Genomic DNA, 57671 nt, shown 5'->3' with positions numbered 1-57671 from the left:
GTGCGTGCTAACCAAGGAAATAAAGCGGTGATAACCGTGCTCAATGCCAAGTTGCATGATCTGGCTAACATCGTCAGGCAAGGCGCGGGTCACACCGACTCCCGAGAAGGGGGTTGTGCCTACGCCATCTGTGTGGACACCAATATCTTCCAGCGTGTTCTCAAAGGTGGTGAACAGACTAAAGATACCAATAGAGCCGGTGATGGTAGTTGGCTGCGCGACGATGCGATCGGCGCTGGCTGAGATCCAATAGCCGCCGGAAGCTGCGACGCTAGACATAGAAACCACTACTGGCTTGCCGGCTTCGCGCAGTGCATCGACTTCATTGCGGATAATTTCAGAAGCAAACGCACTACCGCCTGGGCTATCTACACGCAACACAACTGCTTTAACACTGTCGTCAAGGCGTGCATCGCGCAGCATCGCCGCCGTGGTATCACCACCGACGGTGCCCGGACGCTGAACGCCATCCATAATAGGGCCACTGGCGACAACGACGGCAATATTATTGTCCCCGGGGATGGTAAAGCGGGATTGAATTTTGGGTAGATAGTCGTAGTAGCTGGTGTACTCAAAACTGTCTTCCCCGTCGCTACCAAATTTATCGGCAAGATAACGACGGATCTCTTGGCGTGTCATCAACTCATCGACAATGCCAATATGCTTGGAAAGTGACGCAAAATCTCCCCCAAACGCCTCTAGTGAGGTAATGAGTGTATCGGCAGACGGAGAGAACATCGTCGCTTCAATGCCACGGTTGTTCGCCACGTCGCTTACATACGCGTTCCAGAGCTGGTCGAGCCATGCTTGATTTGCTTCACGCGCTTGGGGAGACATGTCGGTGCGTGTATAGGGTTCGACAAAGGACTTATAGGTGCCGACTCGGAAAACGTGAGTCGAGACATCTAATTTATCGAGCAGATCCTTCCAGTACAGGTTGTAACTGCCATACCCTTGGAGCATCACCATGCCATCTGGTGACATCAGAATTTCGTCAGCATAGCTCGCCAAATAGTACTGGCTTTGGCTGTACATTCCACCGATCGCCACGACCTCTTTACCGCTTTGCTTGAACTCGTCGATAGCTTTGGCGATGTAGCGAAGCTTGGTTAGGCTCGTGGATGGCATATCGCCTAGGCTAAGCACCAACCCGTTAATATCGTCATCCGTCGCGGCATGGCGGATGGTATCGACGATATCAAAGAGTACGTTTTCGGTTTCAATCGGTTGTCCGAGCGCGTTGCGTGAGAGGGTATCGATAGGATCGATACGACGGCGCTGTTCAACAATCGGGCCGTTTATATTCAGTAACAACGCCTGTGGGGCGGGTTCAGCTTGAGTAGCTTTCTTCGCGGTTGTGTCACTGGTTGGCAGCGGAGAGTCGGAGGTTATCGCCCAATAAATGCCCACGATAACAGCAATGAAAAGCACATTTAACAAAAGCTGACGCACGAAACCGATAGCAACCCAAAGCCATCGGAACAAAGATGCAATGAAGCGAAACAGTTTTTTCATACTCTAATCCATCGATATATGTCGCTGATATCCTAGCTGATCACTGCAAGGATCGATAGCCCAAGCTTATCCCGTATCCGACAGAGTGGGGAGGAAAGTCCTACTGAGATCAACTATTCGACAATCGATGTTGCTAGTTTGTAAACGAACGTTTGAAAAACAGTAGCCGACAGCGCTATAGTCTGGTCAGACCACAACAATAAGTGAGCAAGCAATGGAACAGCACTCTTACCCCCATATGCTAGCCCCGCTAGACCTCGGGTTTACAACATTGAAAAACCGCGTTCTGATGGGCTCGATGCATACCGGATTGGAAGAAGCCAATGACGGTTTTAAAAAGCTCGCAGCCTTTTATGCAGAGCGCGCGAAAGGCGACGTTGGCTTAATTGTCACTGGTGGCTTTTCGCCGAACTTTCGCGGTCGATTGACTCCATTTAGCGCACAGTTTAGCTCTGGACGTGCCGCTCGTACTCATCGAACTATCACCGATGCGGTACATGCCAATGGCGGAAAGATTGCACTTCAATTGCTTCATGCCGGACGTTATGCCTTCCATCCGTTTGCTCAAAGTGCTTCCGCGATTCGCGCACCGATCAGTAAGTTCAAGCCTTTTGCCATGAGCGAGAGAACGATTTGGCGTACGATCAAAGCCTTCGGCCGCAGCGCCGCGCTCGCGCGAGAAGCGGGTTATGACGGGGTTGAAATCATGGGATCTGAAGGTTATCTCATCAACCAATTYTTCTGCCATCGTGCCAACCGCCGTTATGATCAATGGGGCGGCTCGGTGGAAAATCGCATGCGTTTTGCCGTGGAAGCCATGCGTGCGGTAAGAAAAGCGGCCGGTGACGATTTTATCGTGATCTTCCGATTATCGATGTTGGATTTGGTCGAGCAAGGCAACACCTTTGACGATGTGGTCGCGCTAGCGAAAGGCCTAGAGCAGGCCGGTGTCACCATTATTAATACTGGTATTGGCTGGCATGAAGCGCGCATTCCAACCATCGCAACGCAAGTTCCTCGCGGCGCCTTTAGTTGGGTGACAGAAAAACTCAAAGGTGAGGTGTCGGTGCCTCTGGTTACCTGCAACCGAATTAATACCCCAGAGGTGGCTGAACAGATTCTCGCCAGCGGTCAGGCTGATATGGTTTCGATGGCACGTCCTTTCTTGGCCGATGCTGCCTTTGTTGCCAAAGCTAAGGCTGGGCAATCGGAGGACATCAATACCTGTATTGCCTGTAACCAAGCGTGCTTGGATCATGTGTTTAAAGGCAAGCGAGCCAGTTGCTTGGTGAACCCGAAAGCTTGCTACGAAACAGAGTTGGTGGCGACGCCAGTTCGGCAAGTGAAAACGGTGGCTGTCGTGGGAGGCGGAATGGCTGGGATCAGCTGTGCCACCGAAGCGGCTGAGCGAGGCCATACAGTGACCTTGTTTGAAAAATCTGATCGCTTGGGTGGGCAGTTTAATTTAGCGATGACCATTCCCGGCAAAGAAGAGTTCCAAGAGACCATTCGCTATTACTTGCGTCGTTTGGAGAAAGCCGGTGTCACCGTCCATCTTAATCACAGTGTTGAGGTCGACACCCTCAGGGAATTCGATGAGGTAGTGGTTGCAACCGGGGTTAAGCCTCGCCGCCCTGCGATTGAGGGCATTGATCATCCTAAGGTGATTGACTATCAAACCTTTATTCGTGAGCAACCTGAGTTGGGGAGTCACATTGCGATTATCGGCGCGGGCGGGATCGGCGTGGATGTGGCCACTATGATCACTGAACCTGCGAATCAACAACTGGATGACTGGTTGAAAGAGTGGGGGATCGATAAAACTATTTCCCACGAAGGAGGATTGTATCCTGCCCATGACACTAAGAGTGACAAGCAAGTATGGGTCCTGCAGCGTCGGGAAGGCCGCGTTGGCAAAGGCCCAGGGAAAACCACGGGGTGGATCCATCGTAAAACTTTGCAAAAACGAGGCGTAAACTTAGTGGGCGGTGTGACCTACCATAAAATTGATGATGGGGGATTACACATCAGCATCAAAGATGAGCCTCATGTCATTCCTGCCGACCAGATTATTCTCTGTGCTGGTCAAGAGTCTGTGAATGCGTTGGCCAAGACACTTGAGTCGGCAGGTTTGCCATTCCATTTGATTGGCGGGGCGGAGCATGCGGGAGAGCTAGACGCTAAACGGGCCATTCGTCAGGGCATTGAAACCGCACTCGCGCTGTAAACCCGTATAAACTGCGCGACTTTGTCGCGCAGTGGCTGTGTTAGCATAAAGCAATCAGTACGATACGCTGCGGTGATACCGTGGCTGCATATACGGGTTACAAGGAAAAGACCATGAACGCACTTGATTTGCTATTACAGCGCCGCTCTATTCCACGTTTAGCCGAACCAGCGCCAAGCGGCCAAACGTTAGAGAACATTCTTCAAGCTGGGTTGCGCGCCCCTGATCATGGCGCATTAACGCCTTGGCAGTTTGTGGTGTGTGAAGGTGAAGGATTAACGCGGCTATCTCAGATTTTAGTGGAGGCCGCGAAAGCCGATGGCGCGGACGATACTGCGATAGAAAAAGCCAAACAAGCACCGTTTCGCGCACCGATGGTCATTGCGGTCATTGCGCGTACACGCTTTCATGAAAAAGTCCCGACGATTGAACAGCATATCTCCGCCGGTTGTGCTACCCAAGCAATGCAAATGGCAGCAGTTGCGCAAGGTTTTCAAGGGTTTTGGCGTACCGGCACCTTTGCCTATCACCCTGTTGTGCGCCAAGCGCTAGATGTAGATGGTGATGATGCGATTGTCGGCTTTTTGTATCTCGGCACTCCAGATTGTGCACCGGCCAATGCACCAACGCGTGATACCAGCAAATACGTGAAGTATCTCTAATTCACTTTTAAGGACCTGTGCATATGTACAGGTTTTTTATTGCGCCCGCCATACGCTTTGCATACCATGTGGCTCATTGCACAGAGTTAGAGAGTGATATGGCGCGCCTATTTATCGCCGAGAAGCCCAGCCTCGGCAGAGCCATTGCCGCCGGTTTGTCCAAACCGCAAAAAAACCACAAAGGCTATATCGAAACCGCCAATGGGGATGTGGTGACATGGTGTATCGGCCACTTGCTCGAGCAAGTCGAGCCGGACGCATATGACAGCCAGTACAAGCAATGGAAGTTGGCGCATCTGCCCATCATACCTCAGCAATGGAAACTGCGTCCGCGCAAATCAGCGGCCGGTCAATTAGCGATCGTGAAAAAACTGATCAAGCAGTTTGATCATCTCGTGCATGCCGGCGACCCTGATCGCGAAGGGCAACTACTGGTTGATGAAGTCATTGATTATGCGGGAGTGAGTGCAGCGAAAAAGGCACGGATTCAGCGCTTGTTAGTCAGCGATCTAAACGTGTCGGCCGTGAAAAAAGCGCTCAACAAAATGGGTGACAATCACGCCTTTGTTCCGCTGTCCGTGTCAGCGTTGGCGCGCTCTCGTGCTGATTGGCTCTATGGGATGAATTTGTCGCGCGCCTACACCTTACTCGGTCAACAAGCGGGCTACCAAGGCGTGCTGTCTGTAGGGCGTGTCCAAACCCCAGTGCTGGGTTTGGTGGTCCGTCGCGACCAAGAAATCGAAGACTTTGTCCCACACCCTTTCTACCAACTCGATGCTCTGTTGCCGTATCAAGGTGAAATGATCCGAGCTAGATGGCAGCCTAGTGACGCGTGCGCTCAATGGCAAGATCCGCAAGGGCGCGTGATTTCTCGCGCGCTGGCCGAGAATGTTGCCAATCGTATTGCTGGCCAACCAGCAAAGGTGACAGAGGCCGAGCGTCAAACCCGCAAGCAGGCTGCGCCGCTGCCCTATAATTTGTCGGCCTTGCAGATTGATGCATCCAAACGGTTTGGCTTTAGTGCGCAAAAAGCGCTAGATATCTGCCAGCAGCTTTATGAGCGACATAAATTGATTACCTATCCGCGTTCGGACTGTCGATATCTGCCTAAGGGCCACTTTGCGGAGGCAGGTAAAGTCGTGCAGGCGATTCGACAAGGGTGTCAACCGCTTATCGATGCGTGCGATCAGGCAGATACATCTAGAAAGAACAAAGCATGGAACGATGCAAAGGTCGGCGCGCACCATGCCATTATTCCCACCGCCAAAGCGGCGCCTGCTGGGCTCTCCAGTGATGAAGCGAAACTTTACCAGCTCATCGCGCGCCAGTATCTCATGCAATTTTTTCCACCGGCGGAATATGCAGAAGGCAAACTGGTGTTTGATATCGCGGGCGGTTGCTTTATTGCCAAAGGAAAAGTCCTGACCGTGGCTGGTTGGCGTTCGTTGCTGCCGAATACGCAAGTGGCTGAGGCGTCAGCGAGCCCCTTGCCTCACTTACAGCCGGGCGAGCAACTAGTGTGTGAGCGCGGTGAGATAAAAGATTGTATGACGGAGCCGCCGGCCGCCTTTACCGAATCGAGTCTGTTGCAGGCGATGACGGGGATCGGTCGCTATGTGCAAGATAAAAAACTGAAGGATATTTTACGAGAAACCGATGGTTTAGGGACTGAAGCAACCCGAGCTGGGATCATAGAGTTGTTGCTAAAGCGTGGCTTGTTACTGCGCCAAGGCAAAACCTTACATGCCACACCGAGTGGGAAAGGACTGATTGCCGCGTTGCCGGATAGCGCCACCTATCCAGATATGACCGCGCAATGGGAGCGCCAACTGCAAGACATGGCAGAAAAAAAATGCGCCTATCAACCTTTTATGCATGCATTGACCGAACAATTACAAGGTTTGATTGAGATGGTAAAAACCGCACCGCCCCCCACATCGTTGAAGAATTTACCGCCGCCACCTAAGCGTCAATTTACCCGTAAACGTCGCACGGGTGATAAAACAACGCGGCGCAAGCGTGCACCCAAACGACAAGCGTCTACAGGCTGATGCTATGGGATTAAAACGCATAAGCGGCAATACAGCCCACTAACGTCATGACAAACAAAAAGAGTTTGAGCGTCTTTGGATTGGCTGAAATCGCAAACTTGACGGCTACGCGCGCGCCAGTCATGGTGCCGATGGCAAGGAGCAAACCGGGTAGCCAACGCACCAGATCATCGGCAATAAAAACCAGCAGCGATAAGGTGGTGAATGCAAGTGTACAAGCCAGCTTAAGCGCGTTACCGCGCACCAGATCATAATTCAAGGTGCCGCATAAGGCCGCCAGTAACACAAAGCCAACCCCTGCTTGCACAAAGCCACCGTAGAAGCCAGCTAAACATAAACCCAGCCATGCACTCGGTGTGTCTTTCACTTTTTTAATCGGTGTTCCCGGTGGCGGGGTGAGGGTGGTCGGTTTGACTAACATCACCACTGTCATGGTGAGTAGCGTCCCCAGTAAAAGAGGTTTGACCCAGCTGGTGGGCAGCCAAGCGGCGGCAAGTGCGCCAAGTAAGCCACCAATCAGGCTGGGTACCAGCACTGGCCAGATATCTTGCGTATCAAGTTTGTCGTGGCGTTTAAAGCCTGCCATCCCCGAGGCACACTGCAACCACACGCCAACGCGATTGGTCGCATTCGCGACGTCGGCGGGCATCCCCATGACCATTAACGCTGGAAGGGTCAGGTTGGAGCCACCGCCTGCTAAGGTATTTATAATACCGGCAATAAACCCGAGCGCGACCAATATCGCGCCATACTCCATGGTCAGTGTCATCCTTGTCTCCTGATGTCTAAAAAGCCAGCATACCTTACTATGTCAATACGTATTATGCATCGTGCAACGTCTTTGGTGTGTTACTTGATCTGAACCATGTTGTCGGAAACCATTCATCATAAACCGGCCCTAAGTGCTGGCGATTCTACGCGGCGGTTATATAATCCCGTGCTACGCCTGAAGTTGTTCATCATGTTCGCCTAAAAAAGTGGGCGAGATAAGGTTGTATTGCGTCATGCAGCAAGCAGTTCCCTCGGCGCTAGACTCTGTCGCCCGTCGTTCGGCCCGAGTAGGGTTTATATACAATATACTGATTTCTATTATGGTCTTCGTACTTGTTGTCGCGTCAGTGGAGTTCTGGCTATACCAACAAGAGCATGATAAACAGATAGATAAAGTGCGCGCGGCATTATTGGCTTATCGGTCTCGTATAGAGCTTAACGTGACACAGAACATGGATTTAAGCTACGGCCTAGCAACCTATATCAGTTTAAATCCTGAGCTTACCCAAGAGGCATTTGCCGAGTTCGCGGCGCAATTGATGTCTCAATCTACCCATATTCTTAATTTTGGTGCCGCGCGAAATTGGGTGATTAGTCATGTCTATCCGGAGTCGGTGGGCGAAACTCTGCTTGGTACGGATTATCATGATATCCCGTCACAACTGGAAAGCGTGCGTAACGCCCATGCCTCTGATAAACCCGTCATCTCAGGGCCTGTTGAGCTGCTGCAAGGTGGAACAGCCTTAATCGCGCGACAAAGCATTACCAATGCCCGTAAAAACCTGCCGTGGGGCGTGCTTTCCACGGTGCTAGACATTGAGGCGTTGTTTACCGATAGCTTTACTCAAGGGGAGCGGTTACCCGTTCAAGTTGCCTTAGAAGGGCGCCGACGGCTGACTGAGCCTTTCAAACCTATTTATGGTACGCCGCAAATACATACCCAAGATCCGGTCATCGTGACGATGAGTTTACCATCAGGTCAATGGCGTTTACTTGGGATCCCTGAAGATGGCTGGCACGGTGTGCGTTGGCACCCGAGAGTCTGGCTAATGTGTGTCATTGTACTCGGCTTTTGGCTAGGAGGACTCTACGGTCGCTATAATGCTGGCCGCAGCTTTGCACAATCAATTGGTCGGGTTGTGGATGATAGCCATCGTTTCCGCAGTATTTTTAAGCGTCACGACGCTGTGATGTTACTGTTGGATGCCAAAAGTGGCGACATTGTCGATGCCAACGACAGTGCGCAACAGTTTTACGGTTATGATCATGCGACACTGACATCCATGCGGATCAGCGATATTAATACCCATACCGAGAGTGCGTTGCGTCAAAGCCTTTCCCAAGCGCGTCAGCGTGATAAAAACTACTTTATCTTCTCTCACCGTTTGAAAAGCGGTGAGGTGCGTCAGGTTGAGGTGCACTCTTCACCCATCACCATAGGTCATGTCAAATTACTCTTTTCTGTGATCCATGATGTTTCAGAGCGACTTGACGTTGAGCGTAAGCTGATGCTCAACGCAAAAATCTTTGAACAATCGAGCGAAGGGGTACTGGTGACGGATGCAGACGCCAAAATTATGGCAGTCAATGGCGGCTTTAGTGCCATTACTGGCTATCAAGAAGAAGATGTTCTAGGGAATGATCCGTCCATTCTTAACTCGGGGCGTCATGATAAAGCCTTTTTCCGCGCAATGTGGGAAGAGGTTGCCAAACAAGGCCGATGGAAAGGAGAGATATGGAATCGGCGCAAAGATGGGGTGGTATATCCACAGTTGCTTTCTATCAGTGTGGTGAAAAACGACGCCGGTGAGGTGGTGAATTATGTTGGCGTCTTTTCAGATATCTCCAAGCTGAAAGATTCAGAGAAAAAGCTGATTGATCTCGCGCACTATGATGCACTGACCGGTTTGCCGAATCGCTTGCTACTGGCATCTCGCACTAGACAAGCACTCAAGATGCCCATGGGGGCTCATGGCAAACTGGCCTTAATGTTTCTCGACCTTGACCAGTTTAAATTTGTCAATGATAGCCACGGACACGCCGTGGGCGATGAGCTGCTAAAGCTGGTGAGTCAACGCTTGTATGGTTTGTTAAGAGAAGGGGATACCTTAGCGCGACTGGGCGGGGATGAGTTCGTGGTYCTGCGTTTAATTCACAGTGACAAAGCCGCATGCGTCAGCTTGTCCGAAGACATTATTCAGGCGATGAACCGCTTGTTTGTGCTCAGCGGGGGGATTGATGCTCAGATTGGTGTCAGTATCGGTATTGCCCAATACCCAGACAATGCTGCTAATACCGAAGAGCTGCTGACCTTTGCCGACTCTGCGATGTACTTCGCCAAAAAATCGGGTCGTAATACCTATGCGTTTTACAATGATGCGCTAACCGTCGAAGCGAACAATAAATTGCGCTTAGCGGTCGAGCTACGGCAATGCGTGCAAAACGAAGAGCTTGAGCTTTTCTATCAGCCACAAGTGGATCTTGTGACCGGCAACATTATTGGTGTCGAGGCACTACTGCGTTGGCACCATCCTGAACGGGGCGTGCTTTCGCCGTTTCATTTTATTGATGTGGCTGAAGAGCGCTCGATTATTCACGACATCACCCAGTGGGTGGTGGAAACCGGGTGTCGTCAGTTAAAACAGTGGCAAGATGCTGGATTGATGGTCTCGTTGGCGGTAAATATCTCACCACGCAACTTGGCCGATATTACCTTTACGCAGGTCGTTGCCGAAGCACTTGAAAAAACGGGCGCCGATCCGCGCTTTCTCGAGTTGGAGATCACCGAAAACACCCTGATTGAAAATCAAGCCAGTGCATTGAAAGTGTTAGAGCAGTTGCGAGAAAAAGGGGTGGGGATTGCGATTGATGATTTCGGGACTGGGTATTCGTCGATGGCCTATTTAAAACGATACCCGATCTCTAAGTTGAAAATCGACCGACACTTTATCAAAGATATCCAAAGTGAAGCGCCGGATGAAGAGGAAGTGGCGATCGTGTCTGCGATGATCGCAATGGCCGATAGTCTCGGCATGGGCGTGGTGGCAGAAGGGATTGAAACCACTCACCAACAAGCGATACTGCGTGAGCTGGGCTGTACCTTCGGACAAGGCTTTCTGTATAGCCGCCCGGTGCCCGCAGACGAGATCGCCGAGCTATTCGGCATTGATGAGAGTCTCTGAAAACCGATTAACTCCGCCCTCTATGGTTAGCCCTCACACTTTTAGGGCTGAGAGCCGAGAATGATGTTGTGACCTTGCTGTTTTTTTACCCTATGAGAAAACGGCAAGGAGCACGATTATGATCCCCTTATTCTCTTGGCGGCGCATTGCACTGGCTGTGGCGGTTGCCTGTTCAGCTTCGGTGTCTGCAGCGCCACATATCACAGTTTCAACCTCAACCACGCAAACGGATGGGCCGCTTACTGACCAGCATCCAACTGTTTTCTCATTGGGTAAGAATATTTACAAGGTCTCGGTCAGTGGGCTTGATGGTGAATGTGAGGCGATCTCACCCACGCGTGTAAAGTTTAACACGCCAATTCCTTTGTCGTGCCAAGCGGAGAGCCACTTTGAGGTCAATATTCGCTTTGCCGGTGACTATGGTTTCTATTTTGAGCCTAGCACCCACACACTGAGTATTAAGCGAGAACCTAAAAAAACCGCGACCGTGTTTAAACGGCCTTTGCCCGATGTGCAATGCCAAGTTTATCGCGGTGGCCCTGTTACCCTTTCTGTTGGTGAGGCATTCGCGGATGGCACACAACTGAAAGAAGCGCTTAGTGGTCAGGTTGTTCGTGTTCGTGACCATCAGGTGACGCTGACCCCAGCATCAAATAGCGGTGGATTGATATTATTAGCGCCGACCGAGCGCGAACCTCAGGCATTTACCTACCGCAATGCCAACATTTACTTTGTGATGGTTGATCGCTTTCACAATGGCGATCCAAGCAATGATCACAGCTATGGCCGCCATTCCGATAATCAACAGAACATTGGTACTTTCCATGGCGGTGATTTGCAGGGAGTGCTCGAGAAGCTCGATTATATTCAATCACTGGGTACTGACGTGATCTGGCTGTCACCTATTGTCGAGCAGGTACACGGCTTTGTTGGGGGCGGCAGTAAAGGCGCGTTTCCTTTTTATGCTTATCACGGCTACTGGGCGCGAGACTTTACCCAGGTGGACCAAAACTTTGGCGATGATGCGGTGCTGAAAAAACTGGTAGAGGCCGCACATCAACGTGGCATGAAGATCTTTCTTGATGTAGTGGTTAACCATCCTGGTTACGCCACCTTAGCGGACTTACAACAAGATGGCATTGAGGTGGTCAATGCGGATGCATTACCGGCAAAATGGCAAGATTGGCACCCAAAAAAAGGGCAAAGTTGGCATGACTTTCACCAAGCTGTGGATTATCAAAGCGCAAACTGGCAGCACTGGTGGGGTAAAGATTGGATACGTGCGGGACTACCGGGCTACGATGCACCGGGCTCCAGCGATCAAACCCTGACCTTGGCAGGGCTTCCCGATTTTAAAACCGAATCGACCAAGTCAGTGATGCTGCCTCAGTGGTTGCTCGACAATCCCGGCACACGTGTAAAAGTCCAAGATGGCTATACGGTTAGTGATTATTTACTTGAGTGGCAAACTCAGTGGGTTGAACGCTTTGGGATAGATGGCTTTCGTGTCGATACGGTTAAACATGTCGACGGTGAGATCTGGCGAGCGCTTAAGCAAAAAGCCAGTGCCGCTTTGGCATCTTGGCGACAGAAGAATCAGCAGTCCGGTACGCCTTTTTGGATGATGGGAGAAGTGTGGGGCCACAGTGCTTATCGCAGCCCTTATTTCGATCAAGGCTTTGATGCGCTAATCAACTTTGATCTGCAAAAACAGATGGACAAAGGCGCGTACTGTCTCAGCCAAATGGAAGAGACGTATAATGCTTACGCCCAAACCATGCAAAACGAAGCGGATTTTATTCCAGTGAGCTATATGTCGTCACATGATACCGAGCTGTTCTTCAGTCGCTTCAAAGATATGGCGATGCAACGCGGCGCTGCCAATGCACTCTTGCTCTCACCTGGGGCTATTCAAGTGTATTACGGCGATGAGGTTGGCCGAGACTTGGGTCCCTATGGGGATGATTTCCATCAAGGCACGCGTTCTGACATGGTGTGGTCACGGACCGCAGAGCAACAGCGTTTGTTAGCCCATTGGCGTAAGGTCGCTCAGTTTAGGCAGCAGCATCCCGCCGTAGGCGCAGGGATACATCGGGCCATTGCCCAAGACAATGCTTATGTCTTTTCCCGACAGCTAGGTGATGACACCATCGTTGCCGCCTTTGTCGGTCGAACCACAAGCCAACCGTAGAAATGAAAAAGCCCGCCACTCGAAGAGTGGCGGGCGAGAAGATTGGTCGGTCTGACTGGATTTGAACCAGCGACCCCTGACACCCCATGACAGTGCGCTACCAGGCTGCGCTACAGACCGACTAAGCGCTATATTACGAATCACCCTCACAGCTGTCAATTACTCAACGGCATTGTTTTCCTGTTTTTCAATTGTTTGGCTATTAATGCGCCACTTCGAGACTGAAATTAACGGTCATGCTCTTCTGGGTGGTAGAAACGCTTCGATTCATGCATGACTTGCATCAAAACAGACAGCTGCGGCTTACCTTCCGGCAAGGGGGTATAGTGTTTGTCATACACTTTATAATTACCGAATTTATCCACTACCGTGGTCTTTTGTGGTTGGACGACCACGATATCACGGCTATCCCCAGCAATAACCCATTTACGCGGGCGATTTTTCAACTCGAACAAATTGGTCCCACTGCTATAGTTTTCAGCCGGTGAACTCACCGACAGCATGGACTCCATCAAAGTGGGAGCCACATCTAGGTGACTACTGTAATTCGTAATTTGTTCTGGGGCTTGGTTTGGCCAATGCATGACCAAGGGCACTTGCAACTGATAACGGCTGTAATTGGTGTTGGAGCCCCAGGTATTTAAACCGGTTTCGTTAAACTCCATACCATGGTTGGACGTGATCATAACCACAGTGTTTTCGAGCTGGCCCGATTGTTTCAAGTCGTCCAATAAAGCGCCAAGCTGATCATCGATATAGTGCGCGGCGTTGTTGTAACTGTTTTTCAATACCAGCGCAGTTTGGGTATCGACGCCTGCCATCGCGCTATCTAATGACGGCTGGAACGGCTGTGGATAGTCACCGCTTTGCTCGTATTCACTTACGGTGGCGAGCTCCAGATAACCAAACCAAGGCGATGTATCGCGTGCCGCAAGCCATGCTTGCATCTGAGAGACTGCTTCAGCATCGGCTTGCCAAGCGGGAAGATCAGGCTGATCATCGCTTTGTAAGTCGGCGCTAAAGATGCTTTGATAATAAATTGGATTGGTAAAGCCATCGCCACTAAATAGCCCGAGCTGGTAGTGACGATTATTCAATGTATTCATGAGCACCGGTCGCAGGCCTTCGGTGCGTGCACTTTGTGCATAGCTGCCGGGAAGACCATAGAAGAGCCCAAACAGCCCTGCCATGTCGTCATTGCTGCTGCTGAAGTGATTTTTAAACCACAGGTTGTCATTGGCGAACTGGTAAAGATGCGGCATGGTCACTGGATTGAGCATGTCGGCACGCAGTCCTTCAACCATCACCATCAATAGGTTTTTCTGATATTTACTCGCATCAGGTGCAAAAGCGAGTGGCTCCAGCGGATAGCGAATGACCTCGCTATTTTCCTGACCACGTTGTTCGCGGAGACGTTGGTATTCTTGTCTATCCAGCAAGCCATATTTTTCCATAAAAGTCTTCGCCGTCATTGGGTAGGAGACAGGGAAGGTCGAGCGTTGCGCAGTCACGGGACTATAGATAAATGCGTCGGCCCAAATATGGATCAGATGGCTGGAAATAAAGCAGATTGCAAACACGGTCGCGACCGGGATCCCGATGCGCTTGCGCGTCAGTTTACGAAGTTTACGCCACACCCATTCTGACATGATTAATTGGAGAATAAAGATAGCTGGCACAGCAATAAACAGGTATTGCCAGTGTGCATTCATGTCAGTTTTTTCGCCGCTTAACAACAGCTCCCACACCAAGGGGTTAAGATGGAGGTGGAGGGTTTCGTACGCATAAATGTCGAGCAGCAGCACCATCATACCCGTGGTCGCCGCCAATACGGCAAACAAGCGCATTAAGCGCTGTGAGGGAATGATAAAACTCGCAGGGAAAATGATCAGTATGTACAACGCAAACACAAGAAAGCCAAAATGGCCGACCCAGTTAAAAATCAGGTACGTTTGTCCTAACAGTGTTTCGGGCCATCCTGACTGGCTGATATAGCGTGTGCCAAGCAACATAGCGGCAATGATGTTAAAAAAGCTAAACCAATGCCCCCAGCTAATCAGCTGAGATACTTTGTCACGATACGATGTTCCGCTATCAACCATACGTCTTTATTCTTCTCTTTTAAGATGCTGCTGCACGGTGCGTTATTGTTTGTCGATAGAAGACAACAACGCTTGGGCGAATTTCTCGGCAAAAGCCTGACGTTGCGCGGCAKGAATATTCTGATTCAGGATATTGGTGGCGACGTTACCGACCACCATGAGCGACAAATCTGTTGACGCATCGTGTTGTTCTAACACGTTGACAACATCACTGATGATGCGTTCCACTTGTTTGTCGTCATACTTTGAAGTTACAGGCATAAATTCGTCTTGTCGTAATAAAACCAAAGCTGCGTATAATAACCCACACTTTAGTCTTACTGAAAATCTTTTCAATCATGAGCCTCACGCTTTCTAACGTAATATTGCATCAAATCGTTAAGCAAGATGATGATTCGCTTAACGTTCATCTTCGTGACGGACCGTTACCGCTCAACGATCAAACTGATAATCTGATGGCCGATGTACATCGGGTATATCACGCAAAAGCAGGCAAAGGGTTTGCTTTATTTGACACTGACAGTGAATTTCAGCAGTGGTTAAAGGAATATCGTGACCAACTCCTCGACTTTCGCACTTTCTCTGAAAAAGCCGTCGAACGTCTGCGTAATGAACTTGCTAAGTATCCCTTTGCCGACAGCGGTACATTAATTATGGCGCATTATCGTGCGCTTGCGACCGATTACCTGTTTATTGGCGTGGTCGAATCTAAGCACAGTTTGCGCGTGACGGACGAGCTTGACGTCAACGCGACTGAGTATCTTGACGTGAGTAAGATGGATATTGCGGCGCGGATCGATCTCTCCACGTGGGAAACGGAAGCCGACTCCAATCGATATTTGTCCTTCATCAAAGGCCGAGTCGGGCGCAAAATTGCTGACTTTTTCCTCGATTTCTTGCAAGCGCAAGTGGGCATGGACAGTAAACAGCAAAACCAAGTGTTGATGCAGGCCGTGGAAGATTACTGCGATGATGCGCGTTTGGAAAAAGAAGAAAAGAACGCGTATCGCAAGCAGGTCTTTGATTATTGTAATGATCAACTCAAATCAGGCGATGAAGTGGTAGTGAAAGAGCTTGCTCAAGAACTACCGCCAACGCCTGACGGTGTTGATTTCTACCAGTATGCCAATCAACAAGGCTATGAGCTTGAAGAGCAATTTCCTGCCGATCGGACTACGATGCGAAAACTCACCAAGTTTGTAGGGGCAGGTGGCGGCCTATCGGTAAACTTCGATGCCATGCTGTTAGGTGAACGCGTCTTCTATGACCCAGACACCGATACCCTGACTATCAAAGGCACACCACCTAATCTACGTGATCAGCTGCAGCGACGATTAACCAGTCGCGACGACTAATCATCAAGACCAAAGTGATCGATGAGGCTAATCAGTAATGGGTGAATTTTCACCCATTTCTTTTTGGTCCGATCCCGTTTTCGTCGATTCACTCTGAATTGTTCCTTCTCCCTTGTTCACAGATTGACCTTGAGCGCCTAAAACGTAAACGAAACGTTATTTAAACGTCACTCAAATGTCATGAGTGATATCACTGGCACAAGGAAAGAGGTTGAACAATGAAAAAGCTGACACTGTCTGCAATTGCACTATCGGTCACGTTAGCGAGTGCAGCTCACGCTGCCCCTGAAGTGATTAAGTTCTCCCACGTGGTGGCAGAAAACACGCCCAAAGGACAAATGGCGCTGCATTTCCGAGATCTTGTCGCTGAGCGTATTGGTGACAAATACGAAGTGGAAGTGTATCCAAACTCACAATTGTTTGGTGACGGCAAGGAGATGGAAGCGCTCCTACTTGGTGATGTCCAGTTTATTGCCCCTTCTTTATCTAAATTCTCCAAGTACACCAAAAAACTCCAAGTTTTCGATTTGCCATTTTTGTTTGAGGACATGGAAGCGGTTGACCGTTTTCAGCAATCAGATGCAGGGCAATCGCTGCTGCAGTCGGTCAAGGGCAAAGGCATGATCGGGCTGGGCTATTTGCATAACGGCCTCAAGCAACTGTCTGCCAGTGAACCACTACGGGTACCGAGTGATGCGTCTGGTAAGAAATTCCGCATCATGAGCTCAGACGTGTTGGCAGCACAATTTGATGCGGTAGACGCAGTGCCGCTTAAAAAGCCCTTCTCAGAAGTCTTTACCCTTCTACAAACCCGAGCCATTGATGGCCAAGAGAATACCTGGTCAAACATTTATTCGAAGAAGTTTTTTGAAGTTCAGCCTTATATTACAGCGTCAAACCATGGTGTGCTTGATTACATGGTTACCACCTCGGCGGAATTTTGGACGCAACTCCCAGATGCTGACCGTGAAGTGCTGAAAAAAGCGTTGGATGAGTCAGTGGCTTATGGCAATCAAATTGCGCAACAAAAAGCAGATGATGACCGCCAGAAGATCATTGACTCAGGACGCAGCCAAATTCTCACGTTGACCGATAAAGAGCGCGGTGAGTGGGTCGAAGCCATGCAGCCAGTGTGGCAGCAATTTGAGGATGAGATTGGCGCTGACTTGATTCAAGCAGCGGTACAAGCCAATCAATAATATCTAGCCGGGGATGCCCCGGCTTTTGTTTTATCTCCGGTCTGACCGGGTTCATCCGTAGGGAGTGTAGGATGATCAAGTTCTTGCATCGATTCGAAGAAACCGTCATTGGATTGCTACTGGTGGCGACGACCTTGTTGGTCTTTGTTGAGGTGGTGCTGCGTTTCTTCTTTAACGAAGGCTTACTTTGGGCACAAGAGGCCACCTTGTATTTATCGGCCTGGATGGTGTTGATTGGCGCGTCCTGGGGGATCCGAGAAGGCGCGCATATTGGGGTAGATGCCTTGGTGAAAACATTTTCACCGTCACTGCAAAAGACAGTGACCTTAATCGCACTGGCGCTCGCCATGGTGTACTGCGTGTTGTTTTTCTATGGCAGTTGGGTCTACCTGAGCAAGATGAAGCTGATTGCGATTGAAATGGAAGACATTCCGATAGAAAAGTGGAAAGCCATGCTGTGCTTGCTGATCGGGTTCGCTTTGCTTGGATTGCGCATGATCACTGTGGCTATAGAAGTCATTCAAGGTAAGCGTCTTGGTTTTGGCTTTGCTGATGAAGCGAAGGAGAGCATGCATCTTGCTGAAGAGGGTGTTGAGGGTATGCCAACAAGCCGTTCAGCGGAAGGCAAGGAGGAATCAAAATGACCATTGCGGTTTTGTTTGGGTTATTGTTTTTGTGTATGTTCATGGGCATGCCCATTGCCATTGCGCTGGGGTTATCGAGTGTCAGTACTATTTTGCTGTTCTCCAATGATTCCCTTGCCTCTATTGCTCTGAAACTTTTTGAAGCGACGACACACCATTACACGCTGTTGGCGATTCCTTTTTTTATCCTATCTTCTGCCTTTCTCTCAACTGGAGGAGTGGCGCGTCGGTTAATTAATTTTGCGGTTGATTGCGTTGGCCATGTACGTGGTGGATTAGCGATGGCATCTGTCATGGCGTGCATGCTGTTTGCGGCAGTCTCTGGTTCATCGCCTGCAACGGTTGCAGCCATTGGCTCGATTGTGATTGTGGGGATGGTAAGAGCAGGCTATCCAAAAGCGTTTGCCGCTGGGGTGATCGCCAATGCGGGCACCTTGGGGATATTGATCCCTCCGTCAATTGTGATGCTGGTATATGCGGCGGCAACGGAAGTATCTGCCTCGAAGATGTTTATGGCGGGCTTTATTCCGGGTTTAATGATGGGCGGGATCCTGATGGTCGCGATTTACATTGTCGCACGCATTAAAGGCTTACCCTCGCAACCTTTCCCAGGCGTTAGCGCAGTGCTTGGCTCAGGGGCGCGAGCGATGGGCGGACTCATGCTTATCATCATTGTGTTGGGCTCTATCTATGGTGGCATAGCCAGCCCGACTGAAGCGGCTTCAGTTGCGGCTGTGTACGCATGGTTGGTGAGTGTGTGGGGATACCGTGATATCGGACCGCTGAAAGACACCCCGTGGCGTTTTGAGGGCGAGTCATCAATTCGTGCTTGGGGACGTAATATCGTCCAGCTGCCTTGGGTGATGATACGCTCGGTAACCGATAAAGAAGTGGCCCATGTGGTAAAAGATGCCGCCAAGGTTAGCATTATGCTGCTCTTTATTATCGCCAATGCGATGTTGTTTGCCCATGTGCTGACCACTGAGCGTATTCCACATACCATTGCCGAAAGCATTGTGGCATGGGGGCTGCCCGCATGGGGCTTTTTAATCGTGGTCAATATCCTCCTATTGATTGCGGGAAACTTTATGGAGCCGTCGGCGATTTTGTTGATTATGGCGCCGATTTTATTCCCCATCGCCATGCAGTTGGGCATCGACCCCATTCATTTGGGGATCATTATGGTGGTCAATATGGAAATCGGGATGCTGACTCCACCGGTTGGGTTGAACCTATTTGTGACGGCGGGGATTACTGGTGAGTCCATCGGTTGGGCAATCAAGGCGGCGCTGCCTTGGCTAAGCTTGCTGCTGGTGTTCTTAATGCTGATTACCTACATTCCGCAAATTTCGCTCTTTTTACCTGAGTACCTCGATTCATTGCGCTAGCGAGAGTTGAGTGCTGGTGATGCAAACAAAGAAGGCGCCGAGTCGGCGCCTTCTTTATCTTCAGATTGCTCGCGGCGAGCGTGCCGCGTGACAAAAAAGATTATGCTTTCTCTGCAGCAGGCGTCATGGTTTCCGCCGCAGTTTGTTTGTCATCTACTTTGTCAACAAACCATCCCATGTAGCTGGTTACGATGGTGACAGCGATACACACAAAGCTTAACCACATAAACGGGGCGTAAGACAGGGTTGCAACACCCAGAATGCTGGCCATGTAGATACCATTGTCACTCCACGGCACCATGCCTGATGTCAGCGTGCCACCGAACTCAGCATTTCGTGATAGGTTTTTGCGTTGATAACCTAAGCGGTCGTAGTTTTTGGCACAGATTTTTGGTGTCAGGATCAGTGATACATACATCGCTGAACCAAAAATGTTCCCCATAAACGCCGTGCCAATGGTTGAGGTGGCGAGGCTACCTGCGCTGTTAACGCGACGCTCAAACAGATTTGCGATGGTATGTAAGACGCCGACTTTTTCCAGCAATCCGCCGAAGCCAAGACCAAACACGATTACCGCAACCGAGCCCAGCATCGATTCCATGCCGCCACGGTTTAAGATGGCATCAATAAAATCGACGCCCGAGGAGATGTGAAAAGGCGCCCACGCGGTGTTGATTGCCTGCACGGGAGTCATGTCTTGCAACATCACAGCCCATACAATACCCAGTAACGAGCCAAAGCTAATCACAGGGAACGAGGGTAGACGCATCGCAAGCAATACCAACACCGCCAAAACTGGAATGAAAGAGAGCGGCGTGATCACAAATTGCTCTTCCATGGCCAACATCACGGTCTCAACTTGGCCCATGTCCACGTTGCCCGCGTAGTGCCACCCTACAGCGGTAAAGAGGATACCGGTGATGATGTAGCTGATCAGTGCAATAGGCAGCATGCCTTTAATGTGCTCAACGATCTCAACGCCTGACATTGATGAGGCCAAAATCACCGAATCTGAGAGCGGCGACATTTTGTCACCAAAGTAACAACCAGATAGCACGGCGCCTGCGGTCATGGGGGCGGGAATACCCAAACCTTGCCCAATGCCCATCATTGCGATGCCGGCTGTACCTGCTGATCCCCAAGAGGTTCCGGTGGCCAATGCGGTGAGGGAACAAATCAACATGGTCGCAAGAAGGAAAATAGAAGGGTGAATTGCTTTCAGACCATAGAAGATAATGGTTGGAACGATACCACCTGCAATCCATGTACCGACTAAGGCACCGACCGAAAGCAGAATAAGCACAGCGCCTAAACCATTTGAGATCCCTTTCGTGGCAGCAGCCTCAAGGTCTTTATATTGGTGACCGAGTTTTAGGCCTAATACCATGATCACGAACCAGCCGATAAACAGGGCCAATTGGATCGGGAGATCGAGTTTTGCCGTAAATGAAAACGCTAGCGCGAGAAATATACCGAGCGAGAGAATCACTTGAAAGACTGATGGCAGTCTTGCTTGTTGTGTTGTCATAACCTTAACCTTCTTCACGTCGCACTCCTTGCAAAGCCGTGGGGCGAACGTATCGACATCATTATTGGAAGGCGGACCTAATGTGATAACGCGACTACTCCCTGCGCAATTTACCCCTTTTAACTAGGGCTAAACTCACATCACTCTCCGTGTGTCAGTATCCTATTCCGTTTGTGAGGCGACATACTCTAGCTAACACCACAAAGAGATGGGAAACATTTTTGCCAGTAATGTGAGTCTTCCGCGAATTAGGTTGCGATTACCGTGTTCAGGTTAACCCTAGGGAAAGAGTTGGTTTTAAATTGATTAAAATATGGTTTTTATTTTGTTGCTGGTTGTGTGTTTTTTCGTCGCACGTACGTTAAATGTCTTCATACATATCTGTCTGGATTCCTTTGGTTTGATGAGGAATTGAACAGTTAATGACCTTGACCTGACTATCGTAAATCGACGTGTTAGTATCAAAAGCGTTTTTTCACTGACCGAACCGTGCTTATCTGGTTAAGCGTTTGGTTCAGTCACACAACATGGAGTGTGAAATTATGATGCGAGTAGGTTTAATTGGCTGGCGTGGCATGGTGGGATCTGTGCTGATGCAGCGTATGGTAGAAGAAAAAGACTTTGACCATATTGAGCCTGTCTTCTTCAGCACCTCACAAGTTGGCATCGCGGCCCCGAATTTCGGCAAAGATGCGGGCATGCTTAAAGATGCTTACGACATTGAGGCCCTTAAAACCCTAGATGCTATTATCACCTGCCAAGGCGGGGATTACACCAACGCGGTTTATCCTAAGTTGCGTCAAGCTGGCTGGAAAGGCTACTGGATTGATGCAGCATCATCATTGCGAATGGCAGATGATAGTATCATCACCTTGGATCCGATTAACTTTAAACAGATTCAAGCAGGGATCCACGGCGGTACACGCACGTTTGTGGGCGGTAACTGCACCGTTAGCTTAATGCTAATGGGCCTTGGCGGTCTTTACCAATCAGGTTTGGTCGAGTGGATGACGGCGCAAACCTATCAAGCCGCGTCTGGCTCTGGCGCCAAGCATATGCGCGAGCTGATCAGTCAAATGGGTGTGATTAATGATGCGGTTAACACCGATCTGGCCAGTCCCGCGACCTCGATTCTCGACATCGACCGTAAAGTCGCCCAGACCCTTCGCTCCGATGATTTCCCTGCCGATAACTTTGGCGTGCCACTAGCGGGTTCACTGATCCCTTGGATTGATGTGAAACGTGATAATGGTCAGAGCAAAGAAGAGTGGAAAGCGACTGTTGAAACCAACAAAATCTTAGGTTTACAAGATAATCCAATCCCTATCGATGGCACTTGCGTACGTATTGGTGCAATGCGCTGTCACAGCCAAGCCTTAACGGTGAAGCTGAAAAAAGCAGTACCAATGGATGAAATCGAGGAGATGATTGGTTCGCACAATGATTGGGTGAAAGTAGTACCTAATGAACGTGAAGTGACCATGACTGACTTGAGCCCAGCGAAGGTGACTGGCACGTTATCGATCCCGGTAGGCCGCCTGCGTAAACTGGCAATGGGTGATGATTTCCTCAACGCCTTTACGGTGGGTGACCAATTGTTGTGGGGAGCGGCTGAGCCACTGCGTCGCTCGCTGCGCATTATCTTAGCGGAAACCGCGCAAGATTAATGATGGCTATTTCGCCAAACCAAGCCGCCAATTTGGGCGGCTTTTTATTGCCCACCATTTAAGGATCGTCGCCAGCTCACTGTCGCCAGTGTGTCATACTGAATATGAACCATAAAAAAGGAGGCGATAACCGCCTCCTTTTTACTGGGTATGTGACGTTACGTCATTAAGCAGCGAAGTTTTTCGCGACAAATTCCCAGTTGATCAGTTTCCAGAACGCAGCCATGTAGTCTGGACGTACGTTACGGTAATCGATGTAGTAAGCGTGTTCCCAAACATCCACAGTCATCAGTGGCGTTTCACCGTCGTGAGTCACTGGTGTTTCGGCATTCGAGGTGTTCACGATTGCCACAGAACCGTCCGCTTTTTTGACCAGCCAAGTCCAGCCAGAGCCAAAGTTGTTCACCGCTGAGGTAGTGAACTGAGTTTTGAACTCTTCGAAAGAGCCAAACGCTTTGTTGATTGCGTCTGCTAGCTCACCAGTTGGCTCGCCACCACCGTTCGGGCTTAGGCAATGCCAATAGAAGGTGTGGTTCCACACTTGAGCTGCGTTGTTGAAGACGCCGCCTGAAGAGGTTTTGATGATGTCTTCAAGTGATTTACCTTCGAATTCAGTCCCTTCGATCAGACCATTGAGCTTAACCACGTAAGTGTTGTGGTGTTTGCCATAGTGATACTCGAGGGTTTCTTTTGAAATGTGTGGCTCTAGCGCGTCTTTCGCGTAAGGCAGTTCAGGTAGTTGGAATGACATTGCTTATATCTCCGTTTTTATATGGGGAGTGCTTCCTGTAGTCCGACACCGACATTCTCTAAAGAGGGAATGTTCTCAGCTGATACCGCTGTAAAACATGACCCCATGGCGGTGTGGCTACTCTTTTTCGTTTTGCTCAGCCTAGTTTAGCAAGTTTTTACTTTATTAAAAGGATAGCGGCAAAATTTTTGTTGCTAATCCCACAATGGATTTAGGCATTTTTTTCCAATCGGTTAGCAAGTAGAATCAAGGGTAAGACTCAAAGACAGTGTTCGAGGAAGCAATGGAAACGATTGATAAGATTAAGCAGCAAATCGAAGAAAATGCGATTCTGCTGTATATGAAAGGCTCTCCTAAGCTGCCAAGTTGTGGTTTTTCATCACAAGCATCGCAAGCGCTGATGGCATGTGGCGAAAAGTTTGCTTATGTAGACGTACTCCAAAACCCAGATATCCGCGCTGAACTCCCCGTTTATGCCCAGTGGCCAACTTTTCCACAGCTTTGGGTTGAGGGTGAATTAGTCGGCGGTTGTGACATTATTTTGGAAATGTTCCAAAAGGGTGAGTTACAGCCACTCGTCAAAGAAGCGGCAGAGCGTCGTGACGCGAGCGAAAATGAGTGATTGAGAAGACACTCATTCGCTGAAGTACGCTAAAAGCCACGTTGAGAAACGTGGCTTTTTTATCGCTGACAGAAGGTTCTTTGCGATTACAGCACCATCGCCGCTAACCAGCCAAAGACAATCAGAGGTAGGTTATAGTGGATAAAGGTAGGGACCACTGTATCCCAAATATGCTCGTGTTGTCCGTCGGCATTAAGCCCTGATGTTGGACCTAAGGTTGAATCGGATGCAGGGGAGCCCGCATCGCCAAGCGCGGCAGCCGTGCCCACCAATGCGATAGTCGCCATTGGCGAGAAACCAAACGCCAAAGACAATGGTACATAGATGGTTGCGATAATCGGAATGGTCGAGAACGATGAACCAATGCCCATGGTCACCAACAAGCCAACGACCAACATCAGAAACGCAGCTAATGGCTTGTTGTCGCCAATTGAGCCAGATAATGAGCTGACGAGCGATTCAACGCCGCCAGTGGCCTTCATCACCGCCGCAAATCCCGCCGCCGTGATCATGATAAAGCCGATCATGGCCATCATGTGGACCCCTTTGGTGAACACATCTTGGGTGTCTTTCCAGCGGATCACGCCGCCAAAGGTAAATACCATAAAGCCTGCTAATGAGCCCACAATCATTGAGCCTGCCATCAACTGAACGCTTAGGGCGGCGACAATTGCGACGCCAGCGACCCAAAGATTACGAGATTCAACCTGATTGTTTTCAGGTTCGGCATCGAGAATTGCGCCTTCCTGATACTGCCGTGGCTTGCGATAGCTAATAAAAGTGGCGATCAGTAAGCCCACGACCATGCCAGCGGCGGGAAGCAACATTGCGGTTGGTACTTGAGCGGCAACCACATCGAGGCCATTTTCATTCAGGTTTTTGAGCAAAATGTTGTTCAAAAAGATGCCACCAAAGCCAACGGGTAACACCATATACGGCATAATCAAACCGAAGGTCAGCACACAAGCTACCAAGCGGCGATCGAGCTTTAAGCGTTGGAACACATGCAGTAACGGTGGGATCACAATAGGAATAAATGCAATGTGTACGGGGATCGCGTTCTGAGACGAAATGGCGAGTAAGCCGAGTAAAATTAAGACAAGATACTTGAATGTGGTTGTCGCCGCGTCGGCTGGGCGTGCATTGAGTTTACGGATGACCGCATGGGCGAGTACATCTGTGATCCCCGAACGGCTAATTGCTACGGCAAATGTGCCAAGCATGGCATAACTCAGAGCAATAGTGGCGCCGCCACCTAATCCACCTTCAAAGGCGCTGATGGTGTCTGACAAGCTCAAGCCGCCAACCAATCCACCTAAGACGGCGCTAAATGTCAACGCAACCACGACATTGACGCGCATTAGCGCCAGTGCCAGCATGACACAGACCGAAATAACTACCGGGTTCATGAAAACTTTCCTGTTATGGGCATTGTGACTGCAGCTAAGCTGCAGGGTCTATCTATGGTTTTGTAATTAAGTCACCCAGTTTGCGCAAAAATTTGTCTGTGTCGAGGGGGAATCGACTTTTTTTGTTATTTTATTTCATCAAAAAAAGTGAAGGTCGCTAAAGCGCTAAAAAATTGGCTTGCCAGTTTGTTTGGTTGTCTACCTATTCGGCAGGTTGATTGATGCAGCAGAAAAGGTTTTTATTACTTCGACATGAACAAAAAAACGGCCAACATAAAGCTGGCCGTTTGATACGAGTATTTGCTGATTGAGGTTAGAACAAGTAGTTCAACTGCAAGCCATAGATATAAGCATCGCCACCAGCTGAGAAGTTAGTGTCGGAAGAGGTAGTGCTAGTTAGTGCTTCCGTACCATCAACTCGATCACCGTCTAAGTAAGCGAAACCTAGGTCAACCGACAGATTTTCGTTCGCTGTATAGGTCGTCCCTAAGCTCCACCAGTGACGGTCTGAATCAGGGATGCTCAATGTACGTTTTTCCGCAGGCACGGGGCTTTCATCGTATGCATAGCCCGCACGGAACGCCCAGTGCTCATCCATGGTATAAGTAGCACCCAGCGCATATCGCCAGCTGTTATCCCAGTCTTCTTCTTTTTGGAAACATACATTGTTATTGGCAGAGCAGCCTGAACCTGTTGCTTTAAGCTCTTTTAGACTATCCCAACCAGTGTACATGGCACTATAGTGTACTGCGATTTGTTGGTTTAATTGATGAAAGCCAGAGAACTCGATGATTTCAGGTAAATTAAGTTCCAACTCACCATCCACTTTAGTGCCAGGTCCTCCTCCCGTTGGACCACCTGCAAGCGCTGCCAAACCATCTGTAAACTCGCCATCAAGGGTGACATCGGTTTGCGAACGATAGGTCAAACCAAATCGATTATCTTCATTGACCTCCCAAAGGACGCCGAGATTCCAGCCAAACCCCCAACCATCTCCAGCAAGTTTTGCTGCTTGATCTGTTGGGCTTCCGCCAACAGTACCAGCTAGTGCACCTTTCTGGCGTTTTAGGGCTCGCCCCAAACCGGATACCGAGGTTTCTGACACTTGGAAGCCGGCACTATGAGCTTGCACGGCTAGCAAAGATAAACTGGTTGCCACTAGCGATTTTTTAAATAGTGATGACATAGCGCGCCTCACTCCTCTTTTAATTTAGCTTCTTGTCCTTTGGGGCCGCCCCCTCCGCGCCCATGTTCTCTGAGCTACAAAAGTGGTCGGATGTTATTCACGACTAATAGTGGCACCGATTTGCCATTTGTTAAAGGGAGGTTTCAAAAGGGAAAGCTAAGTGATATGCGAGAATTGTTAGCATGCGTTTGTATTGGACGTTTTAAGTAAAAACTCTACTCAGTGATTTAGTGAAATACTTATTGATTTTACGCCTTTTTTCTGGCTTTGCTTTGTTGCGCATGCTTTGTGTGTCTGTTTAAGTTCTCTCTGTAGAAGCGTTTAGGTAAGGTGATAATTAGATCGCAAAAATGTGACGGCAAACATATTGTTAACAAACTGAAGAGGGCGTATTTAAGGTTTAAGTGCGTAGAGTCGAGGGAAGATGTCTGGGTGAAAAAAGCGACCCGATTGGGTCGCGTCATGCATGGATAATCTTATGTCTCCGATGTGGTCGGTGCATCGCTGTTCTCGGACGTGATGGCAAGTGGCCAGCCACCTAAGCGTTTCCAGCGATTAACTATCTCACAGAAGAGCTCTGCGGTGCGCTCAGTATCATAAAGGGCGCTATGTGCTTCTTTATTGTCGAATGCAATCTCAGCGGCTTGGCAGGCTTTTGCTAATACCGTTTGCCCGAGCGCAAGCCCACTGAGTGCCGCTGTATCAAATGTCGCGAAAGGATGGAAAGGGTTGCGCTTTAATTGCGCGCGTTCAGCGGCGGCCATGACGAAGCTATGATCAAAGTTTGCATTGTGGGCGACCATGATCGCGCGCTGGCATTCTGCCGCCTTTTGCTCTTTGCGGATCAGCTTAAAAATTTCGCGCAGTGCTTCCCCTTCATCAACCGCTCCACGCAGTGGGCTAAATGGGTCACGAATACCGGTAAATTCGAGCGCCGCAGGCTCAAGGTTTGCGCCTTCAAATGGCGTGATATGAAAGTGAATGGTTTTATCTGGGGTCAGCCAGCCTTGTTCATCCATTTTTAGGGTGACGGCGCAGATTTCTAACAAAGCATCGGTTTTTGCGTTAAATCCTGCGGTTTCTACGTCCACAACAACAGGAAAATAGCCGCGGAAACGGGCTTTAAGACTATTTGGATCGAGATCTTGGCTCATGCAGTCGTCACTTTACTGGGAAGAATAAAAGCGTGATTATCGCAAATCGCGGCGTTAAGCTAAAGTCGGCGTGACTCACGTCGATATCTTAAGTTACACACTGCGCTAAAGCGTAAAGAGAGTATGATGCGAAAATCGGTTTTTAGGACAATGAGTCGCCCGTCGGTGTTCGGGATAATGGTTGCAGTCTGCGGGCTATGGCTGGCCTTACCCGCATGGGCAAATAAGCTTTACGTCGCGCCGTTAGGGGAATCCAACTGGACGGTCACCATAGATACGCCGATTGAGTGTCGCTTGGAGCACACCATTCCTCGTTATGGACAAGCCTCATTTACCTCTCGCGCCAGTAAAGAGGTGAATTTAGACTTTGAACTGGATATGCAGCGTCCGATGGGAAAAACCGCAGACGTTTCTTTGCTCTCTATGCCCGCAGACTGGATGCCTGGTGAGCCGGCGAAATATATGGATCAACTGAAGTTCTTCAAGCAATTTGATGGTTATGTTGGCGGACAAACGGCGTGGGCGATGCTCAGTGAGTTAGAAGACGGGCGGTTCCCTACCTTTAGCTTTCAAGATTGGCAACGACAACAGCAGCGTGTTGATATTGCGCTGTCTGCGGTGGCGTTTGGTGCGCCATATCATGAGTTTAGCCGTTGCTTAAATAGCCTACTGCCGTATGCGTTTGAAGATATTTCATTTACGGTGCTGCGGTATCAGGAAAACAGTGATGAATTGACGAAGGCGAGTATGCAGCGCCTGACACAGATCGCAGAGTTTGTTCGTTACAGTGATGATATCGATCTTATCCTTGTGGCAACGTATTCGGACTCCCGCGGAACACGTGCCGCTAATCAGCAAATGTCTGAGCGGCGCGCCAAAAAGCTACGCGACTATTTTACGTCTCTTGGCCTCCCTGAAGATAGGATTACGGTAGAAGCCTATGGTGAGCGACGTCCAATTGCGGATAATGAAGATCCGATAGGGCGAAGTAAGAACCGACGCGTGGTGATCTCTTTGGGACGGACCTTGCTGTAGCCCTGATTGAATGTCAAAAAGCCCAGCATGACCGCTGGGCTTTTTCTATTCTTACCACTGCGTAAATCGTGGTAATTAACCGCACTAGTTAGCCGTTTAGGCCGGCAGACGCGCTTTTGTTCTGGATCAGCTCGAGCTTGTAACCGTCTGGGTCAGTCACAAAAGCAATTTCAGTACTGCCACCTTTTACTGGACCTGGCTCACGGGTAATGTTTCCACCAGCCTGACGGATTTGCTCACAGGTCGCGTAGATATCGTCGACACCAATGGCGATATGACCAAACGCGTTGCCATGGTCATAGTCGCTCTCGCCCCAGTTATAGGTGAGCTCAATCACCGCCCCTTCAGATTCATCACTGTAGCCGACAAAAGCCAAGCTATATTTATACTGCTCATTTTCATTGGTGCGCAGTAGGCGCATTCCCATCACCTCGGTGTAGAACTTGATGGCGCGATCAAGGTCTCCTACACGGATCATGGTATGTAAAATTCTGCCGTTCGACATGACGTTGCTCCTTTTTTCGTTTACCAGTCACTAACCTGTAGCGGTTAGCTTTCGGGGTAGACTTTCTCTTTGTATTCACACAGATCTTCAATGATGCAACTCCCGCAGCGCGGCTTGCGCGCCAGGCAGGTGTAGCGTCCATGCAGAATAAGCCAATGATGAACATCAACTTTGAATTCTTTTGGCACCACCTTAAGCAGCTTTTCTTCTACGTCGTTCACGTTTTTGCCCACAGCAAACTTGGTGCGATTGGAGACGCGGAAAATATGCGTATCGACCGCAATAGTGGGCCAACCAAATGCCGTATTGAGTACCACGTTGGCCGTTTTACGCCCGACACCGGGAAGGGCTTCCAAGGCTTCTCTGTTTTCAGGCACTTCGCCTTGGTGTTTTTCGACCAAGATGCGACAGGTTTTAATCACGTTTTCTGCTTTTGAGTTAAACAGCCCGATGGTCTTGATGTACTGTTTAACGCCTTCAACGCCTAAATCCAGTAACCCCTGTGGTGTATTGGCTACCGGATAGAGCTTTGCCGTGGCTTTATTTACGCTCACGTCTGTTGCTTGTGCTGAGAGTAACACTGCAATAAGCAACTCAAAAGGAGTTGACCAGTTCAACTCCGTTTGAGGGTTAGGGTTATTGTCTCTCAGCCGTTCTAGTATCTCTTGACGCTTTTGTTTATTCATCGTGCTACTCAGTTACTGATTCCCTGTGATGCGCGCTCGCTCGATAACAGGTTTTTGGTCTTTTTCTGTTTTGCTGGCCAAGTGCTTATCAATAATATTTTTCAGCGCAATGAGAAACCCGACCGCAAGGAAAGCGCCGGGGGGCAAAATGGCGAGCAAAAAGCTGGTGTCAAATTGAAAAATCTCAATTCTTAGCGCAGCAGCCCAATCCCCGAGCAATAGGTCAGCACCATCAAATAAGGTGCCGTTGCCCAGTATTTCGCGGATGGCGCCAAGAATCACGAGAGCGGCTGTCATTCCTGTCCCCATCCAAAAGCCATCACTGATTGACAGTCCCACCGGGTTTTTAGATGCAAAGGCCTCTGCACGACCAATAATGATGCAGTTGGTGACGATTAATGGGATAAAAATCCCTAGCGATTGATAAAGGCCAAAGGCATAGGCATTCATCACCAACTGAACACAAGTTACCAAAGAGGCAATGACCATCACGAAAATCGGGATGCGGACCTCTTTGGGTACCCAATCTCGAATCACAGATACAATGAGGTTTGAGCCGACGAGAACCGCGAGGGTCGCCACCCCCAATCCGAGGGCATTGGTGACGGTTGCTGATACCGCCAACAGCGGGCATAGGCCTAAAAGTTGTACGAAGGCTGGGTTGTTACTCCACAAGCCGTTTTTCATCAACTCTTTATGGGCGGTATTCATCATTGACCTCCACAATTAACGGGCTGATTGATCAGTACATTTTGATTCTGGCTGACAAACCAAGCTGCCTTTTTCACCGCTTTAACCACGGCTCGAGGCGTGATTGTCGCGCCGGTAAATTGGTCGAATTGTCCGCCATCTTTGCGCACGGCCCACCGATTATCGTTCTCTGCCGTCACTTTTTTACCCGCAAAGCTTTGCACCCAATCTGAAACACGAATATCGACTTTATCACCCAGCCCTGGTGTTTCATTGTGGGCAAGAACACGCACACCCAATACGTTATGGCTGGTGGCATCCATCCCAATGAGCACGCTAATCGCGCCATTGTAACCATCGGGAGCAATGGCTTGAATGGCCACTGCGGTGACTGTGTCATTTTGGGTGGCAACGTAAAAAGGCTGTGCTTCGTCGGTACCTAATGCATCGACATTTTGAATCAAACGACAGGTCTTGTGTAAGGCGTTGTCGTGCATCGATTCAGGGATCACTTGGTTCAGGGCCTTCGCCAATTGTCTTTGTTGTTGCTCTTGAATCGTGTCTTCGGTGAGCGCATGTGTAATAGCAACTAACGCGGTGGAGAGCAGTGCCGCTATCGCAAGGATCCCACCGTGTTTGCGAATGGTTTCAATCATGATTGTGACTTCTTCTCTGCACGTTTATGGGTGTGGCCATAGGTACGTGGCTTGGTGTAATAATCAATCAAAGGAACGCACAAGTTGGCGATAATCACGGCGAAAGCCACACCGTCTGGATAACCGCCCCAAGTACGAATTAAGAAAACCAATACCCCAATAATGCCGCCGAACCACAAACGCCCTTTATCGGTGGTGGAGGCAGAAACTGGATCCGTGGCGATAAAAAAGGCGCCGAGCATGGTCGCACCCGACAAGAGGYGAACGAGTGGAGAGGCTAATTGGTCGGGCGCGATCAAATGGCCGATTAAAGCGCATGTCAGCAAGGCGGAGAGCATGGCAACTGGAATATGCCAGTTGATGATGCCACGTTGAATTAGCACCAATCCGCCCACCAAATATAGGGCATTTACCCATGCCCACCCTTCGCCAGCAATGGCACTGAAAATAGGCTGTTGAAGCGCTTCGCTGACCGTTTTACCCCCAGCGAGTGCTGTTTTAATCGTATCGAGAGGCGTGGCCATAGTGACGCCATCAGCGGTCATGCGTAATTGGTTAACGCTAAAGCCGTCTAAGGTGAAACCACTGAAAATTGCAGATAAAGCATCGCCTAAGGTGAGTGGATAGGCGGCGAGGCTCTCTGGCGGAAGCCAAGTGGTCATTTGCACAGGAAATGAGATCAAAAGCACCACATAGCCAACCATGGCAGGGTTGAATAGATTCTGCCCCAAGCCGCCATAAATATGCTTCGCTACAATGATTGAAAACAGCGTACCAATCACGATGACCCACCAAGGCGCGAGCGGTGGAATGGCCACAGCGAGCAAAAATGCAGTGAGTAGCGCACTATTATCACGCAAATAAGCAAGCGGGGGGCGTTGACGAAGTCGCATAACGACCGCTTCAGCTGCCCATGCTGTCGAGATGGCAAGTGCCAACTGAATGATGACTCCCCAGCCAAAGAAGTACCACTGGGCCGCCAAACCAGGTAGTGCACACAGAAGGACTGTAAGCATGATTTGACTGGTTGAGCGCTTGTTGTGGGCGTGCGGAGAGCTAGCAATAAAAAACGCCACGGCAATTATTCCTTATCTTCACTGGTTTGTTGGGCAGCTTTTCTCGCTTTAGCGCGCGCAACGGCGGCTGCGACAGCTGCTTTCTTGTCGTTTTGTGGCTCAGCGGATGGTGTAGGCGCTTGATGACTCGCCTCACTATCCGTTGATTCTTGCTGTGCTGCTTTACGGGCTTTAGCACGGGCGACGGCTGCGGCTACTGCAGCTTTTTTATCACCCGCATCAGTGCCGTCTGGTGTCGCGGAAGCGGGTTCCGCAGGCGCATCGGATTGCTCAGCCGCTTTGCGCGCTTTGGCACGGGCGACGGCTGCTGCGACTGCAGCTTTTTTATCACCCGCATCGCTGCTTTCCTGTGTCGCGGAAGCGGGTTCCGCAGGCGCATCGGATTGCGCAGCCGCTTTGCGCGCTTTGGCACGAGCAACGGCCGCGGCCACCGCAGCTTTTTTATCACCCGCATCAGTGCTGTCTGGTGTCGCGGAAGCGGGTTCCGCAGGCGCATCGAATTGCTCAGCCGCTTTGCGCGCTTTGGCACGGGCGACGGCCGCGGCCACCGCAGCTTTTTTATCTCCTGTATCGGTGCTGTCTGACGTAGCGGAAGCGGGTTTAGCAGGCGCATCGGATTGCTCAGCCGCTTTGCGCGCTTTGGCGCGGGCGATTGCAGCGGCGACTGCATCTTTCTTTTCGCTGCTTTGCTCTGCGTCTACAGGCGTTGCGGCAGCTTTTGCTGCTTTTCGCTCACGAGCCTGCTGCTTGCGTGCCTCTCGCAGCTTCATCATTTCGCTGTTGTCGGGTGTTTCTTGTCCCGCCTTAGCGGCTTCCGCTTGTTTTGCTTTAGCGCGAGCAATGGCTGCTGCAACGGCAGGTTTTACGTCACTGTTTTGCTGGGCGGCTTTTTTCGCTTTAACACGCTCAACAGCAGCTGCGAGCGCATCATTGTTACCTGCATTCTGCTGAGCGGCTTGCTTACGGCGTTCTGCGGCTTGGCGGTGGCGCTCTTCACGCTCTTGTTTTTCGCGCTCCATACGTGCTTTTTTGGCCTCAAAGCGCTGACGTGCGCGCTCGGCGGCTTCTTTCTCTGCTTCTATTTCACGTATTTCGGCTTTTGCTTGGCGATAGTATTGCACCAAGGGAATTTCGCTTGGACACACGTACGCGCAAGCTCCACACTCGATACAATCAAATAAATCGTAATCTTGGCATTTGTCGTAGTCTTGATCTTTGGCGTACCACTGCAATTGCTGAGGAAGTAAATTAACAGGGCAGGCATCAGCACAGGCGCTACAGCGAATACAGGCCATTTCCTGTTGAGCTGGGGTGATTTCTCGGCGAGTGGGGACCAATATACAGTTAGTGGTTTTGGTCACAGGAACCTCGTCATGAGGTGCCGTAAAGCCCATCATAGGGCCGCCGATAATCACACGGGGTAATTTTATATCTTGCTTGTAGCCATGCTGGGCAAGCAAAAACGCAATGGGTGTGCCTAATAATGCCCAGCGGTTCTGCTGCGTTTGTAACGTTTTACCTGTAAGGGTGACCACACGTTGAATCAAGGGCTCGCCATCGATCACGGCGCGCTTAATCGCGTAGGTCGTTCCGATGTTTTGCATCAGCACACCAATACTGGCGGGAAACGCTTTGGCCGGTACTTCCTTACCCGTGATCAGTTTGATCAGTTGCTTTTCACCACCTGATGGATACTTGGTGGGCACCACTTGAATTAGGATCTCTTGCTCAGCTTGTGCTGCCGCTGCTTTTAATGCCGCGATGGCCTCGGGTTTATTGTCTTCAATGCCAATCACGGCAAGTTTGGGTTTGACAATATGCATGAGGATTTGGGTGCCGGTGATGATTTCGTTGGCACAATCTTGCATCAAACGATCGTCTGCCGTGATATAAGGCTCGCACTCTGCCGCATTGATAATCAGGATCTCGGTGCGGGCGACGCCACTTTGTAATTTGCGTGCAGTCGGGAAGCCTGCGCCTCCCATGCCAGCGATACCCATGGCACGAATATGGTTGATCAGCTGTTCTGGAGCTTGTTCGCGGTATTGACGTAAATGTGGCTTCGGTCCCCAAGTATCCTTGCCATCCGGCGCGATAACCACACATTGATCCGATAAGCCCGATGGGTGCGCGATGGTTCTATCTTCAATCGCGATCACTTTTCCTGACGTTGGGGCGTGGATGGGAACGCATTGCTGCATATCGGTTTCGGTCAGTGGCTGGCCGGCTAAGACCTGATCGCCAACCTTAACCAGAAGTTTACCCTTACTGCCAATGTGTTGTTTAAGCGGGAGCACTAAGGTTTCTGGTATGGCTACCGGCAGAATGGCGCTGTGATTGGACTGTTTTTTGTTTTCAGGAGGATGAATGCCGCCATGGAAGTCCCAAACTTGGCCGTGTTTGATTTGCTCAATAAGGCTTAACATCAAGCTTGTGCTCCCTGTTTATTTGTTACGTCAACCACAGGAATTTGTTCCAGTTTCCACTTCCAGGTCTCCGGTGTGTCTTGTACCGGAATCATTTCAATACAATCCGTAGGGCAAGGGGCTACACACAGGTCACAACCGGTACAGTCTTGCTCGATAACGGTATRCATCGCTTTTGTGCTACCCACGATGGCATCCACTGGACAGGCTTGGATACACTTGGTGCAACCAATACAGTCTTCTTCGTGGATAAAGGCGACTTTTTTGACGCTTTTTTCTTCATCATGCGCCAGTTCTGTTGCTTCGACACCCATCAAGTCGGCTAAGTTCTCAATGGTTTGTTGGCCGCCTGGCGGGCACTTATTGATATCGTCGCCGTTTGCAATGGCCTCGGCATAGGGACGGCAGCCCGGATAGCCACATTGGCCGCATTGGGTTTGGGGTAAAATCGCGTCAATTTGATCTACGATCGGGTCGGCATCCACTTTAAAGCGGATCGACGCAAAACCGAGGATGGCACCAAAGATGGCTGCCAGTGCCGCAAGAACCACAACGGCAATAACAATTCCACTCATGACAACTTCACCAATCCTGTAAAGCCCATAAAGGCGAGAGACATTAACCCGGCCGTTATCATTGCCACTGAGGCGCCGCGAAACGGAGCGGGTACGTCAGCGGCCGCAATACGCTCACGCATGGCAGCAAAAAGCACCAGCACCAGCGAGAAACCACAGGCCGCACCGAACCCATAGATGATGGACTCGATAAAGCTGTGTTGTTGCTTGATATTTAGCAGCGCGACCCCAAGAACGGCACAGTTCGACGTAATTAAAGGCAGGAATACGCCGAGCAAGCGATACAGAGTGGGGCTGGTTTTGTGCACCACCATTTCGGTAAATTGCACAACAACGGCGATGACCAAGATAAAACTTAGTGTTCGCAGATAACCCAGTTCAAGTGGGACCAGTATATAGGTTTCAACCAAATATGAGCTCACCGAGGCAAGGGTCAGTACAAACGTCGTTGCGAGACCCATACCTATTGCAGTTTCCAGTTTTTTTGAAACGCCCATAAATGGACACAGGCCCAAAAACTCCACCAGTACGAAGTTGTTGACCAATACCGTGCCCACTAAAAGCAACAAATACTCAGCCATGCTGTTTAATCATTTAATGTTTTTGTGATCTGCCTATTATCGGCCTTTGGCGCGGCTATAACAACCGCTGTAAAGCAGGGTTTTTGTGTTGGCTCGTGTAAGGACTGCGTAACGGACCATCACAACGCTTACTTGAGGGTAGTGGACGGAACAATAAGACGATCAGTTTTGTGGTGGTGCAAAAAAGCGCAGCGGCTTGGAGAGTGATTGAGAAAGACCTGCAACATAATCTGCGTAACAGATAGGATAAACACTTACAGACAGTATCAATGTGATAAGGAAGGTGGCTCCCCCTGCGGGAGTCGACGGGGACGCCTAGTCCTGCGACATAATCTGCGCAGCAGATAGGATAAACACTTACAGACAGTATCGATGTGATAAAGAAGGTGGCTCCCCCTGCGGGAGTCAACGGGGACGCCTAGTCCTGCGACATAATCTGCGCAGCAGATAGGATAAACACTTACAGACAGTATCAATGTGATAAAGAAGGTGGCTCCCCCTGCGGGACTCGAACCTGCGACATACGGATTAACAGTCCGCCGTTCTACCAACTGAACTAAGGGGGAACAGATTTTTTGAAATTGGCTCCCCCAACTGGACTTAACGGGGGCGCCTAGCCCAGTGACATATTCCGCATTGCGGAACGATTAGTTTGAATAACTAAGTCTGTCATCGGACATAAAATTGGCTCCCCCAACTGGACTCGAACCAGTGACATACGGATTAACAGTCCGCCGTTCTACCAACTGAACTATGGGGGAATTGCTTTTCAAGAATAACGTTCACCATGTGGTGAAAAGTGGCTCCCCCTGCGGGACTCGAACCTGCGACATACGGATTAACAGTCCGCCGTTCTACCAACTGAACTAAGGGGGAATTGCCTTGAAAGCGGGGCGAATCTTAGCGAGCAGATTTAGGGGTGTCAACGGGATGCAGTGAAGAATTTTGACCTTTTTGACTGAATGCTGAAAAGGTAAACGCTATATGTTGACAATTCGCGCAAAACGGTAAGTTTTGCATCTTTGGCTTGCATGGTATGTCTTGACTTGTGAGAAGGCAGAGTACGCAAGGCCTCTGTAGAGTTACCCACAAATTCTGTGGATAAGTGTGTGCGCAGATCTTGAGGAAGTCATTATAGTGTTGATTTTATGCAGTTGATCATAATTAAACTTATATAGTTAACCTATAGAGCACTGAAATTTCGCGATTTTTAATTTTTGAAGAGTGATGGAAACGAAGAACGGTGTATGTTTATGCACAGTGTGAAAAATAAACGATGGGTGAATAGCGGGGATAGATTATCGAAAACGTTGGTGATTTTGCCTAGGTGTTGGCGTTTTGCAAGTGTCTTTAGCGGGGATTTCCTAAAGCGGACAGACAGTCTATCTAGGTCGTTTTTTAAGGTCAACGTTTATGGATAAAAAAGATCGATTTGTCGTTCGCTTTGGTAAAATGGCTCGACAGATTGACTCGACAAAGTGAGTCCGGACAATAGCGTCATTGGCTTGTGGCCCAAAAGGATAGCTTCATGAGTAAAACATTTTCTCTACGTTCTTCATTCCAACCATCCGGCGATCAACCAGAAGCAATCCATAAGTTATGTGAAGGGTTGGAAGCTGGTCTTGCGCATCAGACCTTGTTAGGGGTCACGGGGTCGGGAAAAACCTTCACCATGGCGAATGTGATTGCAGAGCTTAACCGTCCAACCATGATTCTCGCCCCTAACAAAACATTAGCGGCGCAACTTTATGGAGAGATGAGAGAGTTTTTCCCTGACAATGCGGTTGAGTATTTTGTTTCCTACTACGACTACTATCAGCCGGAAGCCTATGTGCCCTCTACCGATACTTTTATTGAGAAAGATGCATCCATAAACGATCACGTAGAGCAGATGCGACTCTCTGCCACCAAGGCGCTGATGGAGCGACGCGATGTGGTAATCGTGGCCTCTGTGTCGGCTATTTACGGTTTGGGGGATCCTGATTCTTATTTAAAAATGATGCTGCATATTCGCCGAGGCGACTTGCTCGATCAGCGTACTATCCTAAAGCGGCTCGCCGAGCTTCAGTATACGCGCAACGATCTCGCGTTTGAGCGTGGCACGTTTCGGGTGCGCGGTGAAGTCATTGATATTTTCCCCGCCGAGTCTGATCAAGATGCCATCCGCGTTGAGCTATTTGATGATGAAGTTGAAACCATTAGCGTGTTTGACCCCTTAACTGGCCAAGTCAGCGCCAGAGATATTCCGCGGTGTACGATTTATCCCAAAACGCACTATGTCACACCACGGGAGCGGATTTTGGATGCGGTCGAGAAAATCAAAGTTGAGCTTGCTGAACGGAAAAAGTATCTGCTCGACAATAACAAACTTCTCGAAGAGCAGCGCATTACTCAGCGGACGCAGTTCGATATCGAAATGATGAACGAGTTGGGTTATTGCTCCGGAATTGAAAACTATTCGCGCTATCTGAGTGGACGCGCTGAGGGTGAGCCACCTCCGACGCTGTTCGATTATCTTCCTGCGGATGGACTTTTGATTATCGATGAGTCGCACGTGACTGTCTCTCAAATCGGGGCGATGTTTAAAGGCGACCGCTCGAGAAAAGAGACCTTGGTGGACTATGGCTTTAGATTGCCATCAGCACTTGATAATCGCCCGCTAAAATTTGATGAGTTTGAATCCCTGGCACCGCAAACGGTTTATGTCTCCGCAACGCCGGGTAATTATGAGCTTGAGAAGTCCGCGGAGGATGTGATTGATCAAGTGGTGCGTCCTACCGGCCTGATTGACCCTGAGATTGAGGTACGGCCTGTCGCGACGCAGGTCGACGATTTGCTTTCCGAGGTTCGAGCTCGCCGAGAACGCGACGAGCGGGTGTTAGTGACCACACTCACCAAACGCATGGCTGAAGATCTGACTGAATATATGCAAGAGCATGGTGTTCGCGTTCGGTATCTTCATTCTGATATTGATACGGTGGAACGTATGGAAATCATTCGTGACCTACGCTTGGGGGAGTTTGACGTATTGGTCGGGATTAACTTGCTTCGTGAGGGACTCGATATGCCAGAAGTCTCACTGGTTGCTATTTTGGATGCCGATAAAGAAGGCTTCTTGCGCTCAGAGCGTTCTTTGATTCAAACCATCGGGCGGGCGGCGCGTAACCTCCATGGTAAAGCGATTTTATATGGCGATAATATTACCAAATCGATGAAACGGGCGATTGATGAAACCGAGCGACGTCGAGCCAAACAAATTGCCTATAATGAAGAACACGGTATTACCCCGCAGAAACTGAATAAAAAAGTCATGGATGTGATGGAAATGGCGGCGGGCAAACGCGTGAAGAAAGGTAAGCCAGCCATGAAGTCACTTCGTGCTGTGGCAGAGCCGGATGCAGAATATACACTGCAATCGCCTCAAGCCATAGATGCTCAGATTAAGAAGCTGGAAGGGCAGATGTATGAAGCGGCGCAAAACTTAGAGTTCGAAAGCGCGGCACAATTACGCGATCAAATTCAAGTGCTGCGAGAGCAGTTTATCGCGAATAGCTAAATAAAAAAAAGCCAACCTAAAACGACAGGTTGGCTGTAGTGTTTCAGTGAGCATGTACTCACAAACAACGTCAGTTGGCTAGGTGACCCCAAAAGGGTCATCCTCTGTTATGCATTCAGCGTGCCAACTATTATAATGCGGCTTTACATGGACAAACCGTGTGGTTTTAGTGAGTTGTTATCATTAAACTGCAAATGTGATTGCATAATGCAACGCATTTCGCATACGCTCATGCAATCATCATGAGCGTAATGCATAACAATCACATCGATTATGGGATGCGAGACGCCACCCTCGGAGGACAAATGCCAACACTATCACACAGTAAACGCATACTGATGGTAGAAGACACCGCGTCAGTGGCTGCCCTTTACAAATCTTACTTGAATCCACTTGATGTGGAGGTTGAGATCGTTGGGACGGGTCAGGAAGCGCTGAATTTCTTTGCACAACAGGGTGATCAGCTCGCGCTAATTATACTCGACCTTCGTTTACCAGATATGTCGGGGATCGACGTATTGGCTCATGTCCGCGCGAATGCGCCAGGTTTACCGGTGATCATTATGACCGCGCATGGTTCCATTGATGCGGCAGTGGATGCGATGCGCAATGGTGCCAACGATTTTCTGATCAAGCCGTGTGAAGCAGATCAACTTAGGGTAACGGTGAATAAATCACTCAAGCCAAAAGTAGCGAGTCAATCGCAGTCTGAACGGCAAGAGGGAGAATATCATGGCTTCATCGGTCGCAGTTTACCCATGCAAGCGGTCTATCGGGTTATAGAATCGGCGGCGCCCAGTAAAGCCACCGTCTTTATTACCGGGGAAAGTGGTACGGGTAAAGAAGTGTGTGCTGAAGCAATCCACGCGGCGAGTACGCGCAGCAATAAACCCATTATTGCCTTGAACTGTGCGGCGATTCCCAAAGACTTGATTGAAAGTGAGCTATTTGGTCACGTGAAAGGTGCGTTTACAGGTGCAGCGGCTGAGCGTGACGGGGCAGCTGAGTTAGCGGATGGCGGCACCTTGTTTTTGGATGAAATTTGCGAAATGGATTTGGATTTGCAATCCAAATTGCTGCGATTTATCCAAACCGGCACATTTCAAAAAGTGGGCTCTTCCAAGGTAAAAAAAGTGGATGTCCGTTTTGTGTGCGCCACAAACCGTGATCCTTGGTTAGAGGTTCAGCAAGGAAAGTTTCGTGAAGATTTGTACTACCGACTCCATGTGATCCCTCTCGCGCTTCCACCATTAAGAGACAGAGGCAGTGATGTCCTAGAAATAGCCAATGCCCTGTTGGCGCTGTTTTCTGCCGAGGAAGGAAAAGACTTTTGTCGCTTTAATGAAGCCGTTGTAAAACAATTACTTGAGTATGATTGGCCCGGAAATGTACGCCAACTTCAGAACGTAATCCGCAATATAGTGGTGCTGCACAATGGTGAGGAAGTCACTGTCGAAATGCTTCCGCCTCCTTTCGCGCGCGCATCTGGTGTCGAAATTGCATCGTCCCATCCGAACATTCGGTCAGAGGTGGCACTGCAAACGTTGACGGCACGCGAACAGAGTGACGATAACCTGACGGCAATCAGTAAATCGGATATCGAACCGCTGTGGAAAACGGAGAAACGTGCCATTGAAGTTGCGATTGATGCTTGTAATGGCAACATTCCGCAAGCAGCAGGGTTATTGGAAGTTAGCCCCTCGACCATTTATAGAAAATTACAAGCTTGGCAAAAAACTGCGGCGAATTAATGATAGGAAGCGGATGTATGGCCACCACAGTGAACACTGAAACATTACGTCGACTGGCTTTGGAAGTAGGGGAAGATACCGTCACCGTGCTTTTAACGGTATTTAGCGATGAGCTTTCCCAATATCATTCTCAGCTTTCAGGCTCACCGTCTATTGAGCAGGTACGAGAGATTAGTCATGCGATTAAAAGCAGCGCTGCCAGCTTTGGCGCAGACGATCTAGCGGAAATGGCCCGTGAGTGCGAATCTCGTGTCCGTCAAGGACAAGATGAGTGGATGTCGCACCATTTGGATGAGCTGACCGATATGCTACGCGGCACAGCATCGACATACCGTGACTTAGCTGTTGAGCAGGACTTCATCAATAGCTTGACGTAGTTTGTCTCTGTCATGACGCCAACTGTGATTAGAAGAGGCCAATTGGGCCTCTTTTTGTTGATAACGTTCAGCTAAATTTGCCTCTGCCGTTTCCCCCAGCACCCAGTCGATTTGTCGTCCGCCCATCGCTCGTTCACACCATTCCAGCATGGTAGCCAAGGGCATCGCGCCAGCAGGCCCCAATTCTTTACCTAGGTTACGAATAAAGACGATTTTGGCTTGGCTCTGTTTGAGAGCGCGACTGAGTTCAGGAACCAGCAAAGGGGGCATGACGCTGGTCAGAAAGCTTCCTGGTCCGAGCAAAATGACATCCGCCAACTCAATCGCTTCAACGGCCTCGCGAGTCGCCGGCACTGTCGGTGATAAGAATAGTCTTGAGGGAGGTTGCGGGAGCTCATCAATATGGGTTTCCCCAGCCACTGTCTCCCCATCTGCGGTCAGCGCAGCGAGATCAGAAGGGTGCTCTGACATAGGGAGAATATGTGTTTTTACATTCAGCAAATCACGGATCAACTGAATGGCTTCGAGCGGGCGAACCGACAGGTTATCTAATGCAGTTAGGATCAAGTTCCCGAGGTTGTGACCGTTTAATTCCCCTTTACCTTTAAAGCGGTACTCAAATAGCATGGATCCAACAGACGGTTCTGTGATGAGTTGATTAAGACAGTTACGCATATCTCCCCATGCTATCCCGCCTTGGCAAGCACGAATACGGCCTGTCGAACCGCCATTATCCGTGGTGGTCACTATGCCTGTGACACGACTGCCATGCTCGCTTAGCGCCGACAGTACGCGGCCAAGTCCGTGTCCGCCACCAATGGCAACAATGCGGGTTGTTCGATCAGAAAGAGGCGATAAGGTCATGAGTAACCGTTCGGTGTGCTATGTACGTAAACGCTGAGTTTACTGAATAAGTGACCGAAWGTGTAAAGGCTAGGGCAGGGTTTTGTGAATTGACAATAAAAAAGGGTAACTGTGGTCGTTACCCTTGCCTATAAAACCACCAAATAAAGCGGCGTAGGCCAAATCGCAAGGCAGCACTAAAAGGATGGCGCTCGACACCTCACCGCTTTTCTGTTTGTTTAGCCGCGTTAATGCGGATCTTGCATCATGCTAAGAAGGTAATCCCGTGTGGTACCGCAAGAGTTGTTGGCCATCAGCTGCTGTTTTTCTGTGGTAGGAAGCGGCAGCAATTCTAGCCAGCGCTGACACAGCCAGCTCAGGTTGGAGAACTCGGTTTGGCGGTGCATTTTTTGCAATTCAGGATAACGTTCAAACATCGACTGTAGCCGCTCGACAAGGGGTTGGCTTTGGTCGTCCACTTGACAATCGGGCCAGCGAGGCAGCGCACGCACAGAAGCAAACAGCATATCGTTCTGTTGTTGGTTAAAGGTTTGGATCGAAAAACGCGCAGTACCGCGGGCGGTGACAACTAAGCATCCATCTTCCTGACTGGTAGTGAAGTCTTCGATATCGACAAAGGTGCCAAWWTCGGTGTGTTGCCATTGGCTGTTGCTGTCCGCCATACACACCCCCAACGGTAACCCATGCTTCATGGCGAACACGAGCGTATTCAGCGCATTGCCCGCAGGGATACGAAGCGGAATTCTACCTCCAGGTAGAATGTGGCGGTCGTTAAACAAAATCGGTGTAGATTGAGCCATGATGCACCCCCTGACGAGCAAATAAATCGGTCTAGTAATCTAGATACTGCAAAAGGGGTGCCTACTTTTCTAAATGCCCATGTATCCTAGCAAGGACAAGAGAAAACGGTGTCTTAACGATAGGTAGGACTGGTTTAGTCGCATTTTGCGACGCAAATGTATGAGCTTTTGTACTATTCTGCAATGACGCTCATGAAGACGATTGGCGACTCCACTTGTTGAGTTGACGATAACACTGAGTTTCGGCGCGATTGAGCTCGTCCATGATGGCTTGGATATCTTCTTGTTGTTGCTGCAAGCGACGTTGTCGTTGCTGAATGGCCTGAATCATTTGTTGGAGCGCGCGTGGTGTGTTTTTCTCCGCGTCGTACAGCTCAAAAAGTTCTCTCATCTCGGCCAAAGAAAAGCCGAGGCGTTTTCCCCTCACGATAAGGGAAAGGCGCAGATAGTCTTGATATCGATATAAGCGCTGCTGACCTTTACGTTCAGGCGTGATTAACCCTTCGGCTTCATAATAGCGAATGGCTCGATGTGACAGGCCAAAAAGTGTTGCCAGTTCTGCAATTTTGTATCGATGATTTATCGAGGTTGTCATTGCATCAATGTCCTTATTGTTGCACGTTGCTGCATAGTAACTGAGCTTATCGGCAACGCAAGGGATGGTGTTGGTGTTTTTTAGATAAAAAAATAGCCTCCAAGGGAGGCTATTAATTATTTACTAACACTCGCAACTGTCAGCTGTCTCGTTGCGGCTTTTTACCCTTCGTTGGGTTGTAACCATGACGGACGCGCGCGCACAGTGGGCGAGAGGTTGAACCTTGTGGTCTCATTGTCAGTTGTTGCTCTTTGTCGGAAGTGATAACTGTGATGGTGCCGGGAACAACTCACCATCACGTGTATGATGGGCTAGATGTAATCGAATAACAACCCTATTTGCTCAAAAAAGCAACGATATTGGTATTTCGTCTAAACAGAGACTTATTATCATTTAATGTTATTAAAACAATCCGGTAAGTGGTCGATAACGCGCGGTGGAGCATCCATTGATAGTGTTTTGATTTTTCTGTGACAAAGGTGTAGCTTAAATGTTGCACAAGCGGTTTGTACTCAAACGCCTTTTAGGGCTCTAATCGCCTTAGTTTGAGTGTCTGTGCCGAATGGCTATTTGTTCAGGAGGACACAATGAAGCACAAGCGCTATAGCAACAAAAAAATCAAAGAAATGATCCACGACGCAGTACCACAAATGGAAAAAGCCCGAGAAGAGGGGCGCTCTCTATACGATCATGATAGAGACTCAACTCAGGAGGAGCATCCCGCTTTCGAAACCGATGAAGCCAAAAAATAGGGTTTGATTTCTTTGAATTGGCCAGCGAACTCCGCTGGCTTTTTTGTGTCCAGAATGAGTGGGGAGTCATTCTTCCACTCCAAGGTGTTGATAAATATATTATTTGTGACGACATCGTTTGTGTCGGTATTTTACTGTTTTTTGTGACCGTGATATCTCTCTGACATAGCATTTTAGCGTTTAAGTTGAGTTTTATTGACAAATAGCGTTAAGTAGTTGCGTTTACATATGAGTAACATTTGGTTGCAGTGTACAAAGTGTGATCTTCTGGGGATGAATACCGATACAGCGATTTGTATGTTTCCTGCTCGATATGGCAGCGGCAAATGACTAGCCAATACGCAGAAACAGTATAAATGGAAATTTATTCGGTTTTTTAATTCTTTCTGTGAATAAAGTGCTACTTATTACAGCTCATACCAGCTGAGTGTTCTCATTTGTCGTTTATATCTAGTTAAATATGAGTTTTTCTTGCCATTCTATGGCAAAATACTTCAGTTTTGTGGCAAAACACAGCGCTGATTGGTAATGTTTTGCCATWAATCGCATAGGGTAGGTTAGCAATACGTGTTTACACGAAGGACGCTCTATACCCCCTATGTCGATTGTCACGGATGCATATAGCGATTGTTATGGAGTTACAAGATGAAGCTAAACACGATCACCCGAACCCTCTTTATGGGCGCTGGCCTATCTCTGGCTCTTACAGGATGTAGTGAACCAGAGCAAAAACAAACCTCCCAAACGAGCCCCGAAACGAAAACCGAAGCGCCTGCTGGTGAGCCGAAACTTGCTGAAGTGCAAGAGTTGGTTCGTGGTAATGGTGCAGAAGTCGCTTCACTCGACCCGCACAAAACTCAAGGCGTGCCTGAATCTCACGTCATTCGTGATTTGCTGGAAGGCTTGGTTAACCAAGACGCCGATGGCAATGTGATCCCTGGGGTCGCAGAGCGCTGGGAAAACAAAGACAACAAAGTTTTCACCTTTTACTTGCGTAAGGATGCTAAGTGGTCAAACGGCGATCCTGTCACCGCACACGACTTTGAATACAGCTTTAAACGTGTTGTCGATCCGAATACCGCGTCGCCATACTCATGGTATGTCGCTTATACCCATATGCTAAACGCCAAAGACATTGTTGATGGCACCAAAGATAAAGAGACTTTGGGTGTGAAAGCGCTCGACGATCACACGCTACAAGTCACCTTAGATACCGCGGTGCCTTACTTGGTGAAAATGATGGGTCATACCACCATGAAGCCAGTGAACCAAAAAGTCGTTGAAGAGTATGGCGATCAGTGGACAAAGCCTGAGCACTTTGTGGGCAATGGCGCCTATGTCGTTGATAACTGGGTAATCAATGAGCGCATTGATCTCAAGCGTAACGAACAGTATTGGGATAATGAAAACACGACGTTAGATAAAGTAACTTTCTTACCCATTGAAAACCAAGTTTCAGAAATGAACCGCTTCTTGGCCGGTGAGATTGATATGACGTACGAAATCCCCAACGAGCATTTCCGTCGTCTTAAACAGGAGCACCCTGAAGATCTTTCGATCGTCGGTAACCTGTGTAGCTACTATTACCTGTTCAACACCAAGCGCGAACCCTTTGATGACGTTCGTGTACGTAAAGCCTTGTCTTACGCCATTGACCGTAATGTCGTGACTGACGCGCTACTGGGCCAAGGCCAAAAGCCTGCTTACTTCCTCACGCCGGAAATTACTGCAGGCTTCTCACCAGAGTTACCGGCTTATGCGAAWATGAGCCAAGAAGAGCGTGATGCAGAAGCAAAACGTCTTCTCAAGGAAGCGGGTTTTGACGAAAGCAATCCACTTGATTTCTCATTACTCTACAACACCAGTGAGAACCACAAAAAACTGGCCGTTGCGATTGGTCAAATGTGGAAAGACAAGCTGGGTGTGAATGTAGAACTCAATAACCAAGAGTGGAAAACCTACCTGAGCACCAAGGATGAAGGTGACTTTGATGTGGCACGCGCAGGTTGGTGTGGTGACTATAACGAAGCCTCTACCTTCTTAACACTGATGCGTAGTACCAATACATCAGGCGGTGTGCATTACGACAGCAAAGCCTACGATGCCATCATGCAAAAAGCGATGGAAACCACGGATGATGCTGAGCGTGAGCAACTGTACCTAGACGCTGAAGCGCAAATGGCGAAAGATATGCCGATCGCGCCTATCTATCAGTATGTTAAAGCGCGTCTCCTTAGCCCGAAAGTGGGCGGGTTCCCTGCGAATAACGCTGAAGAGAAGATCTTCTCTAAAGATCTTTACATTAAAGCGGAATAAACCCCTGACTCACAGCTAACTAAGGGAGTCGCCATAGGCGACTTCCTTGGCTGGCTGTCGCTGTCTGTGAGGTCTATTCAGACAGCGCTCGCTGTGATTCTCAAAACGATACGGTACAGCTATGTTGAAATTTATCGCTAAGCGAATTTTGGAAGCCATTCCAACTTTGTTGGTATTGATCACTGTTTCCTTTTTCTTAATGCGGTTTGCGCCCGGCAACCCTTTTTCAAGTGAGCGTCCGTTACCCCCAGAGGTAATGGCCAACATTAATGCTAAGTATGGCTTGGATAAGCCGGTGTTCGAACAATACACCACCTACCTTGGCAACATTTTACAGGGTGACTTCGGTCCCTCATTTAAATACATCGATTTCTCGGTGAACGAGCTGATCGCGGGTGCATTTCCGGTATCTGCCCAAATTGGCGCCTTGGCGTTTTTGKTCACGTTAGTGTTTGGCGTCACGATTGGCACCATTGCGGCACTCAAGCAAAACACCTGGATTGACTATGCCATTATGTCGACAGCCATGCTTGGGGTGGTAATGCCATCATTTGTTCTCGCTCCAGTGTTGATTTATATCTTCTCGATTAATCTCGGTTGGCTTCCTGCTGGTGGCTGGCAAGGTGGTGGCTGGCAATTTATGATCCTACCCATGATAGGGATGTCGCTGCTTTACGTGGCAACGTTTGCGCGTGTCACTCGAGGCAGCATGATTGAAACTTTGAACAGTAACTTCATTCGTACCGCTCGTGCGAAAGGACTGAGCTACCCCAAAATTATTGTTAAACATGCACTTAAGCCGGCGATGCTACCAGTTGTTTCGTACATGGGACCTGCATTTGTGGGGATTATTACTGGTTCGGTTGTGATTGAAACCATCTTTGGTTTGCCTGGCATCGGTAAGTTATTCGTGAACGCAGCGTTTAACCGCGACTATTCACTGGTACTGGGCTGCACCATCTTAATTGGTACGCTAACCATTCTGTTTAACGCTATCGTCGATATCCTGCTGGCGTATATCGATCCTAAGATCCGTTACTAGGGGTGACATAATGCTGACGAAAAAAGAAAATATTGACGCCCTCGAGAGCTTCTCTGAACAAGTCGATGTGAAGGGTCGAAGCTTATGGCAAGATGCTGCGGTGCGTTTTCGACGCAACCGCGCGGCGATGGCAAGTTTGGTCATCCTGTTTTTGATTGGTCTTAGTGTGATTATTGGGCCGCACCTAAGTGCCTATGCCTACGATGCGACCGATTGGTATGCTATTCATGCTGCGCCATCATTTGGTATGGAGGGGCATTGGTTTGGTACCGATGCGCTGGGACGTGATTTGTTTACCCGCACCATGATGGGCGGACGCATTTCGATTATGGTCGGTGTCATGGGGGCACTCGTCGCGGTGCTGATTGGTACGCTATATGGTGCCACATCAGGCTTTATTGGCGGCCGCACGGATGCCGTCATGATGCGTTTGGTCGAGATCCTCCAATCGATTCCATTCATGTTCTTTGTGATTGTGTTGGTCACCTTCTTTGGCCGTAATATCGTGTTGATCTTCGTTGCCATCGGCTGTATTGCATGGCTAGACATGGCGCGTATTGTGCGTGGTCAAACCCTAAGCTTACGCAGTAAAGAGTTCGTCGAAGCGGCTCATGTCTCAGGGGTTAGCACGCGTCACATCATTACTCGTCATATCGTGCCAAACGTGCTCGGTATTGTTGCGGTTTACTCGACCTTGCTTGTGCCCAATATGATTTTGTTTGAATCATTCCTGAGTTTCTTGGGGCTAGGGGTGCAAGAGCCGATGACTAGCTGGGGGGCGTTGTTGCAAGAGGGTTCTCAAACGATGGAACTCGCGATTTGGCAATTGCTTTTCCCTGCGGCCTTTATGGTAATGACACTGTTTTGCTTTAACTATGTTGGTGATGGTTTACGCGATGCGTTAGACCCGAAAGACAGGTAAGTCATTTAGGGTTCTTACTGTAAAAAAGCAAAAATATGGGAAAGCGCAGGTTTATCGCCTGCGCTTTTTTGTTATGGTTTAGTTGCAAGTGTTTCAAGGATGAGAATAGCGCTGGCATTATGCGAGTGCGTTGTAATGACAAGGAGCTGTCATGAAATCCCTTTCGATCCAATGGAAAGTCACGCTGGTGGCTGGCGCCTGTGTCGCCATTACGGCGGCAGCGCTGCTGAGTTTTTCGTCGTACGTGAATCAGCAACTCCACCAAACCGTTAGCACTGCGAGTACGCAGAGCCTAAAACAATCTGCACAGCACTTGGCGACAAGCCAAGCACAAGTGCAAGCCACCCATGTTCAACGTTCGCTTGATGAGGCGGTGTACCGCGCACAAATGCTGGCCCAAAGTGTGGTGTATTTACAGTATAACGCGGAGCAAAATTTTACGGACAGTGGTGAGCTTCGCGGCTCGATTAATGAACTCGTCCGTCGCTCGGTCGTGAACTTCGACACTGTGCAAGCAGCGTTTGTCGTGTTTAAGCCCAATGCACTTGACCAAGAAGATGAGTTTTACCAATTAGACAGTGAACGCGGCGCCAATGCCTCAGGCCGCTTTGCCAGTCTATGGCAAAAGCGTGGCGACCAGTTGATGCCATCAGTGCTGAGCGAAGCGCAAATTAGCGATACCGCTCGCACCGCCTCTGGGCAGCCCAGCAATTATTGGTATCAATGCCCGCTTAGCCAAGGCACAGCGTGTGTGTCCGCCCCCCAAAGTGATAGCGAAGGCTTACATGTTACGATTTCCTCACCGCTGATGCGTGATAGTGATGTGCTCGGTGTGCTTGGGATTGAGATCCAATTGAATGACCTACAAGCCTTGATTGAGCAAGCGGACCAAGCACTCTTTGACGGCCGTGGGCATATTAGTGTGATCAGTCAGCGCGGCCAGTTGGTGGCAACCGATGAGCCCAATGCATTGGGGAGTGATATCTCGCAATTGCGTTATTCGCCATCTCGGCTGTCTGAGTGGATAAGCGCAGGTGACGCGAAGACGCAGTGGCAGCAAGGCCAATTAATGACCTATGTGCCGATTGCGCTACCCAGTGCAACATGGGGAGTGCTCATTTCGCTGCCGGAACAAGCATTGCTGGCGAGTGCGACACAGCTAGCATCGCAGATAACTGCGCAACGCGCGCAAGCCGCCACAACTGAGCGGACCTTGGGCGTGATTGCCATTCTACTGGCTTTAGTCGTTGTGAGTATTGCTGCACGGCAAATCGTTAAACCATTGCGCCTTTTAGCCGCTCGGTTAGCGGAGATTGCGGATGGTGATGGCGATCTGACTCAGCGCATTGTCCTCAAAAACCGCGATGAAATTGGTGTATTAGCGGGGCGGTTTAATCGCTTTCTCGATAAGCTCCAGCCCATCATGGCAAACGTGATTGATAGCGTTAAAGAAGCGGAACACACCGCTAAAGAAGTATCACGCGTGGCGGCGCAAACTCGAGATGGTAGTCGTGAACAAGTCGCAAGCTTGGATGCGGTGGCAACCGCCTCGGAGCAAATGACGCAAACGGCGACGCAAGTCGCCCGCCATACTGAATCCGCGCTAAGCGCGGCTAGTGCCGTGAATACAGCGACGGCGCGTGGGGAGGCGATTGTCACAACCTCGTCTGAAGCGATGGCGCGCTTGGTCGAAACGCTCAATGGCGCCACGCATGATGCGCAAGCTTTACATAAAAGCAGCCAAGACATTACCGAGATTTTAACYGTCATCGATACCATGTCAGAGCAAACCAATTTGCTTGCGTTAAACGCGGCTATTGAAGCGGCACGCGCGGGAGAGCAGGGACGAGGATTCGCGGTGGTGGCAGACGAAGTCCGAGAATTGGCTCAGAGAACCAACCAGTCTATCTCGCAGATTCGTACCGTTATTGACTCGCTCCAGTCAGGGGCTGACTCCGTTGTCTCTGCTATTCACGGTGGTAATCAACTGGCAGATCATACCGCGGAAAAAGTACAAGAAACCGTAACCAGCTTAGATCAAATACGTGCGGCGATGCAGGAGATGATGGATCTAAATAGTGAAATAAGTGCCGCGGCTGAGCAACAAAGTGCTGTCTCAGGCGATGTCACCCAAAACGTGACGCATATTCGTCAGCGCAGTGATGAACTCTTGTCGCATGCTGAATCTACCGCCAGCATAGCTAGCCAGCTTGAAGGGTTAGCAGGCCGCCAGCGTGCGCTCACGGCCCAATTTAAAGTATAACCTTGATGAGACGCGGTTATTCTGGTGCTTCCTCGAGAGGGTACCAGTAGCCGCGATTGACCCAAAGCGTGAGCATCGGCCAAAACAGGTTATTGTCAGCGGTATCGCCGAGGGTTTCCCAATCAATAAAGCGCTGATTACATAACGCTGGAGTAAGCGATGCACACTCCGCGGGTAAATCAAAGCTTTCACCGAGCATAAAAATCATTTCAGGCTGGTCTGGGTGATAAAATGCACGCAAGCCACTGAGTTTTTCTAAGCAAAGCCCATCTTGCATGGCGGCTTTGAGGCTATCAGGCTGCCACTGCGGATCGGGGCTGAGCAAGTCGAGCTCGTGTCGAGCCTGAGAGAGAAACTCGCCAATCCAGCGCTTTTTACGGGTTTCGTCGTGCATTAACGCCATCATCATCTCATCCATTTGCGCGAGATGTTGTGGATCCAATGCCGCCGGCACGTCGGGTTGCGCTTGCATGGCTGGCCAATGGAAATGATGGTCGCCTGCTTCATCGACGATCACTTGGTCGGCATAGCTACTCAATAGCTCGCGGGCTTTTGGTGAGCGATAGCCAATTGAGTAACTGAGCGAGGGCTCTAGCGTATCCCCTTCATGCGGAAAGCCTGGTGGGATATAAAGAATATCTCCCGGCTCTAGCACCACATCGATGATGGCATCGAAGCCGGTAATTTGCTTCAAACCTGTTTCCAAATTAGCTTCTTGATACTGCCCTTTGGGCCCCACACGCCAGCGACGACGCCCTTGACCTTGCACAATAAAGACATCGTATTGATCAATATGAGGACCAACGCCGCCATGTGGTTGGGAATAGCACACCATAAGATCGTCGAATAACCACTGAGGCAGTGTCGAAAAGGCACTGGCTAACTCGCGGGCGCCCGGGTGCCAGTGGTTGGCTGCCTGAACAATCAGTTGCGCGTGAGTATCAGGAAAGTGACTAAAATCCTCAAACGGTCCGTGGGCAACCTGCCATTGACCATTCGCGTGTGTCACCATGCGAGAATCAATATCGGCTTCCATCGCCAAGCCTGCGACTTCCTCTGGGTCGATGGGATCCTCGAAATCTATAAAGCCTTGACGGATAACGGTAGGCGCTTGGTGCCAATAGGTGGACATAAAGTCGGCAATGGAAAATTGAAACTGATACATAGCATCACAGGTTAAGAAATTTGCGGCAGTATAACGCGCTGAGCGGGGTGGTGCGAGGGGGATAAAAAACGGCCCCCAAATGGAGGCCGCCAGGTATGGGAGCGCTTTGCTTAAAGTTTGTCTGTGAGCTTGACCGCATCACCAATATAATTGGCAGGCGTCATTTGCTTAAGACGCGCTTTTTCATGCTCTGGCAAATCAAGGCCGTCGATAAACTGGCGCATGCCTTCACCGTCGACACGTTTCCCGCGCGTGAGCTCTTTCAGCTTCTCGTACGGCTTCTCAATGCCATAACGACGCATTACGGTTTGAACAGGCTCTGCCAGTACTTCCCAGTTTTTGTCCAGTTCAGCTTCGAGCGCTGCTTGGTTCACTTCCAGCTTGCTGATTCCTTTAAGGGTCGAGGTATAAGCAATCAAGGTGTAGCCTACACCCACGCCTAAGTTGCGCAGCACGGTGGAGTCAGTCAGATCACGCTGCCAACGAGAAATCGGTAGCTTTTGGCCCAGATGAGAGAAAATCGCGTTCGCCAACCCTAGGTTGCCTTCCGAGTTTTCAAAATCAATCGGGTTCACTTTATGTGGCATGGTCGATGAACCAATTTCGCCAGCAACGGTTTTTTGCTTAAAGTGGCCGAGCGCAATGTAGCCCCAGATATCGCGGTCAAAATCGATCAAAATGGTATTAAAGCGCGAGACGGCATCAAAGAGCTCGGCAACGTAATCATGCGGCTCAATTTGGGTTGTATACGGGTTCCAATCAATGCCGAGCGAGGTGACAAAGGCTTCGCTGTAGGCGTGCCAATCGATCTCTGGGTAGGCAGAGAGGTGTGCATTATAGTTACCGACTGCGCCGTTGATCTTTCCGAGAATTTCAGTGCTCGCGACTTGTTTGATTTGACGCGCCATGCGGTAGGCAACGTTCGCCATCTCTTTACCCATGGTTGAAGGAGATGCAGGCTGGCCGTGGGTGCGAGAGAGCATAGGCACATCGCGGAACTGCTGAGCAAGATCTTTCACCGCCGCTTCAAGACGCTTCATCTCAGGCAAGATAACGGTATCGCGCGCTTCTTTAAGCATCAGCGCGTGAGACAGGTTGTTGATGTCTTCAGAGGTACAAGCGAAGTGGATAAATTCGTTAACCGCGTTCAGCTCAGGGTTGTCAGCTACTTTTTCTTTTAAAAAGTATTCAACCGCTTTGACGTCATGGTTGGTGGTGCGCTCAATCTCTTTGATGCGCGCAGCGTCTTGCTCACTAAATTCAGCGGCAATGCGATCCAATAATGCATTGGCCTCATCACTAAACGCAGGCACTTCTGTGATGCTGTCAGTCGCAGCAAGCTTTTGCAGCCAGCGGATCTCGACGATGGTACGATACTTCAATAATCCAAATTCACTAAAAATCGATCGCAACGCAATCGTTTTCGTGCCATATCGGCCATCGACCGGGGAAACAGCAGTCAGCGCTGACAGTTCCATTTTTTGTCTCCTGAGTTCAATCTGATTAGGTACGGGCTAGAATGATTTTGGCCTGTTCAACCATGTTTTTACGGCCAAAGATGAGGTGTCTGCGTTTGCCGCCAACTTGACGCCATAATACAGCACTGCGGATCCCTGACAGCAAAATGGCTCGCACGCGATGTTGAACACCGGTTTGTTGTAAATGCTGAGGGTCACCAGAAACTTGAATCCGTGGGCCCAGCGGGCTGATCACGTCGAGGTAAATGCTGGCAAGGTTACTGATCATCTGCTCATCGAGCAAATCGAAATGGCTGACTTGGCGCTCGATGGTTTCAATACGATCACCGAGCTGGGCCATCGCATCACGGCGACTGGCAAGCTTACGCTCTAAAGCCAATAGGTTGATGAGATAGCGCGTCAGCTCAGTCCCATTACGGCCGTTATCGAGCTGATGGATCAGTGTTTCCAAGCCAATGCGTAGGCCGCGTTCGCCATCACCTGTGATTTCCCCCGCCTCGCCACGAAAGACGTCGAGGGTCGAGGAAGGATTGGTCACAATAATGCTGCTTAAACTGGTGCGCAGCGCATCTTGGTCGCAATAGCCCTGACGGGATACATCTTGCACCAACTTGGCTGCTTGACAAATGCTCGCAAAGGCGAGGGTGCGATCATAAATCGTCTCTGCCACTGATCACGGCTCCTTAAATGCGTTGCTCGATGATGCCACCGCCAAGACACACGTCGCCATCATAAAACACGGCAGATTGGCCAGGCGTAACGGCAATTTGCGGTTCATCGAAAGTGACTTTAATCGTGTCGTTATCGATAGGCGTGATAGTACATGATATATCGTGCTGACGGTATCGTGTTTTCACCGCACAGCGACGTGGCTCAGTGATAACTTCGCGATCGACCCAGTGCAATTGGGCGGCAATTAAGCCTTCTGAATACAAACGAGGATGGTCGTGACCCTGACCGACAATCAGTACATTGCGTGCGACATCTTTATCGACCACATACCAAGGCTCTTCGCTACCATTACCGCCTTTCATGCCGCCAATCCCCAGCCCTTTTCGTTGGCCGAGCGTGTGATACATCAGGCCTTGGTGTTCACCAATCACGTCGCCGTCCGTGGTTTCAATCGGGCCCGGTTGTGCCGGCAAGTACTTAGCAAGAAAATCAGTAAACTTGCGCTCACCAATAAAACAAATACCGGTCGAGTCTTTCTTTTTCGCGGTCACGAGGCCTTGTTCTTCAGCAATTTGGCGTACTTGTGGTTTTTCCAGTTCGCCCACGGGGAACAGACTACGCGCTACCTGTTCATGGCTCAGTGTATACAAGAAATAGCTTTGATCTTTATTGCCATCAAGGCCGCGCAACATTTGTGCTTTTTCGCCATTTTCTGGGAACGAACGGCGTACATAGTGACCCATAGCAATGTAGTCAGCGTCTAGCACTTCGTCGGCAAATTCGAGAAATGCCTTAAATTTGATTTCTTTGTTACAAAGAATGTCAGGATTAGGCGTGCGGCCTGCTTTGTACTCCGTTAGGAAGTGCTCGAAAACATTATCCCAATACTCAGCGGCGAAGTTGATGGTGTGCAGTTCAATGCCTAGCTTATCGCAGACAGCTTGTGCATCGGCCAAGTCTTCTGCAGCAGAGCAGTATTCTTCGTTGTCATCCTCTTCCCAGTTTTTCATAAACAGGCCTTCGACCTGATAACCCTGTTGTTTCAACAAGTAGGCAGAAACGGACGAATCAACACCGCCGGACATTCCGACAATCACTTTTTTGCTGCTGTTATCTGACATGGTGATCACAAATGCTGCTATCAATAAACGGACGCTGAGTTTAACAGAATCCATTCGTCGGATACAGATGTGATAAGGCTCACACGTTAGCCGTTTCCCAAAGTGAGTGGGTGGGTAGATGGTCGCGTGGCCTGTGACCGATCCGGCATATGTTAATACTATTAATAGCAATGAGGGTTAATACTTGGGATTGGATGCCGCGCAAAGACTTGTGAACCCCTTAGGTTTATCGACCGACTCCCGCACGCAGACACGCCGTATACCCATCCCTGGGGGCTCCGCCGCGCCATCCTTGGCGCGGAGGGTCTGTGTGCGAAAATCGGACGATGGTATGTTCAGGTATTCCTAGCGCTTATCTTGTTTCTTCGACGGTGCACGCTTTGGCGAGCGCGCGTGACGGCGTGGTGCTTTCCCTTTTGCGCCTTTGGGTTTAGGTATGAACTGCTCGAAGCCTTTTGGGGGAGTCACTTCACGCCACTGGCCCGGTTGTAAATCTTCCAGTTGCCATGGGCCTAGCTGAGCGCGAATCAAGCGCAGCGTCGGGTGGCCGATATGCGCAGTCATGCGGCGTACTTGCCGATTTCGCCCCTCACGCAAAACCACTTTTAACCAAGTGGTGGGAATGTTAGCGCGATAACGAACCGGTGGATGGCGCTCCCAAACGGCGGGCGGTGCCATTTTGGTGACATCGGCAGGCAGCGTGAGGCCATCTTTTAATTCGACACCGTCGCAAAGTGCTTGGATTGCCGCTTCGCTGGGTTCGCCTTCAACTTGCACCCAATAGGTTTTGTCAGATTTGGAGGACGGCTGGGTCAGTCTTGCTTGTAAGGCGCCGTTATTGGTAAGGACCAGCAACCCCTCGCTGTCCTTATCAAGCCGACCGGCTGGATAGACATCTTTGACTGATACGATGTCGGCCAGTGTGCTATCGGCGGGTTCGCCACTGAATTGCGTTAACATATTATACGGTTTGTTAACGAGAATAACGCGTGTGGTGCGTGGGGATGAAGCTTGATTAGGCGGTGCTGTTGGCGTTTTTTTTGTTGTGTTTAAAACAGTGTTCGATGCTGGCTTGGCGCGGGGTTTCTTTGTCATAAGGACTGTCAAATAGATTAAACGGCAAATGAGACTTCCGTATTATACACGTAATAATCTGTTTGGCGTGTTGCCTGAATTCAAGTATCCTCAGTGCGCATCTTACACAAAGATAACAAATGGACGCTAGGAGATTAAAATGGAAAGTAAAGTAGTTGTACCGGCGGAAGGTCAGAAGATCACGCTCGACGGCACAAAACTGGTAGTCCCTAACCACCCAATCATCCCTTACATTGAAGGGGACGGCATCGGGATGGATGTTAGCCCTGCAATGATTAAAGTTGTTGATGCAGCAGTTGCTAAGGCCTACGACGGTGAGCGCAAGATTTCATGGATGGAAATCTACACCGGTGAGAAGTCCACCAAGGTATACGGTGATGATCAATGGCTGCCTGCTGAAACACTTGATTTTATTCGTGAATACAAAGTTGCCATCAAAGGCCCACTGACGACCCCTGTGGGTGGTGGTATTCGTTCTCTGAACGTAGCCCTTCGTCAAGAACTCGATCTTTATATCTGCGCGCGTCCTGTTCGCTACTTCACTGGCGTTCCTAGCCCACTGAAAAAGCCAGAAGACACGGATATGGTGATCTTCCGTGAAAACTCAGAAGACATCTACGCCGGTGTCGAGTTTAAAGCAGGCACCGCGGAAGCGGATAAAGTGATTAAATTCCTGCGTGAAGAAATGGGTGCCAACAAAATCCGTTTCCCAGAGCAGTGTGGCGTGGGTATCAAGCCAATCTCAGAAGAAGGCACCAAGCGTCTGGTCCGTGCGGCGCTTGAGTACACCATCGATAACGATCGTGACTCACTGACTATCGTCCACAAAGGTAACATCATGAAGTTTACCGAAGGGGCGTTTAAAGATTGGGCGTATGAAGTGGCCAAAGAAGAATTTGGTGCTGAGTTGCTAGACGGCGGTCCTTGGATGACGATGAAGAATCCAAAAACCGGCAAACAAGTCACCATCAAAGACTCCATCGCGGATGCGTTTTTGCAGCAAATCCTGCTACGTCCGGCGGAGTATGATGTGATTGCCACCATGAACCTGAATGGCGACTACATCTC

Annotated in this window: 45 protein-coding genes, 4 tRNA genes and 1 pseudogene (2 of these 50 cut by a window edge); 21 read left to right on the top strand and 29 right to left on the bottom strand. The window is 49.7% G+C overall.

Translation table 11 applies throughout. From position 1 onward, the window contains the following. Nucleotides 1-1515, bottom strand: the 5' portion of a protein-coding gene (gene sppA, locus BZJ19_RS00525) for a signal peptide peptidase SppA (protein WP_077674236.1). Its footprint begins 372 nt before the window's first position; 1515 of the gene's 1887 nt are visible here — the first part of the coding sequence; it begins with the start codon at nt 1513-1515; its stop codon lies beyond the left edge, outside the window. Between the two features lie 214 nt (nt 1516-1729). On the opposite strand from sppA, the gene BZJ19_RS00520 reads away from it, so the two are divergent. From BZJ19_RS00520 to BZJ19_RS00510, 3 genes are all read left to right on the top strand, one after another. Then, a complete protein-coding gene (locus BZJ19_RS00520; RefSeq protein ID WP_077674235.1) occupies nt 1730-3742 on the top strand; it encodes an NADPH-dependent 2,4-dienoyl-CoA reductase in 2013 nt (670 codons plus the stop codon). A 113-nt stretch (nt 3743-3855) separates the two neighbouring features. Then, nucleotides 3856-4404: an NAD(P)H nitroreductase gene (locus BZJ19_RS00515; RefSeq protein ID WP_069590027.1), complete on the top strand. Its 549-nt coding sequence runs from the start codon at nt 3856-3858 to the stop codon at nt 4402-4404. A 98-nt stretch (nt 4405-4502) separates the two neighbouring features. Further along, the gene (locus BZJ19_RS00510; RefSeq protein ID WP_077674347.1) at nt 4503-6455 is read left to right on the top strand and encodes a DNA topoisomerase III; all 1953 of its coding nucleotides are present in this window, start codon (nt 4503-4505) and stop codon (nt 6453-6455) included. A 10-nt stretch (nt 6456-6465) separates the two neighbouring features. On the opposite strand, the gene BZJ19_RS00505 is transcribed toward BZJ19_RS00510, so the two are convergent. Continuing rightward, the gene (locus tag BZJ19_RS00505; protein WP_077674234.1) at nt 6466-7224 is read right to left on the bottom strand and encodes a sulfite exporter TauE/SafE family protein; all 759 of its coding nucleotides are present in this window, start codon (nt 7222-7224) and stop codon (nt 6466-6468) included. 235 nt (nt 7225-7459) lie between these two features. Here BZJ19_RS00505 and BZJ19_RS00500 point away from each other — a divergent pair, with 235 nt between their 5' ends. Both BZJ19_RS00500 and BZJ19_RS00495 read left to right on the top strand, forming a co-directional pair. After that, the gene (locus BZJ19_RS00500) at nt 7460-10408 is read left to right on the top strand and encodes a bifunctional diguanylate cyclase/phosphodiesterase (protein ID WP_077674233.1); all 2949 of its coding nucleotides are present in this window, start codon (nt 7460-7462) and stop codon (nt 10406-10408) included. A 118-nt stretch (nt 10409-10526) separates the two neighbouring features. Continuing rightward, entirely contained in the window at nt 10527-12599 is a 2073-nt protein-coding gene (locus BZJ19_RS00495; protein ID WP_077674232.1) for an alpha-amylase, read from the top strand. Between the two features lie 43 nt (nt 12600-12642). On the opposite strand, the gene BZJ19_RS00490 is transcribed toward BZJ19_RS00495, so the two are convergent. The 3 genes from BZJ19_RS00490 to BZJ19_RS00480 form a co-directional block, all read right to left on the bottom strand. Next, nucleotides 12643-12719, bottom strand: a tRNA-Pro gene (locus BZJ19_RS00490). Between the two features lie 107 nt (nt 12720-12826). Beyond that, nucleotides 12827-14701 carry a DUF3413 domain-containing protein gene (locus BZJ19_RS00485; RefSeq protein ID WP_077674231.1) on the bottom strand — a complete coding sequence of 625 codons (1875 nt, stop codon included), beginning with the start codon at nt 14699-14701 and terminating at the stop codon, nt 12827-12829. A gap of 42 nt (nt 14702-14743) precedes the next feature. After that, nucleotides 14744-14962: a YejL family protein gene (locus BZJ19_RS00480; protein ID WP_077674230.1), complete on the bottom strand. Its 219-nt coding sequence runs from the start codon at nt 14960-14962 to the stop codon at nt 14744-14746. 77 nt (nt 14963-15039) lie between these two features. On the opposite strand from BZJ19_RS00480, the gene yejK reads away from it, so the two are divergent. From yejK to BZJ19_RS00460, 4 genes are all read left to right on the top strand, one after another. Continuing rightward, nucleotides 15040-16056, top strand: a complete 1017-nt coding sequence (yejK, locus tag BZJ19_RS00475) for a nucleoid-associated protein YejK (RefSeq protein WP_077674229.1) — start codon at nt 15040-15042, stop codon at nt 16054-16056. A gap of 218 nt (nt 16057-16274) precedes the next feature. Then, nucleotides 16275-17255: a TRAP transporter substrate-binding protein gene (locus BZJ19_RS00470; RefSeq protein WP_077674228.1), complete on the top strand. Its 981-nt coding sequence runs from the start codon at nt 16275-16277 to the stop codon at nt 17253-17255. Between the two features lie 71 nt (nt 17256-17326). Continuing rightward, a complete protein-coding gene (locus BZJ19_RS00465) occupies nt 17327-17899 on the top strand; it encodes a TRAP transporter small permease (RefSeq protein ID WP_077674227.1) in 573 nt (190 codons plus the stop codon). Beyond that, complete coding sequence (locus BZJ19_RS00460; protein ID WP_077674226.1) at nt 17896-19287, top strand: TRAP transporter large permease; 1392 nt, start codon at nt 17896-17898, stop codon at nt 19285-19287. Before BZJ19_RS00465 ends, BZJ19_RS00460 begins: the two co-directional genes overlap by 4 nt. 100 nt (nt 19288-19387) lie before the next feature. Here the strand turns inward: BZJ19_RS00460 and nhaC are convergent, their stop codons facing one another. Continuing rightward, the gene (gene nhaC / locus BZJ19_RS00455; RefSeq protein ID WP_077674225.1) at nt 19388-20815 is read right to left on the bottom strand and encodes a Na+/H+ antiporter NhaC; all 1428 of its coding nucleotides are present in this window, start codon (nt 20813-20815) and stop codon (nt 19388-19390) included. A gap of 545 nt (nt 20816-21360) precedes the next feature. Here nhaC and asd point away from each other — a divergent pair. Continuing rightward, nucleotides 21361-22482 carry an aspartate-semialdehyde dehydrogenase gene (gene asd, locus BZJ19_RS00450; protein WP_069590083.1) on the top strand — a complete coding sequence of 374 codons (1122 nt, stop codon included), beginning with the start codon at nt 21361-21363 and terminating at the stop codon, nt 22480-22482. Nucleotides 22483-22648: 166 nt separating this feature from the next. Here asd and sodB read toward each other — a convergent pair whose 3' ends face one another. Beyond that, on the bottom strand, nt 22649-23233 hold the full coding sequence (gene sodB, locus BZJ19_RS00445) for a superoxide dismutase [Fe] (protein ID WP_069590049.1): 585 nt from the start codon (nt 23231-23233) through the stop codon (nt 22649-22651). A 283-nt stretch (nt 23234-23516) separates the two neighbouring features. On the opposite strand from sodB, the gene BZJ19_RS00440 reads away from it, so the two are divergent. Beyond that, a complete protein-coding gene (locus BZJ19_RS00440) occupies nt 23517-23855 on the top strand; it encodes a Grx4 family monothiol glutaredoxin (protein ID WP_069590051.1) in 339 nt (112 codons plus the stop codon). A gap of 86 nt (nt 23856-23941) precedes the next feature. Here BZJ19_RS00440 and BZJ19_RS00435 read toward each other — a convergent pair whose 3' ends face one another. The 3 genes from BZJ19_RS00435 to rnt all read right to left on the bottom strand — a co-directional run bounded on the left by BZJ19_RS00435 (nt 23942) and on the right by rnt (nt 27604). After that, entirely contained in the window at nt 23942-25264 is a 1323-nt protein-coding gene (locus BZJ19_RS00435; protein WP_077674224.1) for a Na+/H+ antiporter family protein, read from the bottom strand. Nucleotides 25265-25577: 313 nt separating this feature from the next. After that, the gene (locus tag BZJ19_RS00430; RefSeq protein ID WP_077674223.1) at nt 25578-26450 is read right to left on the bottom strand and encodes a porin; all 873 of its coding nucleotides are present in this window, start codon (nt 26448-26450) and stop codon (nt 25578-25580) included. A 476-nt stretch (nt 26451-26926) separates the two neighbouring features. Further along, nucleotides 26927-27604 (bottom strand): ribonuclease T, encoded by a 678-nt coding sequence (rnt, locus tag BZJ19_RS00425; RefSeq protein ID WP_077674222.1) that lies wholly within the window; start codon nt 27602-27604, stop codon nt 26927-26929. A 177-nt stretch (nt 27605-27781) separates the two neighbouring features. Here rnt and motY point away from each other — a divergent pair, with 177 nt between their 5' ends. Continuing rightward, a complete protein-coding gene (motY, locus tag BZJ19_RS00420; protein WP_235608114.1) occupies nt 27782-28639 on the top strand; it encodes a flagellar protein MotY in 858 nt (285 codons plus the stop codon). A gap of 88 nt (nt 28640-28727) precedes the next feature. Here the strand turns inward: motY and gloA are convergent, their stop codons facing one another. From gloA to BZJ19_RS00365, 11 genes are all read right to left on the bottom strand, one after another. Next, on the bottom strand, nt 28728-29144 hold the full coding sequence (gloA, locus tag BZJ19_RS00415; protein ID WP_069590061.1) for a lactoylglutathione lyase: 417 nt from the start codon (nt 29142-29144) through the stop codon (nt 28728-28730). Nucleotides 29145-29188: 44 nt separating this feature from the next. Next, the gene (gene nth, locus BZJ19_RS00410) at nt 29189-29830 is read right to left on the bottom strand and encodes an endonuclease III (protein ID WP_069590063.1); all 642 of its coding nucleotides are present in this window, start codon (nt 29828-29830) and stop codon (nt 29189-29191) included. 12 nt (nt 29831-29842) lie between these two features. Then, nucleotides 29843-30541: an electron transport complex subunit E gene (locus tag BZJ19_RS00405; protein WP_077674220.1), complete on the bottom strand. Its 699-nt coding sequence runs from the start codon at nt 30539-30541 to the stop codon at nt 29843-29845. Next, nucleotides 30541-31176: an electron transport complex subunit RsxG gene (gene rsxG, locus BZJ19_RS00400; RefSeq protein ID WP_077674219.1), complete on the bottom strand. Its 636-nt coding sequence runs from the start codon at nt 31174-31176 to the stop codon at nt 30541-30543. Before rsxG ends, BZJ19_RS00405 begins: the two co-directional genes overlap by 1 nt. Continuing rightward, nucleotides 31173-32252 carry an electron transport complex subunit RsxD gene (gene rsxD, locus BZJ19_RS00395; RefSeq protein ID WP_077674218.1) on the bottom strand — a complete coding sequence of 360 codons (1080 nt, stop codon included), beginning with the start codon at nt 32250-32252 and terminating at the stop codon, nt 31173-31175. Before rsxD ends, rsxG begins: the two co-directional genes overlap by 4 nt. Nucleotides 32253-32257: 5 nt before the next feature. Continuing rightward, nucleotides 32258-34678 carry an electron transport complex subunit RsxC gene (gene rsxC, locus BZJ19_RS00390; protein ID WP_077674217.1) on the bottom strand — a complete coding sequence of 807 codons (2421 nt, stop codon included), beginning with the start codon at nt 34676-34678 and terminating at the stop codon, nt 32258-32260. After that, complete coding sequence (rsxB, locus tag BZJ19_RS00385) at nt 34678-35253, bottom strand: electron transport complex subunit RsxB (protein WP_077674216.1); 576 nt, start codon at nt 35251-35253, stop codon at nt 34678-34680. The genes rsxC and rsxB overlap by 1 nt, the downstream gene beginning before the upstream one ends. Beyond that, nucleotides 35250-35834 (bottom strand): electron transport complex subunit RsxA, encoded by a 585-nt coding sequence (rsxA, locus tag BZJ19_RS00380; RefSeq protein WP_069590073.1) that lies wholly within the window; start codon nt 35832-35834, stop codon nt 35250-35252. Before rsxA ends, rsxB begins: the two co-directional genes overlap by 4 nt. A gap of 490 nt (nt 35835-36324) precedes the next feature. Beyond that, nucleotides 36325-36400: transfer RNA gene (locus BZJ19_RS00375), tRNA-Asn, on the bottom strand. A gap of 119 nt (nt 36401-36519) precedes the next feature. Further along, nucleotides 36520-36595: transfer RNA gene (locus tag BZJ19_RS00370), tRNA-Asn, on the bottom strand. A 39-nt stretch (nt 36596-36634) separates the two neighbouring features. After that, a tRNA-Asn gene (locus BZJ19_RS00365) sits at nt 36635-36710 on the bottom strand. Nucleotides 36711-37362: 652 nt separating this feature from the next. Between BZJ19_RS00365 and uvrB the strand changes: the two genes are divergently transcribed. From uvrB to BZJ19_RS00350, 3 genes are all read left to right on the top strand, one after another. Continuing rightward, nucleotides 37363-39390 (top strand): excinuclease ABC subunit UvrB, encoded by a 2028-nt coding sequence (gene uvrB, locus BZJ19_RS00360; RefSeq protein ID WP_077674215.1) that lies wholly within the window; start codon nt 37363-37365, stop codon nt 39388-39390. 305 nt (nt 39391-39695) lie between these two features. Continuing rightward, a complete protein-coding gene (gene luxO, locus BZJ19_RS00355) occupies nt 39696-41141 on the top strand; it encodes a quorum-sensing sigma-54 dependent transcriptional regulator LuxO (RefSeq protein WP_077674346.1) in 1446 nt (481 codons plus the stop codon). A 17-nt stretch (nt 41142-41158) separates the two neighbouring features. Next, on the top strand, nt 41159-41518 hold the full coding sequence (locus BZJ19_RS00350; RefSeq protein ID WP_069590917.1) for an Hpt domain-containing protein: 360 nt from the start codon (nt 41159-41161) through the stop codon (nt 41516-41518). Here BZJ19_RS00350 and BZJ19_RS00345 read toward each other — a convergent pair. From BZJ19_RS00345 to BZJ19_RS00335, 3 genes are all read right to left on the bottom strand, one after another. Then, nucleotides 41480-42382 (bottom strand): YvcK family protein, encoded by a 903-nt coding sequence (locus BZJ19_RS00345; protein ID WP_077674214.1) that lies wholly within the window; start codon nt 42380-42382, stop codon nt 41480-41482. The two genes, BZJ19_RS00350 and BZJ19_RS00345, sit on opposite strands and share 39 nt — an antisense overlap. A gap of 227 nt (nt 42383-42609) precedes the next feature. Further along, entirely contained in the window at nt 42610-43182 is a 573-nt protein-coding gene (locus tag BZJ19_RS00340) for an LON peptidase substrate-binding domain-containing protein (protein WP_077674213.1), read from the bottom strand. A gap of 190 nt (nt 43183-43372) precedes the next feature. Next, nucleotides 43373-43777, bottom strand: coding sequence for a MerR family transcriptional regulator (locus tag BZJ19_RS00335; RefSeq protein ID WP_077674212.1), 405 nt, complete (start codon nt 43775-43777; stop codon nt 43373-43375). Nucleotides 43778-44364: 587 nt separating this feature from the next. On the opposite strand from BZJ19_RS00335, the gene BZJ19_RS17080 reads away from it, so the two are divergent. The 5 genes from BZJ19_RS17080 (at nt 44365) to BZJ19_RS00315 (ending at nt 51072) form a co-directional block, all read left to right on the top strand. Then, a complete protein-coding gene (locus tag BZJ19_RS17080; protein ID WP_157891143.1) occupies nt 44365-44529 on the top strand; it encodes a hypothetical protein in 165 nt (54 codons plus the stop codon). A gap of 645 nt (nt 44530-45174) precedes the next feature. Continuing rightward, nucleotides 45175-46845, top strand: a complete 1671-nt coding sequence (locus tag BZJ19_RS00330) for an ABC transporter substrate-binding protein (RefSeq protein ID WP_077674211.1) — start codon at nt 45175-45177, stop codon at nt 46843-46845. Between the two features lie 121 nt (nt 46846-46966). Then, complete coding sequence (gene oppB, locus BZJ19_RS00325; RefSeq protein ID WP_077674210.1) at nt 46967-47887, top strand: oligopeptide ABC transporter permease OppB; 921 nt, start codon at nt 46967-46969, stop codon at nt 47885-47887. 10 nt (nt 47888-47897) lie between these two features. Beyond that, the gene (oppC, locus tag BZJ19_RS00320; RefSeq protein WP_069590927.1) at nt 47898-48809 is read left to right on the top strand and encodes an oligopeptide ABC transporter permease OppC; all 912 of its coding nucleotides are present in this window, start codon (nt 47898-47900) and stop codon (nt 48807-48809) included. Nucleotides 48810-48960: 151 nt separating this feature from the next. After that, a complete protein-coding gene (locus BZJ19_RS00315; protein WP_077674209.1) occupies nt 48961-51072 on the top strand; it encodes a methyl-accepting chemotaxis protein in 2112 nt (703 codons plus the stop codon). Between the two features lie 16 nt (nt 51073-51088). Here BZJ19_RS00315 and BZJ19_RS00310 read toward each other — a convergent pair whose 3' ends face one another. The 5 genes and pseudogenes from BZJ19_RS00310 to BZJ19_RS00290 all read right to left on the bottom strand — a co-directional run. Continuing rightward, a complete protein-coding gene (locus tag BZJ19_RS00310) occupies nt 51089-52237 on the bottom strand; it encodes a ribosomal protein uL16 3-hydroxylase (RefSeq protein WP_077674208.1) in 1149 nt (382 codons plus the stop codon). Nucleotides 52238-52347: 110 nt separating this feature from the next. Continuing rightward, nucleotides 52348-53715, bottom strand: coding sequence for an adenylosuccinate lyase (purB, locus tag BZJ19_RS00305; protein ID WP_077674207.1), 1368 nt, complete (start codon nt 53713-53715; stop codon nt 52348-52350). Between the two features lie 25 nt (nt 53716-53740). Beyond that, complete coding sequence (hflD, locus tag BZJ19_RS00300) at nt 53741-54385, bottom strand: high frequency lysogenization protein HflD (RefSeq protein ID WP_069587346.1); 645 nt, start codon at nt 54383-54385, stop codon at nt 53741-53743. A 13-nt stretch (nt 54386-54398) separates the two neighbouring features. Then, nucleotides 54399-55508 (bottom strand): tRNA 2-thiouridine(34) synthase MnmA, encoded by a 1110-nt coding sequence (mnmA, locus tag BZJ19_RS00295; RefSeq protein ID WP_069587353.1) that lies wholly within the window; start codon nt 55506-55508, stop codon nt 54399-54401. A 462-nt stretch (nt 55509-55970) separates the two neighbouring features. After that, nucleotides 55971-56603: pseudogene (locus tag BZJ19_RS00290) on the bottom strand (pseudouridine synthase); the annotation flags it as partial. Nucleotides 56604-56742: 139 nt separating this feature from the next. On the opposite strand from BZJ19_RS00290, the gene icd reads away from it, so the two are divergent. After that, on the top strand, nt 56743-57671 hold the 5' portion of the coding sequence (icd, locus tag BZJ19_RS00285; protein WP_077674205.1) for an NADP-dependent isocitrate dehydrogenase. 322 nt of this gene lie beyond the right edge of the window; 929 of the gene's 1251 nt are visible here — the first part of the coding sequence; the start codon lies at nt 56743-56745; its stop codon lies beyond the right edge, outside the window.

It is taken from the genome of Salinivibrio proteolyticus (assembly GCF_001996165.1).
GTDB lineage: Bacteria > Pseudomonadota > Gammaproteobacteria > Enterobacterales > Vibrionaceae > Salinivibrio > Salinivibrio proteolyticus.
The sequence above is the reverse complement of the archived record's forward strand: the minus strand, read 5'-3'. Positions and strand labels throughout refer to the sequence as shown.

Coding starts and splice junctions, on each gene's coding strand:
- BZJ19_RS00345 (WP_077674214.1), bottom strand. CDS start 42,382: ATGACCTTATCGCCTCTTTCTGATCGAACAACCCGCATTGTTGCCATT.
- oppC (WP_069590927.1), top strand. CDS start 47,898: ATGCTGACGAAAAAAGAAAATATTGACGCCCTCGAGAGCTTCTCTGAA.
- asd (WP_069590083.1), top strand. CDS start 21,361: ATGCGAGTAGGTTTAATTGGCTGGCGTGGCATGGTGGGATCTGTGCTG.
- rsxG (WP_077674219.1), bottom strand. CDS start 31,176: ATGATTGAAACCATTCGCAAACACGGTGGGATCCTTGCGATAGCGGCA.
- sodB (WP_069590049.1), bottom strand. CDS start 23,233: ATGTCATTCCAACTACCTGAACTGCCTTACGCGAAAGACGCGCTAGAG.
- nhaC (WP_077674225.1), bottom strand. CDS start 20,815: ATGACAACACAACAAGCAAGACTGCCATCAGTCTTTCAAGTGATTCTC.
- BZJ19_RS00440 (WP_069590051.1), top strand. CDS start 23,517: ATGGAAACGATTGATAAGATTAAGCAGCAAATCGAAGAAAATGCGATT.
- BZJ19_RS00470 (WP_077674228.1), top strand. CDS start 16,275: ATGAAAAAGCTGACACTGTCTGCAATTGCACTATCGGTCACGTTAGCG.
- BZJ19_RS00465 (WP_077674227.1), top strand. CDS start 17,327: ATGATCAAGTTCTTGCATCGATTCGAAGAAACCGTCATTGGATTGCTA.
- BZJ19_RS00310 (WP_077674208.1), bottom strand. CDS start 52,237: ATGTATCAGTTTCAATTTTCCATTGCCGACTTTATGTCCACCTATTGG.
- BZJ19_RS00485 (WP_077674231.1), bottom strand. CDS start 14,701: ATGGTTGATAGCGGAACATCGTATCGTGACAAAGTATCTCAGCTGATT.
- BZJ19_RS00335 (WP_077674212.1), bottom strand. CDS start 43,777: ATGACAACCTCGATAAATCATCGATACAAAATTGCAGAACTGGCAACA.
- purB (WP_077674207.1), bottom strand. CDS start 53,715: ATGGAACTGTCAGCGCTGACTGCTGTTTCCCCGGTCGATGGCCGATAT.
- mnmA (WP_069587353.1), bottom strand. CDS start 55,508: ATGTCAGATAACAGCAGCAAAAAAGTGATTGTCGGAATGTCCGGCGGT.
- nth (WP_069590063.1), bottom strand. CDS start 29,830: ATGAATAAACAAAAGCGTCAAGAGATACTAGAACGGCTGAGAGACAAT.
- gloA (WP_069590061.1), bottom strand. CDS start 29,144: ATGTCGAACGGCAGAATTTTACATACCATGATCCGTGTAGGAGACCTT.
- BZJ19_RS00495 (WP_077674232.1), top strand. CDS start 10,527: ATGATCCCCTTATTCTCTTGGCGGCGCATTGCACTGGCTGTGGCGGTT.
- BZJ19_RS00405 (WP_077674220.1), bottom strand. CDS start 30,541: ATGAATACCGCCCATAAAGAGTTGATGAAAAACGGCTTGTGGAGTAAC.
- rsxA (WP_069590073.1), bottom strand. CDS start 35,834: ATGGCTGAGTATTTGTTGCTTTTAGTGGGCACGGTATTGGTCAACAAC.
- BZJ19_RS00505 (WP_077674234.1), bottom strand. CDS start 7,224: ATGACACTGACCATGGAGTATGGCGCGATATTGGTCGCGCTCGGGTTT.
- BZJ19_RS00350 (WP_069590917.1), top strand. CDS start 41,159: ATGGCCACCACAGTGAACACTGAAACATTACGTCGACTGGCTTTGGAA.
- uvrB (WP_077674215.1), top strand. CDS start 37,363: ATGAGTAAAACATTTTCTCTACGTTCTTCATTCCAACCATCCGGCGAT.
- BZJ19_RS00510 (WP_077674347.1), top strand. CDS start 4,503: ATGGCGCGCCTATTTATCGCCGAGAAGCCCAGCCTCGGCAGAGCCATT.
- BZJ19_RS00515 (WP_069590027.1), top strand. CDS start 3,856: ATGAACGCACTTGATTTGCTATTACAGCGCCGCTCTATTCCACGTTTA.
- rsxC (WP_077674217.1), bottom strand. CDS start 34,678: ATGTTAAGCCTTATTGAGCAAATCAAACACGGCCAAGTTTGGGACTTC.
- motY (WP_235608114.1), top strand. CDS start 27,782: ATGGTTGCAGTCTGCGGGCTATGGCTGGCCTTACCCGCATGGGCAAAT.
- luxO (WP_077674346.1), top strand. CDS start 39,696: ATGCCAACACTATCACACAGTAAACGCATACTGATGGTAGAAGACACC.
- rnt (WP_077674222.1), bottom strand. CDS start 27,604: ATGAGCCAAGATCTCGATCCAAATAGTCTTAAAGCCCGTTTCCGCGGC.
- yejK (WP_077674229.1), top strand. CDS start 15,040: ATGAGCCTCACGCTTTCTAACGTAATATTGCATCAAATCGTTAAGCAA.
- BZJ19_RS00430 (WP_077674223.1), bottom strand. CDS start 26,450: ATGTCATCACTATTTAAAAAATCGCTAGTGGCAACCAGTTTATCTTTG.
- BZJ19_RS00460 (WP_077674226.1), top strand. CDS start 17,896: ATGACCATTGCGGTTTTGTTTGGGTTATTGTTTTTGTGTATGTTCATG.
- BZJ19_RS17080 (WP_157891143.1), top strand. CDS start 44,365: ATGAAGCACAAGCGCTATAGCAACAAAAAAATCAAAGAAATGATCCAC.
- BZJ19_RS00435 (WP_077674224.1), bottom strand. CDS start 25,264: ATGAACCCGGTAGTTATTTCGGTCTGTGTCATGCTGGCACTGGCGCTA.